This is a genomic window from Pseudomonas sp. NMI542_15 (assembly GCF_021283425.1).
GTDB classification, from domain to species: Bacteria; Pseudomonadota; Gammaproteobacteria; order Pseudomonadales; family Pseudomonadaceae; genus Aquipseudomonas; species Aquipseudomonas fortuita.
On record NZ_JAJSRO010000007.1, the window covers coordinates 56,762 to 113,816 of the forward strand.

At 62.6% G+C, this 57,055-nt stretch carries 50 protein-coding genes (2 of these 50 cut by a window edge); 26 read left to right on the plus strand and 24 right to left on the minus strand.

Features of this window, described 5'->3' with window-relative positions; all coding sequences use genetic code 11:
• The 3 genes from LU684_RS12745 to LU684_RS12755 all read left to right on the plus strand — a co-directional run.
• A protein-coding gene (locus LU684_RS12745; protein WP_019472663.1) for a Fe2+-dependent dioxygenase crosses the window boundary here: on the plus strand, positions 1 to 679 show its 3' portion. Its footprint begins 2 nt before the window's first position; only the last 679 of its 681 coding nucleotides appear in the window; the start codon is cut by the window's left edge — 1 of its three bases falls inside, at position 1; its stop codon occupies positions 677 to 679.
• A 3-nt stretch (positions 680 to 682) separates the two neighbouring features.
• Positions 683 to 1,450, plus strand: a complete 768-nt coding sequence (locus LU684_RS12750) for a tetratricopeptide repeat protein (RefSeq protein WP_016484988.1) — start codon at positions 683 to 685, stop codon at positions 1,448 to 1,450.
• Between the two features lie 169 nt (positions 1,451 to 1,619).
• A complete protein-coding gene (locus LU684_RS12755; protein WP_054833427.1) occupies positions 1,620 to 2,036 on the plus strand; it encodes a hypothetical protein in 417 nt (138 codons plus the stop codon).
• A gap of 51 nt (positions 2,037 to 2,087) precedes the next feature.
• Here LU684_RS12755 and LU684_RS12760 read toward each other — a convergent pair whose 3' ends face one another.
• Entirely contained in the window at positions 2,088 to 3,251 is a 1,164-nt protein-coding gene (locus tag LU684_RS12760) for a type III PLP-dependent enzyme (RefSeq protein WP_012270610.1), read from the minus strand.
• 494 nt (positions 3,252 to 3,745) lie between these two features.
• On the opposite strand from LU684_RS12760, the gene LU684_RS12765 reads away from it, so the two are divergent.
• From LU684_RS12765 to LU684_RS12775, 3 genes are all read left to right on the plus strand, one after another.
• Positions 3,746 to 4,243 carry a sigma-70 family RNA polymerase sigma factor gene (locus LU684_RS12765; protein ID WP_016484990.1) on the plus strand — a complete coding sequence of 166 codons (498 nt, stop codon included), beginning with the start codon at positions 3,746 to 3,748 and terminating at the stop codon, positions 4,241 to 4,243.
• Between the two features lie 20 nt (positions 4,244 to 4,263).
• Positions 4,264 to 5,226 carry a FecR family protein gene (locus LU684_RS12770; RefSeq protein ID WP_024717614.1) on the plus strand — a complete coding sequence of 321 codons (963 nt, stop codon included), beginning with the start codon at positions 4,264 to 4,266 and terminating at the stop codon, positions 5,224 to 5,226.
• A gap of 106 nt (positions 5,227 to 5,332) precedes the next feature.
• Positions 5,333 to 7,762 (plus strand): TonB-dependent siderophore receptor, encoded by a 2,430-nt coding sequence (locus LU684_RS12775; protein WP_232894702.1) that lies wholly within the window; start codon positions 5,333 to 5,335, stop codon positions 7,760 to 7,762.
• Positions 7,763 to 7,903: 141 nt separating this feature from the next.
• Here LU684_RS12775 and LU684_RS12780 read toward each other — a convergent pair whose 3' ends face one another.
• From LU684_RS12780 to LU684_RS12795, 4 genes are read right to left on the minus strand one after another with little or no spacing between them, the layout of a single operon-like run.
• Complete coding sequence (locus LU684_RS12780) at positions 7,904 to 9,061, minus strand: osmoprotectant ABC transporter ATP-binding protein OsmV (protein ID WP_016484993.1); 1,158 nt, start codon at positions 9,059 to 9,061, stop codon at positions 7,904 to 7,906.
• The gene (locus tag LU684_RS12785) at positions 9,058 to 9,711 is read right to left on the minus strand and encodes an ABC transporter permease (RefSeq protein ID WP_016484994.1); all 654 of its coding nucleotides are present in this window, start codon (positions 9,709 to 9,711) and stop codon (positions 9,058 to 9,060) included. Before LU684_RS12785 ends, LU684_RS12780 begins: the two co-directional genes overlap by 4 nt.
• Positions 9,708 to 10,622 carry a glycine betaine ABC transporter substrate-binding protein gene (locus LU684_RS12790; protein ID WP_232894703.1) on the minus strand — a complete coding sequence of 305 codons (915 nt, stop codon included), beginning with the start codon at positions 10,620 to 10,622 and terminating at the stop codon, positions 9,708 to 9,710. Before LU684_RS12790 ends, LU684_RS12785 begins: the two co-directional genes overlap by 4 nt.
• Before the next feature lie 7 nt (positions 10,623 to 10,629).
• Positions 10,630 to 11,349 carry an ABC transporter permease gene (locus LU684_RS12795; RefSeq protein WP_016484996.1) on the minus strand — a complete coding sequence of 240 codons (720 nt, stop codon included), beginning with the start codon at positions 11,347 to 11,349 and terminating at the stop codon, positions 10,630 to 10,632.
• Between the two features lie 557 nt (positions 11,350 to 11,906).
• Here LU684_RS12795 and LU684_RS12800 point away from each other — a divergent pair.
• A complete protein-coding gene (locus tag LU684_RS12800) occupies positions 11,907 to 13,490 on the plus strand; it encodes a peptide chain release factor 3 (protein ID WP_016484997.1) in 1,584 nt (527 codons plus the stop codon).
• A 34-nt stretch (positions 13,491 to 13,524) separates the two neighbouring features.
• Here the strand turns inward: LU684_RS12800 and LU684_RS12805 are convergent, their stop codons facing one another.
• The 4 genes from LU684_RS12805 to LU684_RS12820 form a co-directional block, all read right to left on the minus strand.
• Entirely contained in the window at positions 13,525 to 14,604 is a 1,080-nt protein-coding gene (locus tag LU684_RS12805) for a polyamine ABC transporter substrate-binding protein (protein ID WP_232894704.1), read from the minus strand.
• Between the two features lie 52 nt (positions 14,605 to 14,656).
• Positions 14,657 to 14,998, minus strand: a complete 342-nt coding sequence (locus LU684_RS12810) for a cupin domain-containing protein (RefSeq protein WP_016484999.1) — start codon at positions 14,996 to 14,998, stop codon at positions 14,657 to 14,659.
• Positions 14,999 to 15,031: 33 nt separating this feature from the next.
• Complete coding sequence (locus LU684_RS12815) at positions 15,032 to 16,438, minus strand: NAD(P)/FAD-dependent oxidoreductase (protein ID WP_209953406.1); 1,407 nt, start codon at positions 16,436 to 16,438, stop codon at positions 15,032 to 15,034.
• A 64-nt stretch (positions 16,439 to 16,502) separates the two neighbouring features.
• A complete protein-coding gene (locus tag LU684_RS12820) occupies positions 16,503 to 17,303 on the minus strand; it encodes a helix-turn-helix domain-containing protein (RefSeq protein ID WP_024717618.1) in 801 nt (266 codons plus the stop codon).
• Positions 17,304 to 17,514: 211 nt separating this feature from the next.
• Between LU684_RS12820 and LU684_RS12825 the strand changes: the two genes are divergently transcribed.
• On the plus strand, positions 17,515 to 18,414 hold the full coding sequence (locus LU684_RS12825; protein WP_016485002.1) for a hypothetical protein: 900 nt from the start codon (positions 17,515 to 17,517) through the stop codon (positions 18,412 to 18,414).
• 223 nt (positions 18,415 to 18,637) lie between these two features.
• Here LU684_RS12825 and LU684_RS12830 read toward each other — a convergent pair whose 3' ends face one another.
• The 9 genes from LU684_RS12830 to LU684_RS12870 all read right to left on the minus strand — a co-directional run bounded on the left by LU684_RS12830 (position 18,638) and on the right by LU684_RS12870 (position 30,349).
• Entirely contained in the window at positions 18,638 to 19,606 is a 969-nt protein-coding gene (locus LU684_RS12830) for a peptide ABC transporter ATP-binding protein (protein ID WP_016485003.1), read from the minus strand.
• Positions 19,606 to 20,574, minus strand: coding sequence for an ABC transporter ATP-binding protein (locus LU684_RS12835; RefSeq protein ID WP_102667673.1), 969 nt, complete (start codon positions 20,572 to 20,574; stop codon positions 19,606 to 19,608). Before LU684_RS12835 ends, LU684_RS12830 begins: the two co-directional genes overlap by 1 nt.
• Positions 20,575 to 20,584: 10 nt before the next feature.
• On the minus strand, positions 20,585 to 21,511 hold the full coding sequence (locus LU684_RS12840) for an ABC transporter permease subunit (RefSeq protein ID WP_102667672.1): 927 nt from the start codon (positions 21,509 to 21,511) through the stop codon (positions 20,585 to 20,587).
• A gap of 10 nt (positions 21,512 to 21,521) precedes the next feature.
• A complete protein-coding gene (locus LU684_RS12845; protein ID WP_016485006.1) occupies positions 21,522 to 22,532 on the minus strand; it encodes an ABC transporter permease subunit in 1,011 nt (336 codons plus the stop codon).
• Positions 22,533 to 22,623: 91 nt separating this feature from the next.
• Complete coding sequence (locus tag LU684_RS12850) at positions 22,624 to 24,234, minus strand: ABC transporter substrate-binding protein (RefSeq protein ID WP_232894705.1); 1,611 nt, start codon at positions 24,232 to 24,234, stop codon at positions 22,624 to 22,626.
• Positions 24,235 to 24,314: 80 nt separating this feature from the next.
• A complete protein-coding gene (locus tag LU684_RS12855) occupies positions 24,315 to 25,694 on the minus strand; it encodes an OprD family porin (RefSeq protein ID WP_060517632.1) in 1,380 nt (459 codons plus the stop codon).
• 228 nt (positions 25,695 to 25,922) lie between these two features.
• Positions 25,923 to 27,515 carry an ABC transporter substrate-binding protein gene (locus tag LU684_RS12860; RefSeq protein WP_060517620.1) on the minus strand — a complete coding sequence of 531 codons (1,593 nt, stop codon included), beginning with the start codon at positions 27,513 to 27,515 and terminating at the stop codon, positions 25,923 to 25,925.
• Between the two features lie 145 nt (positions 27,516 to 27,660).
• The gene (locus LU684_RS12865; RefSeq protein ID WP_095115799.1) at positions 27,661 to 29,286 is read right to left on the minus strand and encodes an ABC transporter substrate-binding protein; all 1,626 of its coding nucleotides are present in this window, start codon (positions 29,284 to 29,286) and stop codon (positions 27,661 to 27,663) included.
• Between the two features lie 346 nt (positions 29,287 to 29,632).
• Entirely contained in the window at positions 29,633 to 30,349 is a 717-nt protein-coding gene (locus LU684_RS12870; RefSeq protein ID WP_232894706.1) for an SIMPL domain-containing protein, read from the minus strand.
• Positions 30,350 to 30,549: 200 nt separating this feature from the next.
• Between LU684_RS12870 and LU684_RS12875 the strand changes: the two genes are divergently transcribed.
• The 4 genes from LU684_RS12875 to LU684_RS12890 all read left to right on the plus strand — a co-directional run bounded on the left by LU684_RS12875 (position 30,550) and on the right by LU684_RS12890 (position 34,930).
• Positions 30,550 to 31,806, plus strand: coding sequence for an ATP-binding protein (locus LU684_RS12875; RefSeq protein WP_016485012.1), 1,257 nt, complete (start codon positions 30,550 to 30,552; stop codon positions 31,804 to 31,806).
• Complete coding sequence (locus tag LU684_RS12880) at positions 31,806 to 32,366, plus strand: response regulator transcription factor (protein ID WP_003255244.1); 561 nt, start codon at positions 31,806 to 31,808, stop codon at positions 32,364 to 32,366. The genes LU684_RS12875 and LU684_RS12880 overlap by 1 nt, the downstream gene beginning before the upstream one ends.
• 207 nt (positions 32,367 to 32,573) lie before the next feature.
• Positions 32,574 to 33,515 carry an AEC family transporter gene (locus LU684_RS12885; protein ID WP_016485013.1) on the plus strand — a complete coding sequence of 314 codons (942 nt, stop codon included), beginning with the start codon at positions 32,574 to 32,576 and terminating at the stop codon, positions 33,513 to 33,515.
• Positions 33,516 to 33,568: 53 nt separating this feature from the next.
• Complete coding sequence (locus tag LU684_RS12890; RefSeq protein WP_023048012.1) at positions 33,569 to 34,930, plus strand: amino acid permease; 1,362 nt, start codon at positions 33,569 to 33,571, stop codon at positions 34,928 to 34,930.
• Between the two features lie 95 nt (positions 34,931 to 35,025).
• Here LU684_RS12890 and LU684_RS12895 read toward each other — a convergent pair whose 3' ends face one another.
• From LU684_RS12895 to gatC, 5 genes are all read right to left on the minus strand, one after another.
• Positions 35,026 to 36,069, minus strand: coding sequence for a calcium/sodium antiporter (locus LU684_RS12895; protein ID WP_024717620.1), 1,044 nt, complete (start codon positions 36,067 to 36,069; stop codon positions 35,026 to 35,028).
• A gap of 60 nt (positions 36,070 to 36,129) precedes the next feature.
• Entirely contained in the window at positions 36,130 to 36,504 is a 375-nt protein-coding gene (locus tag LU684_RS12900) for a septal ring lytic transglycosylase RlpA family protein (RefSeq protein WP_095115795.1), read from the minus strand.
• A gap of 136 nt (positions 36,505 to 36,640) precedes the next feature.
• Positions 36,641 to 38,086 (minus strand): Asp-tRNA(Asn)/Glu-tRNA(Gln) amidotransferase subunit GatB, encoded by a 1,446-nt coding sequence (gene gatB, locus LU684_RS12905; protein WP_023048013.1) that lies wholly within the window; start codon positions 38,084 to 38,086, stop codon positions 36,641 to 36,643.
• Positions 38,087 to 38,097: 11 nt separating this feature from the next.
• Positions 38,098 to 39,549 carry an Asp-tRNA(Asn)/Glu-tRNA(Gln) amidotransferase subunit GatA gene (gene gatA / locus LU684_RS12910; RefSeq protein ID WP_016485018.1) on the minus strand — a complete coding sequence of 484 codons (1,452 nt, stop codon included), beginning with the start codon at positions 39,547 to 39,549 and terminating at the stop codon, positions 38,098 to 38,100.
• A 15-nt stretch (positions 39,550 to 39,564) separates the two neighbouring features.
• Positions 39,565 to 39,852, minus strand: a complete 288-nt coding sequence (gene gatC / locus LU684_RS12915; RefSeq protein ID WP_016485019.1) for an Asp-tRNA(Asn)/Glu-tRNA(Gln) amidotransferase subunit GatC — start codon at positions 39,850 to 39,852, stop codon at positions 39,565 to 39,567.
• A 205-nt stretch (positions 39,853 to 40,057) separates the two neighbouring features.
• Here gatC and mreB point away from each other — a divergent pair, with 205 nt between their 5' ends.
• From mreB to tldD, 8 genes are all read left to right on the plus strand, one after another.
• On the plus strand, positions 40,058 to 41,095 hold the full coding sequence (gene mreB, locus LU684_RS12920; RefSeq protein ID WP_003255163.1) for a rod shape-determining protein MreB: 1,038 nt from the start codon (positions 40,058 to 40,060) through the stop codon (positions 41,093 to 41,095).
• Positions 41,096 to 41,321: 226 nt separating this feature from the next.
• Positions 41,322 to 42,317 (plus strand): rod shape-determining protein MreC, encoded by a 996-nt coding sequence (gene mreC / locus LU684_RS12925; protein ID WP_231995309.1) that lies wholly within the window; start codon positions 41,322 to 41,324, stop codon positions 42,315 to 42,317.
• Positions 42,317 to 42,805, plus strand: coding sequence for a rod shape-determining protein MreD (gene mreD / locus LU684_RS12930; protein WP_016485021.1), 489 nt, complete (start codon positions 42,317 to 42,319; stop codon positions 42,803 to 42,805). The genes mreC and mreD overlap by 1 nt, the downstream gene beginning before the upstream one ends.
• A 33-nt stretch (positions 42,806 to 42,838) precedes the next feature.
• On the plus strand, positions 42,839 to 43,450 hold the full coding sequence (locus LU684_RS12935; protein ID WP_016485022.1) for a Maf family protein: 612 nt from the start codon (positions 42,839 to 42,841) through the stop codon (positions 43,448 to 43,450).
• Positions 43,451 to 43,504: 54 nt separating this feature from the next.
• Positions 43,505 to 44,962 (plus strand): ribonuclease G, encoded by a 1,458-nt coding sequence (rng, locus tag LU684_RS12940; RefSeq protein ID WP_016485023.1) that lies wholly within the window; start codon positions 43,505 to 43,507, stop codon positions 44,960 to 44,962.
• A gap of 82 nt (positions 44,963 to 45,044) precedes the next feature.
• Positions 45,045 to 48,866, plus strand: a complete 3,822-nt coding sequence (locus tag LU684_RS12945) for a YhdP family protein (protein ID WP_232894707.1) — start codon at positions 45,045 to 45,047, stop codon at positions 48,864 to 48,866.
• An 8-nt stretch (positions 48,867 to 48,874) separates the two neighbouring features.
• Positions 48,875 to 49,726 (plus strand): carbon-nitrogen hydrolase family protein, encoded by an 852-nt coding sequence (locus tag LU684_RS12950; protein WP_060517611.1) that lies wholly within the window; start codon positions 48,875 to 48,877, stop codon positions 49,724 to 49,726.
• Positions 49,727 to 49,728: 2 nt separating this feature from the next.
• Positions 49,729 to 51,168: a metalloprotease TldD gene (gene tldD, locus LU684_RS12955; protein ID WP_016485026.1), complete on the plus strand. Its 1,440-nt coding sequence runs from the start codon at positions 49,729 to 49,731 to the stop codon at positions 51,166 to 51,168.
• 124 nt (positions 51,169 to 51,292) lie between these two features.
• On the opposite strand, the gene yjgA is transcribed toward tldD, so the two are convergent.
• Positions 51,293 to 51,814, minus strand: coding sequence for a ribosome biogenesis factor YjgA (yjgA, locus tag LU684_RS12960; RefSeq protein ID WP_016485027.1), 522 nt, complete (start codon positions 51,812 to 51,814; stop codon positions 51,293 to 51,295).
• Positions 51,815 to 51,923: 109 nt separating this feature from the next.
• Between yjgA and pmbA the strand changes: the two genes are divergently transcribed.
• From pmbA to LU684_RS12990, 6 genes are all read left to right on the plus strand, one after another.
• On the plus strand, positions 51,924 to 53,270 hold the full coding sequence (gene pmbA, locus LU684_RS12965; protein WP_095115789.1) for a metalloprotease PmbA: 1,347 nt from the start codon (positions 51,924 to 51,926) through the stop codon (positions 53,268 to 53,270).
• Positions 53,271 to 53,396: 126 nt separating this feature from the next.
• The gene (locus LU684_RS12970) at positions 53,397 to 53,798 is read left to right on the plus strand and encodes a hypothetical protein (RefSeq protein WP_016485029.1); all 402 of its coding nucleotides are present in this window, start codon (positions 53,397 to 53,399) and stop codon (positions 53,796 to 53,798) included.
• Positions 53,791 to 55,167, plus strand: coding sequence for a class II fumarate hydratase (locus LU684_RS12975; protein ID WP_232894708.1), 1,377 nt, complete (start codon positions 53,791 to 53,793; stop codon positions 55,165 to 55,167). Before LU684_RS12970 ends, LU684_RS12975 begins: the two co-directional genes overlap by 8 nt.
• 45 nt (positions 55,168 to 55,212) lie before the next feature.
• Positions 55,213 to 55,674, plus strand: a complete 462-nt coding sequence (locus tag LU684_RS12980; protein ID WP_232894710.1) for a DUF2753 domain-containing protein — start codon at positions 55,213 to 55,215, stop codon at positions 55,672 to 55,674.
• 1 nt (position 55,675) lies between these two features.
• The gene (locus LU684_RS12985) at positions 55,676 to 56,287 is read left to right on the plus strand and encodes a superoxide dismutase (RefSeq protein ID WP_023046948.1); all 612 of its coding nucleotides are present in this window, start codon (positions 55,676 to 55,678) and stop codon (positions 56,285 to 56,287) included.
• Between the two features lie 11 nt (positions 56,288 to 56,298).
• Positions 56,299 to 57,055, plus strand: the 5' portion of a protein-coding gene (locus tag LU684_RS12990; protein WP_016485033.1) for a ZIP family metal transporter. It continues 137 nt past the right edge of the window; 757 of the gene's 894 nt are visible here — the first part of the coding sequence; the start codon lies at positions 56,299 to 56,301; its stop codon lies off the right edge, out of view.

Genomic DNA, 57,055 nt, shown 5'->3' on the forward strand with positions numbered 1-57,055 from the left:
GCTGCTTCACATCCCAGGCCTGTTTGACGCTGACGAACTGGCCCGTATCCGCGAGGCGCTGGAGCAGGCCGACTGGGCCGATGGCAAGGTGACTGCCGGTTACCAGTCGGCCAAGGCCAAACACAACCTGCAGTTGCCGGAAGGGCACCCGTTGGCCAAGGAAATCGGCACTGCGCTGATCGACCGCCTGTGGAAAACCCCGCGCTTCATGTCGGCGGCCCTGCCGCACAAGGTGTTTCCGCCGTTGATCAACTGCTACCGCGAGGGTGGCAATTTCGGCTTTCATATCGATAACGCCCTGCGTCAGCCCAAGGGCAGCCCGGAGCGGGTACGCACCGACCTGTCTTCCACGCTGTTCCTCAGCGACCCGGACAGCTACGACGGTGGTGAGCTGGTGATCCAGGACACCTATGGCGTGCAGCAGGTCAAACTGGCTGCCGGTGACCTGGTGCTGTACCCCGGCACCAGCCTGCACAAGGTCAACCCGGTGACCCGGGGCCAGCGTTATGCTGCGTTCTTCTGGACTCAAAGCCTGGTGCGCGAGGACAGCCAGCGGGCGCTGTTGTTCGAGATGGACAATGCCATACAGCAACTGACTGCCGATGTACCGGAGCACCCTTCGTTGCTACAACTGACCGGCACCTATCACAACCTGCTACGCCGCTGGGCCGAGGTCTGAGCCGTGTCTTACCAATTGCGGCGTGAAGAAGCGGTGGATGTCGCCGGCCTCAAGGCCATGCTCGAACACAGCCCCGGCCAAGCCGCCCAGGCGATCCTGGCGGCCGCCGGGCAGGGCGTGGTCGAGGCGCAGTTGCTGCTCGGGCAGATCCTGCTCGACGGGCGTGGCATCGAGGCGGATGAGGCCGTGGCGCGGCGCTGGTTCGGTATCGCCGCCCAGGGCGGCAGTGCCATGGCGCACAACATGCTTGGCCGGTGCCTGGAACATGGTTGGGGTGGCGATCAGGATGTGGCCCAGGCAGCCATTCACTATGCACGCGCGGCCGATGTCGGTCTGGACTGGGGCCTTTACAACTTAGGCAACCTGTTGGCCACGGGGCGTGGGGTGCCGGCCAACCAGGCCCAGGCCCTGCTCTGTTACGAGAAGGCCGCGCAGATGGGCCATGCCAAGTCGATGAACCTGTACGGGCGCTATCTTGAGCTCGGCATTGCCACGGCGGCGGGCCCCGCGCGGGCCGTGCGCTGGTATCGGCGCTCGGCGCAGGCGGGAGACTTTCGTGGGATGTTCAGCCTCGCGACGGTGCTGCTCGAGCGAGGGCAGGCTGCTGAGGCCGAGCCTTGGCTGGCGCGTGCACGAAAGGAGGGCAATGTGAACTTCCTCAAGAGCGCACTGGCCACACTGCAGACTGGCGGGGCACCGATGGCAGCCTATGTGCAAGCCTATGCCGAAGAACTGCAGCAACGAGTTGCCGAGGAAACGTCCACAGCTTAGAGACATGCCTGCGCTTCGATAATCTCCTCGCCCTCAATCAAAACGTAGTGCGGGCGGGGGGATGAATGGTATGACAGCAATAAACTTGGACACTTCTTTTACAGCCCAGCTGGACTGTCTTAATTGGGGCACGTCGATCAAGCCCGTAATGATCATCGAGAGTGCGTTCATGGACATGGCCGATTCTGGCTGGCTGTGCCTGCCTGAATCCTTCGATACAGTAAATACGACGCCGGTGACGCTGCGCTTCGATTTCATCGAGCGACGGGATAACCGTCGGCATTATCGGGTTACCTGCGTTACAGAGGGCTCGCACTACTTCGGGCGGCAAATGGATTCCAGTCTCAATCGATTTCTTGGTTTCTACCGATCAGTGTCCGACGATGTGTTCTGGAAGATCGAGGAGATTGGTGTGCATGGGGAAGGGGAGAACGCTCGTCCCGCATTCATTTTGCGAGATCGCCTGGGGTATACCGTGAAGATCAAAACCCACGGCCCGGGGCTCAGCCTCATTGCCTATCTGAGCACTCATAGTGTCACGAGCGATGAGGTGCACTTTACGTTGGCCGATTACAAGCCTCTGTGATGTACGGGGTATCGCTGCAGATAGAACGGGGCCTTGCGGCCCCGTTGTGCATTACAGGTAGTAAGCCTTCAGCGGCGGGAAGCCGTTGAATTCCACCGCGCTGTAGCTGGTGGTGTAGGCACCGGTCGACAGCCAGTACAGGCGGTCACCGATGGCCAGGTTCAGCGGCAGGCCGTATTTGTAGTTTTCGTACATGATGTCGGCACTGTCGCAGGTCGGGCCGGCGATGACGACTTCTTCGGCTTCGCCTTTCTTTTCGGTCCAGATCGGGAACTTGATGGCTTCGTCCATGGTTTCGATCAGGCCAGAAAACTTGCCCACGTCGGTGTAGATCCAGCGCTCGACGGCAGTGCGCGATTTGCGCGCCACCAGCACCACTTCGCTGACCAGGATACCGGCGTTGGCAATCAGCGAACGGCCTGGCTCCAGGATGATTTCCGGCAGCTCGTCACCAAAGTCTTCCTTGAGGAAGCGGATGATTTCTTCGGCGTAGGTTTCCAGGCTGTTGGTACGGGTGATGTAGTTGGCCGGGAAGCCGCCACCCATGTTGATCAGCTTCAGCTCGATGCCGTCTTCTTCCTTCAGGCGCTCGAAGATCACTTTGACCTTGGCGATGGCGGCGTCCCACACGCTGATGTCGCGCTGCTGCGAGCCCACGTGGAAGGAGATGCCGTAAGGCACCAGGCCCAGGTCACGCGCGAGGATCAGCAGGTCCATGGCCATGTCGGTCTGGCAGCCGAATTTACGGGACAGTGGCCAGTCGGCAGTGGTGGAGCCTTCAGTCAGGATACGCACGTACACTTTCGAACCCGGTGCGGCCTTGGCAATATTGCGCAGGTCGGCTTCCGAGTCGGTGGCGTACAGGCGCACGCCCTTCTCGTAGAAGTAGCGGATGTCCTTGGACTTCTTGATGGTGTTGCCGTAGCTGATGCGGTCAGCGCTGACGCCGCGGTCCATCACCTTGTCCAGCTCGTAGATCGAGGCGATGTCGAAGCTCGAACCTTTCTCTTTGAGCAGGTCGATGATTTCGACGGCAGGGTTGGCCTTGACGGCGTAGTAGACCTTGGCGAACTCGAAGCCCGCACGCAGGTCGTCATAGGCCTGGCTGATCATCTGGGTATCGATGAGTACGAACGGGGTTTCCTGCTTGTCGGCGAACGCCTTCATTTTCTGGAAGGTGTCACGCGCGAAATAATCTTCGACCTGGATCGACATGCTCAGGGACTCCATGGGCAAACTGAAAATTTAAGTGGCTGCAAACTGAACGTCCTCCGTATCCCCACTTTGGTTCGCCTACTCAGTACTTGAGCCGGATGGATCGTTTCCAGCATGGACGTTCGGCGCGCACTTTAGGGCGTGAAGAATGCAGAATCAACAGGCAATCCGGGCGTGATCGACCTGGCTCGACGACCAGCCATGTGAATAACCGACTCGTGTGACCGGCTGATGTTCCCTGCGATGTTTCAAGCGTTAAATATTGTGGAATACACCGTATTGGCGCTTTGGCGGGTGAAGCCGCTTCCATAGGGATTGTGGAATGCCTGCAGACGCGGGTTCACCTGCCAATGGGCCTCAGGTGTTCATATTTATGGCCACATTTTCCTGGTACCCACGTACAGGAAATCCTCCATAAATTTTTTGTTACCGACTGGCGGATTTGCTGGTTTTGATGCGAAACATTACTATTCGCACCCTTATCCGCCTCCCTGATGACCCAGACCGTGTCCGGACACAAAGGCTTCCTCGATCATTATCATGAGCTGATCGGCACCTGGACGCGCAAACTGCGCAGTCGTCAGCAGGCCGAGGACCTCGCCCACGATGCCTTTGTCCGGGTATTGGAAAACCCGCGCGAGCAGGTCGAGCAGCCGCGCGCCTACCTGCACCAGACCGCACGCAACCTGGCCGTAGATGGCTTGCGCCGCGAAGACCGCCGCCAGGCGCTGGCGCTGGAAGCCATCGACAATGGCACCACCGGCAGCGATGACCCGGAGGCCTATGTGCATGCGCTGGAACTGGCCGACAGCGTCGAGCGGGCGCTGGCCGAGTTACCGCTGAACTGCCGCCAGGTGTTCATCTGGCAGAAGCTCGAGGGCCTGACCCAGGCCGAGATCGCCGAGCGCATGGGGTTGAGCAAGAACATGGTCGAAAAGTATATGATCCGCACGCTCCGGCATTTGCGTGAGCACCTGGATGTGTCGGCATGAAGCGTCAGGAGACCTTTTCGATGAAACAGCACGGTACTGATACCGTCCGCGAGCAGGCGGCCGCATGGTTTGCCCGCGTGCAGGATGCGCCTCGGGATGCCGGGCTGCAAAAACAGTTGCGCGCCTGGTTGGCCAGCGACGAGCGCCACCGTCAGGAGTACCAGCACCTCAGCCGTGTGTGGCAGGCCGCCAACTTCATTCCACGCCAACGCCTTGAAGCGTTGTGCCAACCGGACCGGGTGCAGCAGTTGCCACGTCGGCGCTTCATGCGTCAGGCCCTGGCCGCCAGTGTGGCGGTGTTGGCACTGGGGCTGGGCTGGGGCGGCTGGCACTATCAACAACTGAATCACCAAGCCAGCGTGCAGACTGCCTTCAATGAGCGCCGCCAGGTCGAATTGCCGGATGGCTCGCAACTGGAGCTCAATGGCAGTACACAGTTGCAGGTCGAGTTCAGCGCTGGCCAGCGGCATATCCGCCTGAATGCCGGCGAGGTGATGTTCAGCGTCGCCCACGACAGTGCCAGGCCGTTTGTGGTGGACACAGCTCAAGGCCGTGTGACCGTGACCGGTACCCGCTTTGATGTGCGTCTGGACCCGGCCAGTACCCGTGTCGCGGTAGAGCAGGGTTCGGTGCGTGTGCAGGGCAAGGGCGCCGCCCTGGCGCAGCTTGCGGCTGGCCAGGGTTCGCACATAGATGCACAAGGCGCGGTGACCGCCCCCTACGCAGTCAATACGGCTGCCGTCACAGCGTGGCGCCAGGGCAAGCTGGTGTTCGACAACGCCACCCTCGCCGAAGTGGTGGCCGAAGCATCGCGCTACCGTAGCCAGCCGTTGCGCGTTGCCCCCGGTAAAGTCGCCCAGATGCGCCTTTCGAGTACCTTCAGCACCGACGACACCGACGCACTGTTGCGGGCCTTGCCGAGCATCCTGCCGGTGGCCATCAAGGCCCATGAAGATGGCTCCCGCGAAATAATCGCGAAATAGATTCAGGTTTTTTTCGCTCGTTCGTCTTCCTCGCCAGCTGCAACTGCCAAGCATTTCCATTTGCATGCAGTTGGCGTTTATTCCGCATTCAGGAAGTTTCGACGACGTGAACAACAACAAGCCTTTATTACGCTTGCGCGCCCTGTCGCTGGCCTTGGCGGTCAGCGCCGTGACTGTCAACAGCCAGGCCGCAGAGGCGGGCAAAACCCTCCAGATCCAGGCCCAACCGCTGGGTTCGGCACTGAACCAGCTCGGCCAGCAAACCAACCTGCAGCTGTTCTTCAGCCCCGAGCTGGTGGCGGGCAAACAGGCCCCGGCGGTGTCCGGCAACCTGGCGCCGGTGCAGGCGTTGCAACAGTTGCTGCAAGGCAGCGGGCTGACCTTCGAGATGTCCCAGAACACCGTGGTGGTAAAGCCGCTGCCGACGGCCCTCGACCTGGGCAGCGGCAGCCTGGAGCTGGCGCCCACCGACATCAAGGTGGTCGGTGACTGGTTGGGCGATGCCCAGCAAAGCGTGGTGCAGAACCACCCCGGCGCCCGCACCGTGGTGCGCCGCGAGGCAATGGTTGAGCAGGGCGCGATGAGCGTGCGCGACGTACTGCGTGGCATCCCGGGTGTACAGGTGCAGGACTCCAACGGTACCGGCGGCAGCGACCTGTCGCTGAACGTGGGCGTACGCGGCCTCACCTCGCGCCTGTCGCCACGCTCCACCGTATTGATCGACGGCATCCCGGCCGCCTTCGCGCCGTATGGCCAGCCACAGCTGTCGATGGCGCCGATTTCCTCAGGCAACCTGGACAGCATCGATGTGGTGCGTGGTGCCGGTTCGGTGCGCTATGGCCCGCAGAACGTGGGTGGGGTGATCAATTTCGTCACCCGGGCGATTCCGGAAAAGGCCTCGGCGGAACTGTCCACCACCCTTGAAACCTCCCAGCACGGCGGCTGGAAGCACACCGAGTCGGCCTTCGTCGGCGGCACGGCGGACAACGGCATGGGCGTGGCGCTGCTGTACACCGGGGTGAACGGCAACGGTTACCGTGAAAGCAATAATGGCAACGACATCGACGACGTCATCCTCAAGACCCACTGGGCGCCCACCGATGTCGATGAGTTCTGGCTCAACTTCCATTATTACGATGGCCGTGCCGACATGCCCGGCGGCCTGACCCAGGCGCAGTACGACAGCAACCCTTATCAGTCGCTGCGCGACTACGACTACTTCGCCGGCAGGCGCAAGGATGTGTCGTTCAAGTGGCAACGCCAGCTCGACGATGCCACCCAGTTCGAAGTACTGACGTATTACACCGACAGCTTCCGCGGCAGCGCCATCGCCTCGCGTGACATGAAGACCCTGTCCTCTTACCCGCGCAACTACCACACCTTCGCCATCGAGCCACGGGTGTCGCGCATCTTCTTTGCCGGCCCCACCACTCAGGAAGTCAGCGTGGGCTATCGCTACCTGAAGGAAGCGATGCGCGAACAGTCGACCCGCCTGGCGCTGATCGACAACGTGCCGACCGTGACCCCGACCTCTGACGGCCATGTGTTCCAGGACCGCAGCGGCGGCACGGAGGCCAGCGCGTACTACATCGACGACAAGATCGATGTGGGCAACTGGACCATCACGCCGGGCATCCGCTTCGAGCACATCAATACTGACTGGCGCGACCGCCCGGTGCTGGATGCCAACAACCGCCCGGTGGCGGAGAAGAAGCGCAGCATCACCAGTAACGAGCCACTGCCGGCCCTGAGCGTGATGTACCACATCTCCGACGCGTGGAAAGTGTTCGCCAACTACGAAACCTCGTTCGGGAGTTTGCAGTACTTCCAGCTGGGCCAAGGCGGTACTGGCAACAGCACGGCCAATGGCCTGGAGCCGGAAAAGGCCAAGACCTACGAAATCGGCACGCGTTATGACAATGGCGGTTTCGCGGGTGAACTGACCGCGTTCTACATCGACTTTGATGACGAACTGCAGTACATCAGCAACGACGTAGGCTGGACCAACCTCGGGGCGACCAAGCACCAGGGTATCGAGGCTTCGGTGCGTTATGACCTGGCTGGGCTGGACCCGCGCCTGGAAGGGCTTTCGGTGAATGGTGGTTACACCTTTACCCGGGCCACGTATGAAGGTGAAATCCCGGGCTTCAAGGGCCGTGACCTACCGTTCTATTCACGTCAGGTGGCCACCGCCGGCGTGCGTTACGCGGTTAACCGCTGGACCTGGAACCTGGACGCCTATGCCCAATCCAGGCAGCGCGCACCGGGGACCGGGATCAATGCCGATGGCAGCTTCAACGGCGACTACATCACCGAGCCGAGTGCGGATGGGCAGTATGGTGATATCCCGGGTTACGTGACCTGGCATGCCCGTGGCGGGTATGCGTTCGGGCCAGAGATGTCCAACCTGAAGCTGGCGGCGGGGGTGAAGAACCTGTTCGACAAGCAGTATTTCACCCGCTCCAGCGACAACAACGCCGGCCTCTATGTAGGTGAGCCGCGGACCTTTTATGTGCAGGCCAGCGTAGGGTTCTGACTGGAGATTGCTGGGGCCGCGTTGCGCCCCATTCGCGGGACAAGCCCGCTCCCACAGGTACAGTGTCAGTCTCAAGGCTTGCGCCGTACCTGTGGGAGCGGGCTTGTCCCGCGAATGGGGCGCGAAGCGCCCCCCGGCTTTCTACGAAACCACCGCTTCGGCTGGCGAGACGATGCTGGTCTTGGCCCCGCGCGATCTGCCCGAACTCAGGTACGCCGCAATCGACTCCTGCGTCACCTCGCCCAAAAACACCTGCTCGGCATCCAGCACCGGCAACCACGCCCGGTTGAACTCGTACATGCGCGACAGCAGGATGCGCAAATGTTCATCGTGCGACGCCGTGGCATTGAACGAACGCAGGAAGTCGCCACACGTCCCTTGCTGGCGGTGCATGTCACGTCGGCGCACATAGCCCAGTGCCTTGTTCTGTGCATCGGTCACCACGACATAGCGGCGGTCGTGCTCATCCAGCAGCTCGAGCGCATCGCTCACGGGCGTTTCCGGGCTCACCGATGGCGCGTTGTCCGCTGCATCCTCGGCGCGTACCAGCAGCAGGCGTTTGAGGGTGCTGTCCTGGCCAACGAAGTTGCTCACGAAGTCATCCGCCGGGTGCGCCAGCAGGGTGTCGGGGTGGTCCAGCTGCAACAGTTTGCCGGCACGGAAGATGGCAATCTTGTCGCCCAGCTTGATGGCCTCGTCAATGTCGTGGCTGACCATGATCACGGTCTTGTTCAGCGCCCGCTGCATCTCGAAGAACTCGTTCTGGATCATTTCGCGGTTGATCGGGTCGACCGCGCCGAACGGCTCGTCCATCAGCAATACCGGTGCTTCGGCCGCCAAGGCACGGATCACGCCGATCCGCTGCTGCTGGCCACCGGACAGCTCGCGCGGGTAGCGCTGCAGGTACTGCTTGGGTTCGAGCTTGATCATGTGCATCAGCTCACGCGCCCGCTCGTGGCACTTTTGCTTGTCCCAGCCGAGCAGGCGCGGGACCACGGTGATGTTCTCCTCGATGGTCATGTTGGGGAACAGGCCAATCTGCTGGATCACGTAACCAATGCGGCGGCGCAGGGTGACCTCGTCCAGCCCGGTAGTGTCTTCGCCGTTGATGAACACCTGGCCGGAGGTAGGGGTGATCAGGCGGTTGATCATTTTCAGCGTGGTGCTCTTGCCGCAGCCCGAGGGGCCGAGGAACACGCAGATTTCGCCTTCATTGACGGTGAGGTTCACCGAGTCGACGGCTTTGACGTCCTTGCCGTTGACGTTGAAGGTTTTGCTGAGGTTCTTCAGTTCGATCATGAGCGCAGTCCTTCTGGAGTCAGGGCACGTTGCAGGGTTTGCAGCAGCAGGTCGGCGATGATCGCCAGCAGGCTGACCAGTACGGCGCCGACCAGCAGCATCGACATGTCGCTGCGGCTGATGGAGGTAAGAATGAGTACGCCCAGGCCGCCGGCGCCGATGGTGGCGGCAATGGTCATGACGCCGATGTTCATGACTACGGCAGTGCGTACACCGGCGAGGATTACCGGTACCGCGATAGGCAGCTCGACCATGCGCAGGCGTTGGCCGAAGGTCATGCCAATGCCGCGTGCGGCTTCCCGGATACCGGGCTCGACATTGGTCAGGGCCAGGTAGGTATTTCGCATGATCGGCAGCAGCGAGTACAGGAACACTGCAGTGATCGCGGGTAGTGGACCCAGGCCTTGGCCGAACTTGGAGTAGAACGGCAGCAGCAGGCCGAACAGGGCAATCGACGGGATGGTAAGCAGCACCGTGGCGCTGGCTTGCAGCGGCCCGGCAACAGCCGGGAAGCGGGTCATCAAGATGCCCAACGGTACGCCGACGAGGATGGCCAGGCTCACTGCAACGCCCACCAGCATGATGTGCTGCCAGGTCAGTTGCAGCACCTGGGCCCAGTCCAGGTGGCTGAAGGTATCGATCAGGTTCATGGCTGGCCCTCGCTGTTCAGTGGGTGCTCGCGCAGGAAGGTGGCGGCCACGGTGCTCGGGTTCTGGTGCTGGACGTCAACCTTGGCGTTGAGCTGGCGCATGGTTTCGTCGTCCAGTTGCTCGGCCAGTGGCTTGAGCAGGGCGGCCAGTTGCGGGTTGGCGTCGAGCACGGCTTTGCGCACCACAGGCGCGGCGGTGTAGTCGGGGAAGTAGTGCTTGTCGTCTTCCAGCAGCTTGAGGTTGAACGCACTCAGGCGGCCATCGGTGGTGTACACCAAACCGGCGAACACCTGGTTGTTGCGCATGGCGGTGTACACCAGGCCACCGTCCATCTGGCGGATGTTGCGCCGGTCCAGCGGCAAGCCGTACATCTCGCGCAGGCCAACCAGGCCGTCGGGACGGTTGGCGAACTCGGTGTCCAGCGCCACCAGGTGGTTGCGCGGGCTTTCGTCACGCAGTACCTGGTTGAGGTCGCTGATGGTGTTGACCTGCGGGTAGGCGTCGGCCACTTGCTTGGGCAGGCCCAGTGCGTAGGTGTTGCTGAACTTCGACGGGGTCAGCCAGATCAGGTCCTTCTTTGCATCCAGCTCTTTGACCCTGGCGAAGGTGGCTTCGGCACTGGGCATGCGCTCGTCGATGTGGTTGTACGACACCAGCGAAACACCGGTGTATTCCCACATCAGATCAAGCTGGCCGGTTTCCTGGGCCTGGCGCGCGATGTTACTGCCAAGGCCGGTGGTGACGCGCACGTCAAAGCCATTGGCGCGCAGGTATTGCGCAGTGATTTCGGCGAGCACAGTCTGCTCGGTGAACACCCGCGCGCCGATGCGCACCAGCGGTTTTTCCGCTGCCTGGGCAAATCCTGCGAACAGCAGGGCCGAGCCCAGCAGCAAGGCGATTCTCTTGTTCATAGGTTCCCTATCCTTGTTGGGCCAGGCCACGTTCCAGCCAGCGCTTGCTGGAGAAACTCACCGCCGCGTCCAGCACCAGCGCCAGCAGTGCGGTGCAGGCGGCACCCAGCAGCAGCTGTGGCTGGTTGTTCAGGGCGATGCCGGGGAAGATCAGGCTGCCCAGGCTGTTGGCGCCGATCAGGAATGCCAGTGGCGCGGTGCCCACGTTCAATGCCAGGGCCACACGTACACCCCCGACGATGATCGGCACGGCATTCGGTAGCTCCACCTGCCAGAGTTGCTGGCGCGGGGTCATGCCGATGCCGGTAGCGGCTTCCTTGAGCGAGGCGGGGACGTTTTTCAGGCCCTCGTAGGTGTTGCGCACGATGGGCAGGAGGGAGGCGAGGAACAGCGCGAAGATCGCAGGCCCGGCGCCTATGCCCAGGATACTGAGCGCGATGGCCAGAACGGCCAGGGGAGGGATGGTGTTGCCAACGTTGAAAAACTGCATGAAGCGTTCGGCTTTGTCGACCCGGTGCGGTCGACTGAGGGCAATGCCAGCCGGGATGCCCACGGCCAGCGCCGCCGCCATCGAAGCCAGCACCAGAACCAGGTGCGCTTGCAGGTAGAACCCAAGATCGTCGCGGTAACGCGCGATCGTGTCGATGCCGATCCAGTGGACCAGCAGGGCCAGGATGACGAGCACGGTGGCGCATCCCAACAGCCCTTTACCGTAGCGTTTAGCCACAGGCGGACTCCTTGTGTTGTCGGCGAGCACACTTCTTTTTTGCCGGCCAGTCCTGGCGGCGGTTGGTGTGTTCGCGAGTAGCAGCGTGACGCACGCCGAAGGCTGCGATCAGGCCATGAGCCGAACCCCGTCGGGCCCGAAAATGCTGATGAAACCAGTCCCCAACCGAAGCGGGTTGCAGGGGAATGGACGTCTCCGTGGGCGTAAAGGTTCCCATTTGAGGCGGCATTTGGCCAGCGTTAATCACTGGGTGTCAGGAATTTTGTCGAGAAAAAACAGCAGCTTAATGCGCTGCAGGCGTTGAAATAACTGCGCTTTGGCCATTTGTCGCGATAAAGCGATTGCCAGATGTTTTTTTTGCCATTGGGCTGGCCCTGTCGCCGGCAAGCCCGCTCCCACAGGTCTGCGCAAGGCTTGAAAACAGCGCAGGTCATTGTGGGAGCGGGTTCACCCGCGAGACGCCGGCGCAACTGCCGCTGATTCAGCAGATTTTGGTCCCAGCCCAACTTCAGGTATGATATCGCCCCTTTTTGAATCCCCCAGTCAGGCGATTTCCCATGACCAACCAGGCCGCCGAAGTCGCGAAGCGCCGCACTTTCGCAATCATTTCCCACCCCGACGCCGGTAAGACCACCATCACCGAGAAGCTGCTGCTGATGGGTAAGGCCATTGCCGTCGCCGGTACCGTGAAGTCGCGCAAGTCCGACCGCCACGCCACTTCCGACTGGATGGAAATGGAGAAGCAGCGCGGCATCTCGATTACCACCTCGGTGATGCAGTTCCCGTACCGCGAGCACATGATCAACCTGCTCGACACCCCCGGCCACGAAGACTTCTCGGAAGACACCTACCGCACCCTGACCGCGGTGGACTCGGCGCTGATGGTGCTCGACGGCGGTAAAGGTGTAGAGCCGCGTACCATCGCCCTGATGGACGTCTGCCGCCTGCGTGATACGCCCATTGTCAGCTTTATCAACAAACTCGACCGTGACATCCGCGACCCGATCGAACTGCTCGACGAGATCGAAGCCGTTCTGAAGATCAAGGCTGCGCCGATCACCTGGCCGATTGGTTGCTACCGCGACTTCAAGGGCGTGTACCACCTGCGCGGTGACTACATCATTGTCTACACCCCGGGCCACGGCCATGAGCGTACCGAGGTGAAGATCATCGAGAAGCTCGACTCCGATGAAGCCCGCGCGCACCTGGGTGACGAATATGATCGCTTCCTCGAGCAGCTTGAGCTGGTACAGGGTGCATGCCATGAGTTCGACCAGGACGAATTCATCAACGGCCAACTGACGCCCGTGTTCTTCGGTACGGCGCTGGGCAACTTCGGTGTCGACCATGTGCTCGATGCCGTAGTCGACTGGGCGCCGCGCCCGCTGGCCCGGGTCGCCCACGAGCGTACCGTGGAGCCGGTGGAAGAAAAGTTCACAGGTTTCGTGTTCAAGATCCAGGCGAACATGGACCCGAAACACCGTGACCGTATCGCCTTCATGCGCATCTGTTCGGGCAAGTACGAAAAGGGCATGAAGATGCGCCACGTGCGTACCGGCAAGGACCTGCGCATCGGTGATGCGCTGACCTTCTTCTCCTCTGAGCGCGAGCAGCTGGATGAGGCCTTTGCCGGCGACATCATCGGCCTGCACAACCACGGTACCATCCAGATTGGCGACACCTTCACCGAAGGTGAGGCGCTGGGCTTCACGGGGATTCCGCACTTTGCCCCGGAACTGTTCCGCCGCGTGCGCCTGAAGGACCCGCTCAAGTCCAAGCAGCTTCGCCAGGGCCTGCAGCAGCTGGCCGAAGAAGGCGCGACCCAGGTGTTCTTCCCCGAGCGCAGCAACGACATCATCCTCGGTGCGGTGGGTGTGCTGCAGTTCGATGTGGTCGCCAGCCGCCTGAAGGAAGAGTACAAAGTCGAATGCGCCTACGAGCCGATCACCGTGTGGTCGGCGCGCTGGATCAGCTGTGACGACAAGAAGAAGCTCGAGGAATTCCAGACCAAGGCCATGGAAAACCTGGCTATCGACGGTGGCGGGCACCTGACCTACCTGGCGCCGACCCGGGTCAACCTGGCGCTGATGGAAGAGCGCTGGCCGGATGTGAAATTCCGCGCGACCCGCGAACACCATTAAGGCCTGAAATCGGGGGCTGCAAAGCAGCCCCATTTCAATTTCCGGCTTTGATACTGGTCCAGATCCGGGTGCGAATGCGGTCGATCTTCGCTGGCATCGCCTCCAGCGCATACAACTTGCCCATCATGTCTTCGCTCGGGTAAATCATCGTATTGCCCTTCATGGCCGGCTCCACCAGCCCGTCCGCCTTCAGGTTGCCGTTGGCGTACTGCACATGGTTGCTGATGTTGGCCATCACCTCTGGCTGCAGCAGGTAGTTCATGTAGGCATACCCGGCTTTTTCGTCCGGTGCATCGGCCGGCATGGCCACCATGTCAAACCACATGGGCGCGCCTTCCTTGGGTATCGAGTAGCCCACCTTCACCCCGTTCTTCGCTTCTTCGGCACGGTTTTTCGCTTGCAGCACATCCCCCGAGAAGCCCACCACCACACAGATATCGCCATTGGCCAGGTCGCCGGTGTACTTGGACGAATGGAAGTAGCTGATGTACGGCCGCACCTGCATCAGCAGGGCCTTGGCCTTTTCGTAGTCCGCCGGGTTCTGGCTGTGGTGCGGCAGGCCCAGGTAGTGCAGGGCAATCGGCAGCAGTTCGGGGCCGTTGTCCAGCACGGCGACGCCACAGCTTTTCAGCTTGCTCATGTACTCGGGCTTGAAGATCAGGTCCCACGAATCCACCGGCGCGTTGTCGCCGAGCACCGCCTTGACCTTGTCGATGTTGTAGCCAATGCCGGTACTGCCCCACAGGTACGGGAAGCCGTACTGGTTGCCGGGGTCGTTTACCTCCAGTGCCTTGAGCAGCACCGGGTTGAGGTTTTGCCAGTTGGGCAGCTGCGACTTGTCCAGCTTCTTCAGGGCCTTGCCCTGGATCTGCCGTGCCATGAAGTGGTTGGAGGGGAACACCACATCGTAGCCGGAGTTGCCGGTCATCAGCTTGCCGTCGAGGGTTTCGTTGCTGTCGTACACATCGTAGGTGGGCACGATGCCACTGGCTTGCTGGAAGTTCTTCAGCGTGTCGGGGGCGACGTAGCTGGACCAGTTGTAGATTTTCACCGTTTCGGCGGCGCTGGCCACACTGGCGGCCAGCATCAGAGGAGCGAGAAGGAGCGTGCGCATGTCGGGTTTACCTTGCTTTGTCTGTTGTTATCGAAGGCAGGCGATCAGCGGATCAGAAGATAAGTACGTAGGTCTTGCGCACGGTCTCCTGGATGTCCCAGGTGCCTGTGCTGTTGGCCGGTAGCATCAATGCGTCTCCGGCTTCTATGACCAGGGGTTCGCCACCGTCAGGGGTGAAGGTGCAGCGGCCCTTGATGAAATGGCAGAACTCCTGTTGCACGATCTGCCGCCGCCAGCGCCCGGGGGTGCACTCCCAGATGCCGGTCTCGACGCCATCACTGCGCTCCACGCAGGTGACAGACGTTACAGCCACGGGGTCGCCAAGTGGCACCGCGACCGGGTTGGAGCTGTCGAGCACAGCGCTGTCGGTGTTCTTGAACTGGGTGATGCTCATGACCGGTGGATCCTGTGCAGTTGATAAGGGAAGTCAGTGCATGAAGCCTTCCATGAAGTCCGCAAGCGAGCTGGCCAGGCGCCGCCTCCACGGCGCGCTGGCGGGGTTGGCGAGGGTGCGGTCCTCGTGGACGAAGCTTTGGATGATCGCGTTGTAGCCCAGCCAGCGGCAGGGCTCGGGCGGCCAGCTGGCCAGGCTCGAAACCGGGCGGTTGTCCAGTACCCAAGGTTGTGCCGTCAGTTCGTTGTGCTGGTTAAGGATCAGCGCGGCCAGGGTGCGCCCGCCCAGGTTGGTGGCACCGACGCCTTCGCCACCGTAGCCACCGGCCAGGGCAATGCCGCGCTGGCGGTCGCAGAGCATGTGCGGGCGGAAGCGCCGCGCCATGCCCAGGTTGCCGCCCCAGGAGTGAGTGATGCGCACATGCTTGAGCTGGGGGAACAGCTCGCTGAACAGGTAGCGGCGCAGTTCGATTTCGTGCGCTTGGAGGTTGAAGTTTTCGCGCAGGCGGCCACCGAAACGGTAACCACCGCGTGCGCCGAATACCAGGCGGTTATCGGCAGTACGCTGGCCGTAGGTGACCTGCCTGCTGCTCTCGCTGAAGGCTTGGCCCTGGCTCAGGCCGATCTGCTCCCAGGTGGCCTCCGGCAGCGGTTCGGTGGCCACCAGCAAGCTCTGCACAGGCAACTGGTGCTTGCCCAGCGGCGGCAGGCTGGCCGCATAGCCTTCAACAGCGGGCACCATCCACTGGCAGCGGATGCGCGCCAGCGGGGTGCGCACTTCGCCGGGCTGCCAATCGATTGCAGGGGTGTTTTCGTAGATCGGCACACCCAGCGCTTCGACCGCGCGCGCCAGGCCGCGCACCAGCTTGGCCGGCTGGATGGTTGCGGTGTGCGGGCTGTAGATGGCGCCAAACGCATTGCTGACCCGCAGCTGGCTGCCCAACTGCTCGGGGCGTAGCCAGCGGTAGTCATCCTCGGTCATGCCTTGGCGATACAGGTCGTCGAGGTAGGCGCGCAGGCTGCGCTCCTGCTCCGGGTAGCGTGCCGCGCAGTACAGCACACCCCCTTTGCGGTAGTCGCAGTCGATGCCTTCGCGCTGCAGCACGGCGTGTACTTCATCGGGTATGCCGTGCAGCAGGTCGATGCTGGCGCGGCGCTGTTGGGGCGACAGGGTGGCCAGCAAGCGGTCTTCGCCCAACAGGTTGCCCATCAGCCAGCCGCCATTGCGCCCAGAGGCGCCGAAACCGGCAATGTTGGCGTCGATCACCACGATGTTCAGCTGTGGCGCCTGGCGCTTGAGGTAGTAGGCGGTCCACAGGCCTGTGTAGCCGGCGCCGATAATGCACACATCCGCGTGCAGGTCTTCGCGCAGGGCCGGGCGGGCGCACAGTGGCTCGTCGAGCTGGTCCATCCACAGGCTTATCGTGCGCAGGGGTTGCATCGGGTTCGACTCCACATCCGTCAAGGTCTGTGGGTGATCCTAGTGATGTGGGCCGGCCGCTGTCTTACGTGCGTGCACGCAGGGAAAATTGCTTCAGGTAAGCCTTGGGTGTGAACCCGGTGTGTTCACGGAAGCACTTGTAGAACGCCGACAGCGAGTTGAAGCCGGCGCTGAAGGCCAGCTCATCGATCGTCGCTTCGACGCTGTCATCGTCAAGGCTGGCCATCAGGTGCTGCAGGCGGGCCTGGTTGACGTAGCGGTAGAAGCTTTGCCCCAGCACCTGGTTCAGCAGGTAGGAAATCTGGTTGCGGCTGTAGCCACTGGCGTCGGCGACTTGCTGCAGGTTCAGTTCTGCGTCCAGGTAGGGGCGCTTGCGCTGGAAGTAGTGCTCCAGGTCCTGGGCCATGGTCGACAACTGCCGGGGTGACAGGCCCAGGCGACTGGTTGCCGGGCGCGGGCCTGCGCTGGCGTGGCGGGTGCCGTTGTGGCGGACCAGCGTGGCGTATTCGTTGACCTGCCAGATAAGCCCGTCCTTGACGGTGATCGCTTCGCTGGACTTGAACGCTACCAGGCCGTCACCGCCCTGGACCGTGACCTGGTACTGGATGAACGCTGTGCAGCCGTCGACGCGGATGCGGTCGCTGTGGACGATGTCTTCGCCGGCCTCATGGGGCAGGCAGGCGCGGACGTAGTCGCGCAGCTCCTGGTAGCCGAGCACGCGGTTCTGGAAGAAGTCGTGGTACTGGATGTCAGGGTGGTAGAGCGCCATCACGCCGTCTAGATCGCGGTGCTTCCAGCACAGGTGATAGCGCAGCACCGTGTCTGCGGTAATCGGGGTGTGGGCAGGGCCATCAGGGAGCGTCATGGGTGAATGATGCCTCGTCGCCAAGTTTGCGACAAGAATGCAGAACACCTGATGCACAGGGCCCAGTCGCGCAATTTGCACGATTCAAAATTAATCCGTTTTTCCAACTCATTGTTTTTCAATGGGTTAATTTTTTGTCACAACTGGCACAGCCGCTGCAAAGGTTACTGCGCGAATGGACTTGTCGCTAACCACTTAAGGCGAAAACATCATGATCACCCCTGCCGACTATCCCGCTGTCGATTCACAAAGCCGCTCAGGTGTCTCCTGGGCTGCGATCTTCGCTGGCGCCGCTACTGCAGCTGCCTTGTCTCTGATCCTGGTGGTCCTTGGTGCAGGGCTTGGCTTTGCAGCCACTTCACCTTGGGCAGACGAGGGGGCGAGTGCAAAAGCCTTGGGCATTTCCACCATCGTATGGCTGCTGCTGACGCAGATCATCGCTTCGGGCCTGGGTGGCTACATTGCCGGCCGGCTGCGGGTGAAATGGGCCAACCTGCATGGCGATGAAGTGTATTTCCGCGATACCGCGCATGGTTTCCTGTCCTGGGCCGTAGCAACTCTGGTGGCTGCCATGTTGGTGCTGGGTGCTGCGGGCAACCTGGTGGGTGCTGGTGCCAGTGCAGCTTCGCAGGCGGCTACCGTATCGGCCGCTGCCGGTGGTGCCGCGGCGTCCGGTGACAACAACGATTCGATGGGCTATTTCGTCGATAGCCTGTTCCGTGGGGATGGCCCGGCGCCGGTCAGCGAGGATGCAGCCAATGGCGTGGCCGCACGCATCCTGGCCAAAGGCATTGCCAGCGATGGTGCGCTGCCTGCCGAAGACCGTACCTACCTGGCGCAGCTGGTGGCCCAGCGTACGCGCTTGACCCAGGCCGAAGCCGAAGCCCGTGTCGATCAGGTGATGGGCCAGGTGCAACAGCTGAAGCTGAAGGCCAAGCAAGCCGCTGATACCGCCGCCAAGGTCGCTGCCTGGACAGCGCTGTGGACCTTCGTCGCGCTGCTGTGTGGCGCCTTCTTCGCCAGCCTTGCAGCGCTCTACGGTGGTCGCCGCCGTGACCAGGTGCAGTGGCTGGAAGGCGAATACGTAGCCCATCGCACCATTCAACGTTAAGCAAGGAGAACTGACATGCGCTCGATACTGCTCTGGATGCTTGGTGTACCGATCCCGGTCATCATCCTGATTGCCATTTTCATGCATTGACCGAGAGGGCCGCTTTGCGGCCCATTCGCAGCACAAGGCTGCTCCTACAGACGACCGCGATATCCCCTGTTATCGCGGTCCCTTGCAGGAGCAGCCTTGTGCTGCGAATGGGGCGCAGAGCGCCCCCGGTCATCTACAGGAACTGCTCGGCATAGTGGCAAGCCACCTGTCGGCTACTCACCTGCCGCAACGCTGGCACCTCCTTGGCACAGCGTTCCGTCGCATACGGGCAGCGCTTGTGAAACGCACACCCATCTGGCGGGTTCAACGGGTTGGGCAGCTCCCCGACAATGCGGATCTTCGGCTTCAGCGGATCCGGGTGAATGGCAGGTGTTGCCGACAGCAGCGCCTGGGTATAGGGATGCAGCGGCCGCTCGTAAATATCCGTTTTCGGCCCCATCTCTGCCGGCCGCCCCAGGTACATCACCAGTACGTGATCGGCCACATGCCGCACCACCGCCAGGTTGTGCGAGATGAACACGTAGGCGGTGTTGAACTCCTTCTGCAAATCCATGAACAGGTTCAGTACCTGTGCCTGGATCGACACATCCAATGCCGAGGTCGGCTCGTCCGCCACCAGCACTTTTGGCTGCAGCATCATCGCTCGGGCCAAGGCGATGCGCTGGCGCTGACCCCCTGAGAACATGTGCGGGTAGCGCTGGTAGTGCTCGGGTCGCAAGCCCACCTGCTCCATCATTTTTTGCACTTTCTCGCGCCGCTCGGCTTTGCTCAGCGAGGTGTTGATCAGCAGCGGCTCGGCCAGCTGGTCACCAATTTTCTGCCGTGGGTTGAGCGAGGCGTAGGGGCTCTGGAACACCATCTGCACGTCGCGCCGCAGTTGCTTGCGCTCAGCCTTGCTGGCGCCGTTCACCTCGGTGCCGGCAATTTGCAGCGAGCCGGACGACGGCTCTTCGATCAGGGTCAGGGCGCGGGCCAGGGTGGACTTGCCGCAGCCCGACTCGCCGACCACCGCCAGGGTCTTGCCGGCTTCCAGTTCGAACGATACGCCATTCAGCGCACGGACCAGGGCGTGCCCTTTGAACAGGCCGCGGGAGACTTCGTAATGCCGGGTAAGCTCGCGCGCAGATAGAACGACGGCCATCACGCCACCTCCTGGTTCAACGGGTAGAAACAACGCACCAGGCTGTGAGCCTGGGGATCGAGGGGAGGGCGCTGGCGCCGACAGTTTTCCTGCACATAGGGGCAGCGCGGCGACAACAGGCAGCCGACGGGGCGGTCGTAGCGGCCAGGGACGATGCCAGGCAGGGTGGCCAGGCGCTCGGCGCCGATGCTGTGCTCGGGGATCGCCGCCAGCAGGGCTTCGCTGTAGGGGTGGGCGGGCACGTCGAACAGCGTCGGCACCTGGCCCACCTCGACGGCTTCGCCTGCGTACATCACGCATACCCGCTTGGCCGTTTCGGCGACCACGGCGAGGTCGTGGGTGATCAGGATGAGCGCCATGTTGCGCTCCTTCTGCAGGTTGACCAGCAGCTCCATGATCTGCGCCTGGATGGTCACGTCCAGTGCGGTGGTCGGCTCGTCGGCGATCAGCAGCTTGGGCTCGCCGGCAATGGCCATGGCAATCGCCACACGCTGGCTCATGCCGCCAGACAGCTGATGCGGATAGGCATCCAGGCGGCTTTGCGCAGCTGGGATCTCGACCTTTTTCAACAGCTCAAGGGCACGCTGGCGCGCGGCCTTGCCCGTCAGGCCCAGGTGCTGGCGCAGCACTTCTTCGATCTGGTAGCCCACGGTATAGCTGGGGTTGAGGGCGGTCATCGGGTCCTGGAAGACCATGGCGATGTCCTTGCCCACCACCTTGCGCCGCTGGCGGCCGCTGAGCTTGAGCATGTCGATGCCGTCGAAACGGAGGGCGTCGGCGGTGATGCGCCCGGGGGCGTCGATCAGGCCCATCAAGGCCATCATGGTCACGGATTTGCCCGAGCCGGATTCGCCGACGATGGCCAGGATCTCGCCAGCCTCCACCGACAGGTCCAGGCCATCGACGACAGGTACGGCATTGGCGTCGCCGAAGCGCACGTTCAGGTTGTTGATCTGCAACAGTGACATGGCGTTCTCCTCAGGCGGCGTTCTTGAGTTTCGGGTCCAGCGCATCGCGCAGGCCGTCGCCCATCAGGTTGATTGCCAGCACACTGAGCAGAATGGTCAGGCCGGGCAGGCTCACCACCCACCAGGCGCGCTCGATATAGTCACGGGCCGAAGCCAGCATGGTGCCCCACTCCGGGGTGGGTGGTTGCACGCCCAGGCCCAGGAAGCCCAACGCGGCAGCATCGAGGATCGCTGAAGAGAAGCTGAGGGTAGCCTGCACGATCAGTGGCGCCATGCAGTTGGGCAGCACGGTGACGAACATCAGCCGTGGCAGCCCGGCACCCGCCAGGCGTGCGGCGGTGACGTAGTCGCGGTTCAGTTCAACCATTACCGCAGCCCGGGTCAGGCGCACGTAGGAGGGCAGTGAGACGATGGCGATGGCGATTACCGTGTTGATCAGGCCTGGGCCGAGGATGGCGACGATGGCCACGGCCAGCAGCAGGGAGGGCAGGGCCAGCATCACATCCATCAGGCGCATGATCGATGGGCCGAGGATGTGCGGGAAGAAGCCGGCCAGCAGGCCCAGCAGGATGCCCGGGATCAGCGACATCACCACCGACGACAGGCCGATCAGCAGCGACAGCCGCGCCCCCTGTATCAGGCGCGAAAGCAGGTCGCGGCCCAGTTCGTCGGTGCCGAGGATGAACTGCCAGGTGCCGCCTTCCAGCCATACCGGCGGGGTCAGCAGGAAGGCGCGGTACTGCTCGCTCGGGTCATGCGGGGCGACCCACGGCGCGAACAGTGCACAGAACACCACCAGGCACATGAAGGCCAGGCCCATCACTGCGCCTTTGTTGCGCGCAAAGGCTTGCCAGAATTCTTTGTACGGCGAGGGGTAGAGCAGGCTCTGGTCCACCGGGCTGGCCGGCGACACGGATTTTGCAATCGGGCTAGTCATGGCGAAGGCCTCAGCGCTGATGACGGATGCGTGGGTTGGCCAGGCCGTAGAGGATGTCCACGACGAAGTTGACCAGGATTACCAGGCAGGCGATCAACAGGATGCCGTTCTGGACCACGGGGTAGTCACGGGCACCGATGGCTTCGATCAGCCACTTGCCGATGCCCGGCCAGGAAAAGATGGTTTCGGTCAGCACCGCACCGGCCAGCAGCGTGCCGACCTGCAGGCCGAACACGGTCAGCACCGGAATCAAGGCATTGCGCAGGCCGTGCACGAACACCACGCGGGCCGGCGACAGGCCTTTGGCGCGGGCGGTGCGGATGTAGTCTTCGCGCAGTACTTCAAGCATCGACGAACGGGTCATGCGGGCGATGACTGCCAGCGGGATGGTACCCAGCACGATGGCCGGCAGGATCAGGTGCATCACCGCGTCCTTGAAGGCGCCTTCTTCGTCGCTGAGCAGGGTATCGATGAGCATGAAGCCGGTTTTCGGCTCAATGTCGTAGAGCAGGTCGATGCGCCCGGACACTGGGGTCCAGCCCAGGCTCACCGAGAAGAACATGATCAGGATCAGGCCCCACCAGAAGATCGGCATCGAGTAGCCGGCCAGGGAAATGCCCATCACCCCGTGGTCGAACAATGAACCGCGCTTGAGCGCGGCGATCACCCCGGCCAGCAGGCCGACGATACCGGCGAACAGCAGGGCGGCGAAGGCCAGCTCCAGGGTGGCCGGGAACAGGGTGAGAAACTCGGTCCACACGCTTTCGCGGGTGCGCAGCGATTCGCCGAGGTCACCCTGGGCCAGCTTGCCGACATAGTCCAGGTACTGGACCGGCAGTGGCTTGTTCAGGCCCAGGCGCTCCATGGCCTGGGCGTGCATTTCGGGATCGACCCTGCGCTCGCCCATCATGACTTCCACCGGGTCGCCGGGGATCAGGCGTATGAGCGCAAAGGTCAGCAAGGTGATGCCGAAAAAGGTCGGTATCAGCAGGCCAAGGCGCCGGGCAATAAAACTCAACATTGTCGGGGTTACCTCATCAGGCCGCGGGGCGATCAGCCCGGTACGGCAATGCCGCCGGTCCCCGTGTGGGTTGCCGGCGGTCGTTGTTGTTCTACTTCACCTTGGTGGTGGCGAAGTTATTGTTGGTCAGAGGGCTGATCACGTAGCCCTCCACGTTGTCACGCATGGCGGTGAACATCTTTGGATGGGCCATGCTGATCCAGGGTTGGTCGTCATCGTACACCTTCAATGCGTCGCTATAGAGCCTTGCGCGCTCGTCGTTGTCGACCACCTCGCGGGCACGGGTGATCAGCTCCTGGAATTTCGAGTTGCACCAGCGGGCGTAGTTCTCGCCGGTTTTGGCGGCGTCGCAACTGAGCAGCGGGGTGAGGAAGTTGTCGGGGTCGCCGTTGTCGCCAGCCCAGCCGGTGGACACGAGGTCGGCCTCGCCATTTTTTGCACGGCGCAGCATTTCGGCCCATTCCATCACGCGGATATCCAGCTGCAGGCCGATCTGCTTCAGGTCGGCCTGCAGCATCTCGGCCGACAGGCGCGGGTTAGGGTTGGTCATGCCACCGCCGTTGCGGGTAAACAGTGTGATCACCGTGCCTTCCGGTACGCCAGCTTCCTTGAGCAGGGCGCGTGCCTTTGCGAGGTCGCGGGGCGGGTTTTGGTTGGCGGTGTTGAAGCCAGGCATGGTCGGTGGGTAGGGGTTCACACCCACCAGCGCGTTGCCTTTGCCGAACAGCTGGTCGACATGAGTCTGCCGATCGAACGCCATATTGATGGCTTTGCGCACGCGTACATCGCTGAGGTATTTGTGCTCGGTATTCATGGCGATGTAGCCGGTGACAAGCGCTTCGATTTCGGCGACCTTGAGTTTCGGGTCGGCCTTGATCGATGGCACGTCATCCGGCTTGGGGTACAAGGCGACCTGGCATTCGTTGGCGCGCAGCTTCTGCAGGCGCACGTTGCTGTCGGTGGCGATGGCGAACACCAGCGCGTCGGCCGGCGGTTTGCCGCGGAAGTAGTCTGGGTTGGGTTTGAAGCGGACCTGCGCATCCTTGTTGTAACGCTGGAAGATGAACGGGCCGGTGCCGACCGGCTTACTGTTCAGCTCGGCGGTTTTACCGGCCCTGAGCAACTGGTCACCGTACTCGGCGGAGTAGATCGAGGTGAAGCCCATGGCCATGTCATGCAGGAACGGTGCTTCCGGCCGGGCCAGGGTGATCACCACGGTGTGGTCGTCGGTCTTGATCACCGATTTGAGCAGCTGCTTGAAGGCCATGCTTTCAAAATACGGGTAGCCGACGCTGGTTTTGTCGTGCCACGGGTGGTGCGGGTCAAGCTGGCGGTTGAGGCTCCACAACACATCGTCGGCGTTGAAGTCGCGGGTCGGCTCGAAGTAGTCGGTGGTGTGGAACTTCACCCCTTGGCGCAGATGGAAGGTGTAGGTCAGCCCGTCTGGCGAAATGTCCCAGCGCTCGGCCAGGGCCGGCTGGACGTCGGTGGTGCCTGGTTTGAAGTCGACCAGGCGGTTGAACAGTGTCTCGGACGTCGCATCAAGTGTGACCGCGGTGGTGTACTGGACAACGTCGAACCCTTCCGGGCTGGCCTCGGTACAGACCACCAGCGGTTTGGCTGCCAGCTGCGTTGCGCTGCCCAGCACCAGCGTGGCGAGGGCAAGGCGTAACGGTAGCGATTTGATGAAAGCTCTCTGCATGGGTTGAACACTCCCTGCTTTTGCATTGATTCCAGCGTAGCCGCCACGGCCCGCTGCGAAGGGGACCGTGGCGCCAGCGGTCAAAGAATGTTGAATGGAATGGTGGTAACCACCCGGAACTCGTCCAGGCTGCCGTCACCCTGTGCCTTGCTGGCGCGGTGGGTGGTGTAGGTCGCGCGGATGCTGGTGTCTCTCAGCGGCCCGCTCTGCACCGCGTAGCTGGTGCCGATGCCCCACTCGTAGTGGGTTTCGCCGTTCAGGCCATTCACGTCGTAGGCGGTGCCGCGGTAGTGAGTGCCGTCAATGCCCCAGCCGCGTGCGTTGTACAGGTTGAACTTCAGCCCTGGCACGCCGTAGGGCGCCATGTTCAATACATAGGAAAGCTGCAGCGACTTCTCGTTGGGGCCGTTGAAGTCCGACAACAACGAGTTGGCCAGGTAGATGCCGTTGGTTTCGTGCAGGTAGTCGAAGTATTCGTTGCCGTTCACCTGCTGCCACGAGGCGCTGAGGGTATGGGCCTGGTGGGTCAGGCCGAGCGACAGGCTGTAGGTGTCGTTGTCGATCTTGCCCATTTTCCGGCTGCCAGCATCGACGGTCTTGTAGTAGTTAAGGCCGGTGCTCAGGCTGAGCACTGCACTGTCGCCGAGCACGTGGTTGGCGCCGAAGTAGTACTGGTTCCAGAAGTCGTCTACCTGGGTGGCATACAGGCTGGTACTCAGGCTTTTGAACGGCTGGTAATTGATGCCGGCAGTGCTGGCGCGGTCGGTTTCCACGCCGGTGGCGCCGTATTCGCTGCGAAACTTGCTAAGGCTTTGTTCGGTGCGTGGCGAAACGCGGTCGAAAGTGCCCAGATCGAGGCTCAGGTTGTCGAACTCGGCGCTGTGCAGGAACGCGCCCTGGAAGCTCGATGGCAGGGCGCGGTTGCCGATGTAGGCGATCATGGGCGTGTCCACCGACTGGCGGCCAAGGGTAAGGGTGGTGTTGGACACGCGCGCCTTGATGTTGCCCAGGCCCAGTTTGCTCCACTGGCCGACGGGGTCGCCATCGCTGTGGGTGAGGGTGCGGTTGTTGGGGCCGGCAATCGCTTCGCGGCTCTGCTGCAGGGCGATGGCGTTATAGCCAGCGGCCTCGACAGCGAAACCCACGGTGCCTTGGGTGAAACCGGAGCTGTAGTTGAGGATGGTGCCCTGCAGCCAGTTTTCCCGGCTGTGGGTGGGGTGGCGGGTGCCGTCGCTCTTGTAGTACTTCCACAGCGGGGCGCGTGCAGCGCGTTCGCGGGCGTACCAGTTGCGGGTGCTGCCGGACAGGCTCTGGCCGTCGATGAAGCCGCTGGCTTGCGCCTGCGCGCTGCTGCCTTTGAGGGTGAGCGGAATGTAGTCCTGGCTTTGCGGATCGGCCTGGGCCACGGTGGAAAATGCACTGATGGATAAGGCCAGTGCGCTCAGGGTTGGTACTTTCAAGGTTGAAGCTCCCATTGCTTTCTAGTTATTGCCGGTCTTGTGGGCCGGGTTTTTTGCTGCGGTGTTGCCAGAGTTGCCCGGGGTCGCCGGGCTAAAAGGGGGAGTTGTGTTGCCTGTGCTGGCCTTTTGGCGGGCAAGCCCGCTCCCACAGATAGGGCGCAAGGTCCGAACCTGTAGAGATCCTGCGGGAGCGGGCTTGCCCGCGAAGAGGCCGGTATTGGCTAACGCTTAATCAACACTCACACCGGAAAAATCATTGCGCCCAAACGGGCTGACCTTGAACTCAGAAACCTTGATGCTGAGCGGCTGGTTAACTGTGGAATGCGCCACCGGCGTAATCGGCACCTGCTGTTTGAGCCGTTGCTGGGCCTGCCGGTACAGCGCACTGCGCTGCGGTTGGTCTGTGACCTGCTTGGCCTGCTTGACCAGGCTGTCGTACTGCGGGTCGCACCACAGCGAGTAGTTGTTGCTGCCGATGGCATCGCAGCTGTAGAGGGTGCCTAGCCAGTTGTCCGGGTCACCGTTGTCGCCGGTCCAGCCAATCAGGGCGATGTCGTGCTCGCCGCTTTTCATGCGCTTGAGGTACTCGCCCCATTCGTAACTGACGATGCGCACCTTGAACCCGAGTTTGTTCCAGTCTGCCTGGAGCATTTCGGCCATCAGCTTGGCGTTGGGGTTGTAAGGGCGTTGCACCGGCATGGCCCAAAGGGTGACTTCGGTGCCAGGTTTGACGCCGGCCTGCTGCAGCAGCTGCCTGGCCTTTTGCGGGTCGTAGGGCGCGTCTTTGAGGCTTTCGTCATAGGACCACTGGGTCGGTGGCATGGCGTTGACTGCCAGTTGGCCGGAATCCTGATACACCGCCTGGAGTATGGCCTTCTTGTTCACAGCCATGTCCATCGCCTGGCGCACCTCCAGCCGGTCGAACGGTGGGTGCTGGGTGTTGTAGGCGATGTAGCCGAGGTTGAAGCCTGGTTGCTGCAATACCCGCAGCGAGCTGTCGGCCTTGAGCGCTGGCAGGTCGGCCGGGCGAGGGTGCAGGGTGACCTGGCATTCGTTGCGGCGCAGTTTCTGGATGCGTACCGAAGGGTCGATGTTGATCGAGAACACCAGGTTGTCGATTTTCACCTCATCCGGCGCCCAATACTCCTTGTTGCCTTTGTAGCGGATCTGCGAATCCTTCTGATAACGCTGGAACACGAACGGCCCGGTGCCGATGGGCTGCTGGTTGATGTCGCTCGGTCTTGCGCTGGCCATCAGTTGCCCGGCGTATTCGGCGGAGAGGATGGAGGCGAAGCTCATGGCCAGGTTCTGGATGAACGCGGCATCGACCGTGTTCAGGGTGAATGCCACAGTCAGCGGGTCGATTTTCTCGACATGGGCGATGTTCTTGTCCAGGCCCATGCTGATGAAGTAAGGAAACTCGGTAGGGTAGGCCTGGCGGAACGGGTGGCCTTTGTCGAGCATGCGGTTGAAGGTGAACAGCACATCGTCGGCGTTGAAATCGCGGCTTGGGGAGAAGGCCTTGTTGCTGTGGAACTTCACCCCTTCACGCAGGTGGAAGGTATAGCGCAAGCCATCGTCGGATACTTCCCAGCGGGTTGCCAGGGCAGGGTGCACGGCAGTACCACCACGCTCGAACTCGACCAGGCGGTTGTAGATCGGCTCGGCGGCGTCGTTGTCGGTGGCGCTGGTGTACTGGGCGGTGTCGAAGCCGGCGGGGCTGCCCTCGGAGCAAAACACCAGGTTGTTCGCCAACAGGGCCGGGGATTGGCTCATCAGGCCCAGGGCCAGCAAGGTTGAAAGACGGGTCGCGTGACGCATGGCAAGTCCTTTTTCAGCTGTTTGCGCCGCCTCGGGGTGCGAATGGCGGCAACAGTTCGCCCACCCCGCAGCGGATAGCCGCGGGACGACATGAAGAGGGGGAAGGGGGCAAGGCACCCGCCAGATGGCGGGTGCTGGAGTTACCCTATTTGTCCACGCTTACGCCATAGAAGGCGTTCAGCGCAAACGGGCTGATCTTGAAGTCCTTCACTTTGGCGCTCATGGGCTGATACACGGTGGAGTGGGCGATCGGGGTAATCGGCACCTGCTCCTTGAGAATGTGCTGCGCCTGCTGGTACAGCTCGGTGCGCTTGGCCTGGTCGGAGGTAGCCTTGGCCTGCTTGATCAGGTCGTCGTAGGGCTTGTAGCACCACTTGGAGAAGTTGTTGCCGTCGACGGCATCGCAGCCGTAGAGGGTGCCCAGCCAGTTGTCCGGGTCACCGTTGTCGCCGCTCCAACCAATCAGCATGGCGCCTTGTTCGCCACCTTTGGAGCGTTTGATGTACTCGCCCCATTCATAGCTGACGATTTTGGCCTTGATGCCGATCTTGGCCCAGTCGGATTGCAGCATTTCGGCCATCAGCTTGGCATTGGGGTTGTATGGGCGTTGCACGGGCATGGCCCACAGGGTGATCTCGGTGCCTTCCTTGATGCCGGCTTCCTTGAGCAGCTGTTTAGCTTTTTCGGGGTCGAAGGGGGCGTCCTTTATGCTGTCGTCATACGACCACTGGGTCGGCGGCATGGCATTGACTGCCAACTGGCCGGCGCCCTGGTAGACCGACTCGATGATCTTCTTCTTGTCCACCGCCATGTCCAGCGCCTGGCGCACTTTCAGCTGAGCCATGGGGTTGGGCTCGTTGCTGCCCTTGATCTTGTCCATCACGTTGTAGGCGATGTAGCCCAGGTTGAACCCGGCTTGCTGGGGCATCTGCAGGTGCTTGTCGGCCTTTAGCGGCTCGATGTCGGCGGGCCGCGGGAACAGGGTGACCTGGCACTCGTTCTTCTTCAGTTTTTGCATGCGTACCGAGGCATCGGTGGTGATGGCGAAGATCAGGTTGTCGATCTTCACGTCCTCGGGCTGCCAGTAGTCCTTGTTGCCCTTGAAGCGAATCTGCGCGTCCTTCTGGTACTTGCTGAACACGAACGGGCCGGTGCCGATCGGCTTCTGGTTGATGTCGGCGGCCTTGCCGTTCTTCAGCAATTGGTCGGCGTACTCGGCGGACTGGATGGAAGCGAAGCTCATGGCCAGGTTCTGGATGAACGCGGCGTCGACCTCGTTAAGGGTGAACTTCACCGTGTGCTCGTCCAGCTTTTCCACCTTGGCGATGTTCTTGTCCATGCCCATGTCGGTGAAATACGGGAACTCGGTAGGGTAGGCCTTGCGGAACGGCTGATCCTTGTCGAGCATGCGGTTGAAGGTGAACAGCACATCGTCGGCGTTGAAGGGCCGGCTGGGCTTGAAGTAGTCGGTGGTATGGAACTTGACGCCTTCGCGCAGGTGGAAGGTGTAGGTCTTGCCGTCGTCGGACACTTCCCACTTGGTCGCCAGGCCCGGGATAACTGCAGTACCGCCTCGTTCGAACTGGGTCAAGCGGTTGAACACGGTCTCTGCCGAGGCGTCGAAGTCGGTCCCGGTGGTGTACTGGCCAGGGTCAAAACCGGCCGGGCTGCCCTCTGAGCAAAACACCAGGTTGGACGCGGCCAGGACCGACGGCGCGCCGGTGAGCAAGCCTGCGCCAAGCAGGAACGGAATGACTGCGTGTTTGAGCATGGTGGCCTCATTGTTGTCATTTTTTGGATGAGGTGGCCTCGTGAGCCGACCTGAGGATACTTATGCAGGGGGTGTTCCCAATGCAACAGGTATAAGGATAGTTGGCGCCGGAAAAGTGGTACGGGCGTACATGGATGTCGCATCAGTATAACTTTAGGCGAAGTTAAACGTTTGCGCAGGCAAAATGATGGCATTTTGCGCGATGTTTCTAGGCGGTGATAAACGTAGGACGCACCTGGGTGTTGCGTAGGAAATGTCTGAAAAGCAGATTCAAGCGGCAAGCAGCAAGCCACAGCAGACCGGGTTCACAGTCAACTTGCAGCTTGCCGCTTGAAGCTCGTGGCTGTCAGGGCATTTGCACTTCGATCAGGCCATCAGCATTCATGCTCACTTCGCTGGTGCCCGCCTCGACATCCGGCGCTGGCGCTGCTTCGTCGGCCCCCATGGCTTTCATCGCCATCGGCGCACTGCGCAGGTACGGGCGCGGGTAACCGCTGCTGTTGAGGTTCAGGCTGACCACTTTGTAGCCCTTGCCGCCCAGCGCCTCGGTGGCCAGTTGAGCACGCGCCTTGAAGGCATCGACGGCGTCCTTGAGCAATGCATCCTCACTGGCCTTGCGTGTGGCCGGTGCGATGGAGAAGTCCATGCCGCCCATTTTCAGCTCTTGCAGCAGGTCGGCTGTGAGCTGGGACAGGGCCGGGAAGTTGTCGCTTTCCAGGCGCAGTTCGGCGCGCTCGCGCCAGCCGGTAATCTTCTGGCCCTTGCTGTCATACACCGGGTAGCTGTTGCGGCTGCCTTGGCTGATCTTCACGTCCTTGACCTGTCGCGACTGCTGCACGGCCTTGTTCATGGTTTCGGTGATCTGCTTGGCCAGCTTGCCCGGGTCGCTGTTCTGCGCTTCGCTGTACAGGGTCACGACCATCAGGTCGCGCGGCACTTCCTTGCTCACTTCAGCGCGCAGCGATACCTGGTTGTAACGTGGCTCATCGGCAGCCAGCGCAGGCAGGCTGGCGAGCAAGCCGCAGGACAGAATCAGGGCGGCGCCGCGACGTGGGATTTGCATGTGGTACTCCTTGGCAATAAAAGGCGTGGGGTTTGGCCATCATTCCACGCATGGCCCATCAGACCGGCAACAGTGTAGTGGGTTCAAAAGTGCCATCATGAACCTGTGACAAACTGTGGCGCTTTGCCGCAGCGCTGCAGCGAGGCGCCCGGCTTCGGTATACTCCAGCCGATTTTCTGGAGCACTCATCAGGAGAGCTCATGCTCGCCGCCGTACAACCGCTATCTGCTACCCGCCAGAACCTTTGGCGCCTGACCGTCATCCGGGTCCTGGTCCTGGCTGCCCAGGCTGGCTCCGTGGGCGTCGCCTACTGGACCGAATTGCTACCCTTACCGTGGCTGTCGCTGGCGGGCACCTTGGCTTTGTCGTCGCTGCTGTGTGCCTTCACCGCGCTGCGCTTGCGCCTGTCGCTGCCCGTCACCGAAATGGAGTACGCCCTGCAGTTGGCCTGTGACCTGTTGATCCACAGTGCCTTGCTGTATTACTCCGGCGGCTCGACCAACCCGTTCGTGTCGTATTACCTGGTACCGCTGGCGATTGCCGCAGTGACCTTGCCGTGGCTGTATTCGCTGATTCTGTCGGGTATCGCCCTGACCGCCTACAGCCTGCTGCTGGTGCAGTTCTACCCGCTTGAGGGCCTGCCCATGGCGCGGGACAAGATGCAGGTCTACGGCATGTGGCTGAGCATTGCCCTGGCTGCGGCGGTGATCACTTTCTTTGCCGCACGCATGGCCGAAGAGCTGCGCCGCCAGGAGCAACTGCGGTCCGAGCGGCGTGAAGAAAGCCTGCGCGATGAGCAACTGCTGGCCGTGGCTACCCAGGCCGCAGGTGCTGCCCATGAGCTGGGCACGCCACTGGCGACCATGAGCGTGCTGATCAACGAAATGCGTCAGGACCACACCGACCCGCTGCTGCAGGAAGACCTGCAGATCCTGCAGGACCAGGTAAAGCTGTGCAAAGAGACCTTGCAACAGCTGGTGCGCGCCGCCGAAGCCAACCGCCGCCTGGCGATCGTGGAGCAGGAGGTGACCGCCTGGCTGGACGAGGCGCTGAACCGCTGGCACCTGATGCGCCCGGAAGCCAGCTACCGCTTCCAGCGGTTGCGCGATGGCAAAGTGCCGCGCCTGACGCCACCACCAGACCTGACCCAGGCGCTGCTGAACCTGTTGAACAATGCAGCCGATGCCTGCCCCGATGACTTGGAAGTGCGCCTGGACTGGGACGCTCAGGACATCGTCATTAGTATCCGTGACCATGGCCCTGGCGTGCCGCCGGCCATTGCCGAAGCCATCGGCAAACCCTTCATTACCACCAAAGGCAAAGGCTTCGGCCTGGGCCTGTTCTTGAGCAAGGCCAGCGTGACCCGTGCGGGCGGTTCGGTGAAACTCTATAGTCATGAACAGGGTGGCACCCTGACCGAATTGCGCCTGCCCTATGGCAAGCGAGGAGATGAATGATGAGCGAAGAAAACCAGGTCGAAAGCGAAGAGCTGCCGCACCTGCTGTTGGTGGATGACGATGCCACCTTCACCCGGGTCATGGCCCGGGCAATGAGCCGTCGCGGTTTCCGCGTGAGCACCGCCAGTTCGGCCGAGGAAGGCTTGATTCTGGCCCAGCAGGACCTGCCAGATTACGCCACGCTGGACCTGAAGATGGACGGTGACTCCGGCCTTGTGCTGCTGCCCAAGCTGCTGGAGCTGGACCCTGAAATGCGCGTGGTGATCCTGACCGGTTACTCGAGCATTGCCACGGCGGTGGAAGCGGTCAAGCGCGGCGCCTGCAATTACCTGTGCAAACCGGCTGACGCCGATGATGTGCTGGCAGCATTGCTGTCGGAGCACACCGACCTGGATACCCTGGTGCCGGAAAACCCGATGTCGGTCGACCGCCTGCAGTGGGAACACATCCAGCGCGTACTGAACGAGCACGAGGGCAACATTTCGGCCACCGCACGTGCGCTGGGCATGCACCGCCGGACCTTGCAGCGCAAGCTGCAGAAGCGCCCGGTCCGGCGCTGAGTCCGCGTTGCCTCTTCGCGGGGCAAGCCCGCTCCCCACAGGCCCTGAACAGGTCTGAAGATTTGTGCGATACCTGTGGGAGCGGGCTTGTCCCGCGAAGAGGCCGGCACTGACAGAAATTTTTCTACAAGCCCGCGATCCCCGCAAATACCAGCCGTTGGCGTATCATTAGCCACCTAACGGCAACCTCTCCAGGATCGCTTGCGCATGCTCGCCCTTCTTATCCAGACGCTGAACATCACGGCACCTGTCTTCGCCATGCTGTTCATGGGCGTGCTGCTCAAACGCATCCGTCTGATCGACGATAATTTCAACCGCGTTGCCTCGCAGTTGGTGTTCAACGTCTGCATGCCTGCGCTGTTGTTCCTCGGCATTTACCACGCCGACCTGGCTGCTGCGGTGAAGCCCGGTGTCATCCTTTACTTCATCGTCGCCACTCTGGTGGGCTTCGGCGTCGCTTGGGGCATGGCCATCTGGCGTAGCCCGCAGGCCGACCGGGGCATCTATACCCAGGGCGCGTTCCGCGGCAACAACGGCGTGATCGGCCTGGCCCTGGCTGCCAGCCTTTACGGCGACTACGGTATTTCGCTGGGTGCAGTGCTCGCCGGCCTGGTCATCCTGATGTACAACTCGCTGTCGGCAGTGGTGCTGGCGGTGTACAGCCCGGACCTCAAGTCCGACCCGTGGAGCATCTGCAAGAGCATTTTAAGCAACCCGCTGATCATCAGCGTGCTGGTCGCGACACCCATGGCTTACGGCCAGGTGCCGCTCCCTAACTGGCTGCTGACTTCAGGTGATTACCTGGCACAGATGACCCTGCCGTTGGCATTGATGTGTATTGGCGGCACCCTGTCGCTGGCGGCGCTGCGCGACAGCGGCCGGCTGGCCATCGACGCCAGCCTGGTAAAGATGGTCTGGCTGCCGCTGGCCGGCACCCTCGGTGCCTGGCTGTGCGGCTTTCGCGGGGCCGAACTGGGTATCCTGTTCCTGTACATCGGCAGCCCGACCGCAGCTGCCAGTTACGTCATGGCGCGGGCGGCCAACGGCAACCATGAGCTGGCTGCGTCGATTATCGTGATCACCACCTTAATGGCGGCAATCACCACCAATATCGGCATTTTCATCTTGCAGTGGGGCGGATGGATCTAGATCCTTGACTGCAAACAACACAAAAACAGCCTCACTGAGCTAAAGGACACTTCATGCAAGACCAGAGCAAGCCCGAGCAGTTACAGCGCGGGCTGAAGAATCGCCATATCCAGCTGATTGCGCTGGGCGGGGCCATCGGTACCGGCTTGTTCCTGGGCATCGCCCAGACCATCCAGCTGGCCGGGCCCTCCGTACTGCTGGGGTATGCCATCGCTGGCCTGATGGCCTTCCTGATCATGCGCCAGCTGGGTGAAATGGTGGTGGAAGAGCCGGTGGCCGGTAGCTTCAGCCACTTTGCCCACCAGTACTGGAGCGAGTTTGCAGGCTTCGTGTCGGGCTGGAACTACTGGGTGGTGTATGTACTGGTTGGCATGGCCGAGCTGACGGCCGTGGGTATCTACGTGCAGTACTGGTGGCCGGAATTCCCCACCTGGGCCACGGCGGCGATATTTTTTGTGGTGATCAACCTGATCAACCTGACCCAGGTGAAGGTCTACGGCGAAATGGAATTCTGGTTCGCCCTGATCAAGGTAGTGGCCATCGTCAGCATGATCGGCTTCGGCGCCTGGTTGCTGAGCAGCGGCCATGGCGGCCCGGATGCCAGCGTGGCCAACCTTTGGCAGTACGGCGGCTTCTTCCCTAACGGTGTCAGCGGCTTGGTGATGGCGCTGGCGGTGATCATGTTCTCGTTCGGTGGGCTGGAGCTGGTGGGTATCACTGCTGCCGAGGCAGACAACCCGCGCCAGAGTATCCCCAAGGCCACCAACCAGGTGGTGTACCGCATCCTGATCTTCTACATCGGTGCCCTGGCGGTGCTGCTGTCCCTGTACCCGTGGCAGAAGGTTGTGCAGGGTGGCAGCCCGTTCGTGATGATTTTCCACGAGCTGGACAGCGACCTGGTGGCAACCATCCTCAACATCGTGGTGCTGACGGCTGCGCTGTCGGTTTACAACAGCTGCGTGTACGCCAACAGCCGCATGCTGTTTGGTCTGGCCAGCCAGGGTGACGCACCGCGCCAGTTGCTGAAAGTCAGCCGCAGCGGCGTGCCGTTGACTGCACTGGGCGTGTCTGCCTTCGCGACCGGGCTGTGCGTGGTGATCAACTACCTCATGCCGGGCGAGGCCTTTGGCTTGCTGATGGCCCTGGCGGTGTCGGCGCTGGTGATCAACTGGGCGAGCATCAGCATTACCCACTTGAAGTTCCGCAAGGCCAAGCTGGCGGCCGGTATTACCCCGTTCTACAAGAGCCTGGGGCACCCGCTGACCAACTACCTGTGCCTGGCGTTCATTGTGCTGATTCTGGTGGTGATGTACCTGACTCCGCCGATTCGCATCTCGGTGATGCTGATCCCGGCATGGATTGCCGTGCTGTGGGTGGCCTTCAAGCTGAAGAAGGCTCGGCAGGTTCGCCGTTAGATTTGTATCGCCTGTGAGAACGAGCGCCGCGCGGGCGGTGCTCGATCTAAAGGGCGACACAAGGCTTAAGGCATGCGCCAGATGACATGGCCCGATCAATGCTGCCGGCGCCAGGCGCGCACGGTGGTATACAGCAGCACCACCGCGAGCACAGGCAGCACATAGAACAGCATCAACCGCTCCAGGCGCCCGGCCAGCGGCATGCCCATGGTGAACGCCGCCACGTGCAGGCCGTAGGCCAGGTACAGGCAAAGGAACACCAGGCCTTCGGCGCGGGTGATGCGGTAACCGGAATAGAACACCGGCAGGCTTAGCGCGGCGACGCCGAGCATAACCGGCAGGTCGAAGGCCAGGGCGTTGGGCGAGATCGACAGCGGCACAGGGGTGATCAGCGCGGTCAGGCCCAGCACTGCCAGCAGGTTGAACAGGTTGCTGCCGATCACGGTGCCCACGGCGATTTCCCGTTCACCACGCAGGGCCGCGATCAGCGCGGCGGCGAGCTCTGGCAAGGATGTGCAGATGGCGACGACGGTCAGGCCGATGATGCGCTCGGACAGCCCCAGGTCTGTGGCAACCTCCACGGCGGCCTCCAGCAGCAGGTGGCCCCCCAGGCTCAGCAGGCCAAAGCCGGCCAGCACCTGCAGCAGCGTGCCTGACCAGAAGCGCCTGGCGCTGGATTTTGCCGTGTCCGGCGCGGGGTAAGTGCGTGCGTAGTGGCGCGATTGGTGCCAGAGCATTGCCAGGTAGCCGGCCAGGCCAAGCAGCAGCAGCCCCCCTTCCACCCGGCCCAGGTAACCGTTGGCGGACAAGGCATAGACCAGGCCGCTGGCGAGGATCATCAGCGGAATGTCCAGGCGCACCAGCTGGCGCGACACACGCAGCGGGATGATCAGCGCGGCCAGGCCAAGAATGACCAGTACGTTGAAGATGTTGCTGCCGATCACGCTGCCGACCGCCACATCCGGCGCGCCCTGATAGGCCGCCTGCAGGCTCACGGTCAGTTGTGGTGCTGTACTGCCGAAGGCCACCAGGCTCAGGCCGATGATCAACGGGCGAACATGAAGGCGCTGAGCCAGGCGCAGCGCTGCGCGCACCAGCAATTCGGCGCCGCCGACCAGCAGCAGCAGGGCAATGCCCAGTTGCAACAGGCTGAAGGTGGGAAGGGTGGCCAAGTCGAAAATGGTCGGACTCCTGTCGCGTCAGTCGCTAAGCCCTTGTACTCGCACGCGTGCCGTTCCGCTACGGAGCATGCCGATTTTTTCTGCAGCGGCGCGAGACAGGTCGATCAGGCGGCCGCGGGTGTGCGGGCCACGGTCGTTGATGCGCACCACCACACTGCGCTGGTTGGCCGTGTTGGTGACCCGTACGCGGGTGCCGAACGGCAGGTTGCGGTGGGCGGCGGTAAAACCGTGCTGGTTGAACGGCTCGCCACTGGCGGTGCGTTTGCCGTGGTGGCGCGACCCGTAATAGGAAGCGGTGCCCGTCTGGTCGTAACCACGCGGGTCGATGTCATGGCTGGCGCACCCGGCCAGCAGGGAGAAGAGGGCGAGGGTGCCCCAAAGTCTTTTCAGCAAGTCAGATGTGCTCCAGTGCGGCCATTCGCGGGCTTGCCCGCTCCCACAGGCACATCACCGCCTGTGAGAGCGGTGCATTACCTGTGGGAGCGGGCAAGCCCGCGAACGAGGGCAGCGCCCTCGCAGCCTATTCAGGTCAGCCTTCGAGCTTGGCCTTGAGCAATTGGTTCACCTGCCCCGGGTTGGCCTTGCCTTTGGAGGCTTTCATCGCCTGGCCGACAAAGAAGCCGAACATCTTGCCACGCTTGGCCTCGTCGGCCGCACGGTACTGTTCGACCTGCTCGGCGTTGGCCGCCAGCATCTCGTCCAGCATCTTGTCGATGGCACCGGTGTCGGTCACCTGCTTCAGGCCTTTGCTTTCGATGATGCTGTCGGCATCGCCCTCACCGGCAGCCATCGCCTCGAATACGGTCTTGGCGATTTTGCCGCTGATGGTGTTGTCGCGGATGCGCAGCAGCATGCCACCCAGGTGCGCGGCGCTGACCGGTGCCTGGTCGATCTCGATGCCCAGCTTGTTGAGCAGGCTGCCCAGCTCGACCATGACCCAGTTGGCCGCCAGCTTGGCGTCGCCACCGATTTTTACCACTTCCTCGAAGTAGTCCGCCTGTTCGCGGCTCGAAGCCAGCACGTTGGCGTCGTAGGCCGACAGGCCATACTGGCGCTGGAAGCGTTCGACCTTCTGCGGCGGCAGCTCCGGCAGGCCGGCGCGGATGGTTTCGAGGAAGCTGTCCTCGATCACTACCGGCAGCAGGTCCGGGTCGGGGAAGTAACGGTAGTCGTTGGCTTCCTCCTTGCTGCGCATGGAGCGGGTTTCATCTTTGTTCGGGTCGTACAGGCGAGTTTCCTGCACCACCTTGCCGCCGTCTTCGATCAGGTCGATCTGGCGCTGGATTTCGCTGTTGATCGCGCGCTCGATGAAGCGGAACGAGTTGACGTTCTTGATCTCGCAGCGGGTGCCGAACTCGGCTTGACCCTTCGGACGAATCGACACGTTGCAGTCGCAGCGCAGCGAGCCTTCGGCCATGTTGCCGTCGCAGATGCCCAGGTAGCGCACCAGTGCGTGGATCGCCTTGACGTAGGCCACGGCTTCCTTGGCGCTGCGCATGTCAGGCTCGGAGACGATTTCCAGCAGCGGGGTCCCGGCACGGTTAAGGTCGATGCCGGTGGAGCCGCTGAAGTCTTCGTGCAGGCTTTTGCCGGCGTCTTCTTCCAGGTGCGCGCGGGTGACCCCGATACGCTTGATGGTGCCGTCTTCCAGGGCGATATCCAGGTGGCCCTTGCCGACGATCGGCAGGTCCATCTGGCTGATCTGGTACCCCTTGGGCAAGTCCGGGTAGAAGTAGTTCTTGCGCGCGAACACGTTGCGCTTGCCGATTTCGGCATCGATGGCCAGGCCGAACATGCACGCCATGCGCACGGCTTCCTGGTTCAGCACCGGCAGTACGCCGGGCATGCCCAGGTCTACCAGGCTGGCCTGGGTGTTCGGCTCGGAGCCGAAGGTGGTGGCGCTGCCGGAGAAGATCTTCGACTGGGTGGCGAGCTGAGTGTGGATTTCAAGCCCGATCACAACTTCCCATTGCATGTGTGAACTCCTCAGAAGCCGTTGGGGGCACGGGTGTGCCAGTCGGTCACTTGCTGGTAGCGGTGCGCGACGTTGAGCAGGCGGCCTTCCTGGAAATACGGCGCCAGCAGCTGCACGCCGACCGGCAGGCCGTCGACGAAGCCAGCCGGCATCGACAGGCCCGGCAGGCCCGCCAGGTTGGCGGTGATGGTGTAGACGTCTTCGAGGTAGGCGGCGACCGGGTCGCTGCTCTTGGCGCCAAGCTTCCAGGCCGGGTTTGGCGTGGTCGGGCCGAGGATCAGATCGACATCGTTGAAAGCGGCCATGAAGTCGTTCTTGATCAGGCGGCGGATCTGCTGCGCCTTCACGTAGTAGGCGTCGTAGTAGCCGGCCGACAGGGCGTAGGTGCCGACCATGATGCGGCGCTGCACTTCAATGCCGAAGCCTTCGCCACGGGACCGCTTGTACAGGTCGGTGAGGTCTTTCGGCGCTTCGCAGCGGTAACCGAAGCGCACGCCGTCGAAGCGCGACAGGTTGGATGAGGCCTCCGCCGGGGCGATCACGTAGTAGGCCGGGATGGCGTGCTGCATGTTCGGCAGGCTGATTTCCTTGACCACCGCGCCGAGCTTTTCCAGCTCTTTGACGCTGGCCTGGACCAGCTCGGCGATACGTGGATCGAGGCCGGCCCCGAAGTACTCTTTTGGCAGGCCGATGCGCAGGCCCTGCAGCGAAGCGTTCAGGTTGGCGCTGTAGTCCGGCACCGGCTCTTCGATGCTGGTGGAATCCTTGGCGTCGAAACCGGCCATGCCTTGCAGCAGCAGGGCGCAGTCTTCGGCGGTGCGGGCCAGCGGGCCGCCCTGGTCGAGGCTGGAGGCGTAGGCGATCATGCCCCAGCGCGACACACGACCGTACGTCGGCTTGAGGCCGGTGAGGTTGGTCAGTGCTGCCGGCTGGCGGATCGAACCGCCGGTGTCAGTGCCGGTGGTGGCTGGCAGCAGGCGCGCGGCCACGGCAGCGGCCGAACCGCCCGACGAACCGCCCGGGACGTGTTCGAGGTTCCATGGGTTTTTCACCGCGCCGTAGTGGCTGGATTCGTTGGCCGAACCCATGGCGAACTCGTCCATGTTGGTTTTGCCCAGGGTGACCATGCCGGCTTCAGCCAGCTTGGCGACCACGGTGGCGTCGTAGGGTGCCTTGAAGTTGTCGAGCATCTTCGAGCCGCAACTGGTGCGTACGCCGTTGGTGCAGAACAGGTCCTTGTGGGCGATGGGCGCACCCAGCAGCGCGCCGGTTTCGCCTGCGGCGCGACGGGCGTCGGCGGCACGCGCCTGGCCCAGGGCCAGGTCTTCGGTGACGCTGATGAAGCTGTTGATCTGCGGGTCGAGTTGCTTGACGCGCGCCAACAGGGCGCCAGTCAGCTCTTCGGAGGAAAACGACTTGTCGGCGAGTCCGCGGGCGATCTCGGCCAGGGTCAATTGATGCATGGCAGGCTCTATCCCTTACTCGATGACTTTGGGAACCAGGTACAGACCGCTTTCGGTCGAGGGCGCGATAGCCTGGTAGGCATCGCGCTGGTTGCTTTCGGTGACCTGGTCGGGGCGCAGGCGCTGGCTGGCTTCCAGCGGGTGGGCCAGGGGCTCGATGCCAGTGGTATCGACCGCTTGCATCTGGTCGACCAGCCCGAGGATGCTGTTCAGGGCTTCGGTAATGCGTGGCAGTTCGCCATCATTCAGCCCCAGACGGGCCAGATGGGCGATCTTTTCCACGTCGCAGCGTTCAAGCGCCATGAGGATCTCCAAGGGAAACAAAGAACGGAATTTGGGTCCGCGGTGAGGAACATGTCAGCTTTCTGGCGGTCCAACGGCCGCGATCATCGGCTGGCGTGCTCGGAAAAACAGCCAATTTAACATATTGGCTCCTTGCCCAAAATCCCTGCCATTGTTAGAGTTTGCCGCACTTTTTTACCCACGCTTTCCCCAGGGTCACTTTCCCATGTTCAAGAAACTGCGTGGCATGTTTTCCAGCGATCTTTCCATCGACCTGGGTACTGCCAACACCCTTATTTACGTGCGTGAGCGCGGTATCGTCCTGAATGAGCCCTCGGTTGTTGCCATCCGTACCCATGGCAATCAGAAAAGCGTCGTCGCCGTCGGTACCGAAGCCAAACGCATGCTGGGCCGTACGCCTGGCAACATTGCTGCCATTCGTCCGATGAAGGACGGCGTCATCGCCGACTTCAGCGTTTGCGAAAAAATGTTGCAGTATTTTATCAACAAGGTTCACGAGAACAGCTTCCTGCAGCCAAGCCCGCGCGTGCTGATCTGCGTACCGTGCAAGTCGACCCAGGTAGAGCGCCGCGCCATTCGCGAGTCGGCCCTGGGTGCCGGTGCCCGTGAAGTGTTCCTGATCGAAGAACCGATGGCTGCTGCCATCGGTGCTGGCTTGCCGGTTGAAGAGGCCCGCGGTTCGATGGTCGTCGATATCGGTGGTGGTACCACTGAGATCGCGCTGATCTCCCTGAACGGCGTGGTCTATGCCGAATCCGTCCGCGTTGGCGGCGACCGCTTTGACGAGGCCATCGTCACCTACGTGCGCCGCAACTACGGCAGCCTGATCGGCGAGTCCACTGCCGAGCGCATCAAGCAGGAAATCGGTACCGCCTACCCGGGCGGCGAGGTACGCGAAGTCGATGTGCGTGGCCGCAACCTGGCCGAGGGCGTACCGCGTGCCTTCACCCTTAACTCCAACGAAGTGCTCGAAGCGTTGCAGGAATCGCTGGCGACCATTGTCCAGGCCGTGAAGAGCGCCCTGGAGCAATCGCCGCCCGAACTGGCTTCGGACATCGCCGAACGTGGCCTGGTGCTGACCGGTGGTGGTGCGCTGCTGCGCGACCTCGACAAACTGCTGGCCCAGGAAACCGGCCTGCCGGTAATTGTCGCCGAGGACCCGCTGACCTGTGTCGCCCGTGGCGGCGGTCGCGCCCTGGAGATGATGGACAAGCACGCGATGGACCTGCTCTCCAGCGAGTGATCCCACTCGCTGTTCACGAGCGCCCGGTTTACAGGTACTACGCACAGTGCTACCTGTATGTGCTGGGCTGGCGCCCGTTAAGGGCGCCGTATCCGTCAACCCGCAACCAGGCTGGTGCGTTGTCCCATGTCCAATGACCTCCTGAGTCGTCCACGAGGAACGGCCCATTAAACCGCTTTTCTCCAAGGGCCCTTCGCTGGGCGTTCGCCTGCTCGTTCTGGTGGTAATGTCGGTCGCGTTGATGGTTGTCGACGCGCGCTTTGACGTGCTCAAGCCCGTGCGCAGCCAGATGGGGCTGGTGCTGATGGAGTCGTACTGGATCACCGACCTGCCGCAACGTGCGTGGCAAGGCGTGGCCGGCCAGTTCGGCAGCCGCACCGAGTTGATTGCCGAAAACGAAAAGCTCAAGACCGAAGCGCTGCTGTTGCAGGGGCGCCTGCAGAAGCTGGCAGCCCTGACCGAGCAGAACGTGCGCCTGCGTGAATTGCTGAACTCTTCGGCGCTGGTCAACGAAAAAGTCGAAGTGGCCGAGCTGATCGGTGTCGACCCCAACCCGTTCACCCACCGCATACTGATCAACAAGGGCGAGCGTGACGGTGTGTTCCTTGGCCAGCCGGTACTCGATGCGCGCGGCCTGATGGGCCAGGTAGTCGAGTTGATGCCCTACACCTCGCGGGTGCTGCTGCTGACCGATACCACCCATAGCATCCCGGTGCAGGTCAACCGCAACGGCCTGCGTGCCATCGCCAGTGGTACCGGTAACCCGGAGCGCCTTGAACTGCGCCATGTGGCCGATACCGCCGACGTGAAGGAAGGCGACCTGTTGGTCAGCTCCGGCATGGGCCAACGGTTCCCGGCCGGCTACCCGGTGGCGACGGTCAACGAGGTGATCCACGATTCCGGGCAGCCTTTCGCCATCGTGCGCGCCATCCCCACTGCCGCGCTCAACCGCAGCCGCTACATGCTGCTGGTATTCAGTGACCGGCGTACCCCGGAGCAGCGTGCTACCGACGCCGCCATCGCCCAGGAAGAGGCGGACCGCAAGGGCACCTCGGCCCTCGGCCAACCGGCCAGCACAGGTGAGCAGGGCACACCAGCCAGCAATACGCCTGTGGCGCCAGCCACACCCGCAGCGCCGGCCGCCCAGCCAGCAGCCCCGGCAGCTACCCCTGCCACGCCTGCCGCAGCGCCTGCCGCACCCGCTAACACCCGGAGACAATGATGGCTGCTTCACGCCGCAACAACGGCTGGGTCATCTGGCTGACTTTCGCCATCGGCCTGCTGCTCAGCGTCTCGCCCATGCCGCAGTTCATGGAAGTGTTCCGCCCCATGTGGCTGGCTTTGCTGGTTTCGTTCTGGACCCTGGCGGTGCCGGGCAAGGTCGGTATGACCACGGCATTCGTGCTGGGCCTGGCCGAGGACGTGTTATACGGTACTCTGCTGGGGCAGAACGCATTGATCCTCACCCTCATCACCTTCCTGGTGCTGTCCCTGCAGCAGCGCCTGCGCATGTTCCCCATGTGGCAGCAGAGCCTGGTGATCCTGGTCATATTCGGCATTGCCCAACTCATCCAGTTGTGGCTCAGCGCGCTGACCGGCAACCGCCTGCCGACCCTGGCGCTGGTCTGGTCGGCGGTAATCAGTGCCTTGCTCTGGCCATGGATCAGTTTCGCCCTGCGCGACCTGCGCCGACGCTTGCATATCAACTGACGGCGACGCCGCAACTGACAGGGAGATGTCTGCATGAACCCGCTATACCTGGCCTCTGGCTCGCCCCGCCGTCGCGAATTGCTGACCCAGATCGGTGTGCCCTTCACTGTCGTCAGTGCGCCCATCGATGAAACCCCGCTGCCCGGTGAAAACGCCCCGGCCTACGTTGAGCGCCTGGCCCGGGCCAAGGCTGCTGCCGGTCTGGCCCGTGTCGAGGGCCCGGCAGTGGTGCTGGGGGCAGACACTGCCGTAGTGCTCGACGGGCGTATTCTGGGCAAGCCGGAAAACCGCGAAGAGGCCCTGGCCATGCTGGCCGACCTGTCGGGCCGCGAGCACCAGGTATTGACTGCGGTTGCCCTCAGCAATGGGCTGCTTACGCAAAGCCTGTGCGTCACCAGCAAGGTGCGCTTCCGGGCCATCAGCGCCGATGAAGCGCAACGCTACTGGGCCAGCGGTGAGCCTGTGGACAAGGCAGGTGGCTACGCCATCCAGGGCCTGGGCGCAGTGTTCGTCACCGGCCTTGGCGGCAGTTATTCGGCCGTGGTAGGCCTGCCCCTCAGTGAGACGGCCGAGTTGCTTGGCACGTTTGGTATCGCCTGTTGGCAATCGCCCGTGCATACGCCAGAGGTAACAAACCCGCGGTAGCCAGCACGGCGTACGCCATCCATCATTACAAAAGACCTTTGACGAGAGCCGGCCATGAGTGAAGAGATCCTGATCAACATCACCCCGATGGAGTCACGCGTGGCGGTGGTGGAAAACGGGGTACTGCAGGAAGTGCACGTCGAGCGCACCCAGCGCCGTGGCATCGTCGGCAATATCTACAAGGGCAAGGTGGTGCGTGTGCTGCCGGGCATGCAGGCGGCCTTCGTCGACATCGGCCTGGAGCGTGCCGCGTTCATCCATGCCTCGGAGATCTCCCAGCGTGAAGGCTCGGCAGTCGAGACCATCACTGCACTGGTGCATGAAGGGCAGGCCCTTGTGGTGCAGGTGACCAAGGACCCGATCGGTACCAAAGGTGCGCGCCTGACCACCCAGCTGTCGATCCCTTCGCGCTACCTGGTGTACATGCCGCGCAGCAGTCATGTCGGCATTTCGCTCAAGATCGAAGACGAAGCCGAGCGGGACCGCCTGAAGCAGGTGGTCAGCAACTGTATGGAAAGCGAAAACATCAAGGATGCCGGCGGCTTCATCCTGCGCACCGCCGCCGAAGGCGCGCGTGCCGAAGAGATCTTGCAGGACATCCGGTACCTGCGTCGCCTGTGGGAGCAGATTGGCTCGCAGATCAAGACCTGCGGCGCCCCCATGGTCATCTACGAGGACCTTGGCCTCGCCCTGCGTACCCTGCGTGACCTGGTCAACCCGAAGATCGAGAAGATCCGCATCGACTCGCGTGAAACCTTCCAGAAGACCACGCAGTTTGTCGGCGAACTGATGCCGGAGATCGCCGACCGCCTTGAACACTACCCTGGTGAACGGCCCATCTTTGACTTGTATGGAGTCGAAGATGAAATCCAGCGCGCGCTGGAGCGCAAGGTCCCGCTCAAGTCCGGCGGCTACCTGGTGGTCGATCCGGCCGAAGCGATGACCACCATTGACGTGAACACCGGTGCATTCGTTGGCCATCGCAACCTTGAAGAGACCATCTTCAAGACCAACCTGGAGGCTGCCACCGCCATCGCCCGGCAACTGCGCCTGCGCAATATCGGCGGCATCATCATCATCGACTTCATCGACATGGAAGATGAAGAACACCAGCGCCAGGTGCTGCGCACACTGGAAAAGCAGCTGGAACGGGACCACGCAAAGACCAACATCATCGGCATCACCGAACTGGGCCTGGTGCAGATGACCCGCAAGCGCACCCGTGAAAGCCTGGAGCAGGTGTTGTGCGAGCCGTGCCTGGCCTGCCAGGGCCGTGGCAAGCTGAAAACCCCCGAGACCATCTGTTACGAAATTTTCCGCGAGATCCTGCGCGAGGCCCGTGCCTATCAGGCCGAGGGCTACCGCGTGCTGGCCAACCAGAAGGTGGTCGACCGCCTGCTGGATGAGGAGTCCGGCAACGTGGCAGAACTGGAAGCCTTTATCGGTCGAACCATTCGCTTCCAGGTCGAGTCGATGTATTCGCAGGAACAATACGACGTGGTGCTGCTCTGAGGTCTTCTCGAACGCGCCGCTGGATGGCCGGGCTGGCAAAATCGCCACTACCGGCCATCATGGATAAACGACTTGGAGGGCCATGGCCATGGGACGTCTGACCCGCGTTCTTGTCGCCTTGACCCGCTGGGGGCTGGGCTTTTGCGCCCTGCTGGCGGTATTGGTGGCGCTGTATGTCAGCCTCGGCCGCGAGTTGGTGCCGCTGGTGGCCGAGTACCGTGCCGATGTGGAGCGCAAAGCCGAAGAGGCATTGGGCCTGCCGGTGCATGTCGGTGCCCTGGAAGGGCGCTGGAGCGGCCTGGCGCCGGTGTTGCGGGTACGTGACCTGCAACTGGGTGAAGGTGCAACGGCGCTGCGCCTGGACGAGGTAAAGGTGGTTCCCGATGTCTGGGCCAGCCTCACTGCCCGCGAAGTGCGTTTGGCGCGAATACAGCTGGGCGGCCTGCAACTGATCCTGCGCGAGAACGAGCAGGGTGCCTGGCACCTTGAAGGCCTGCCGAAGAAGGACGATGCGCCACTTGATCCCGCCGAACTGCTGCAGCGCCTGCGCCAGTTGGGCCGCATTGATGTGTTCGACAGCCAGGTCACTTTGCACCCGTGGCAGCGTGACCCGCTTACCCTGACGTATGTGAGCGCCGGGCTGCAGGCAGGTGCTTCGCGCCAGGTTGTGAACCTGCGTGCAACCCTGCCCGATGGCCAGCCCTTGGCGCTGAACCTGCGTAGCCGTATGTCGGCCGAGGCCTGGCGTGACGGCCAGGTAAATGCCTACCTGAGCCTCCCGCAGAGTGACTGGGCGCGATGGTTGCCCCCGCGGCTGCTGGGGCAGTGGCATGCCGACACGCTGCGAGCGGGCGGCGAGTTCTGGGTCGACTGGCGCAAAGGGCAATTGCAGCAGGCAGTGGTGCGGCTCAACGCACCAGAGCTGCAGGGCGGTTATGCCGGGCGCAAGGCCGCGACACTGAACAACCTGGCCTTGGGCGCCTGGTTCCAGCGTCAGGCTCAAGGCTTTGATGTAGTTGTCGACTCCCTGGCCATGGACATCGGCAAGACCCGTTGGGAGTCGCACCTGCAGTTGCAGCAGCGCCCTGGCGAGAACGCTGCCGATGAAAGCTGGAAGCTGCAGGCCGACCGGCTCCACCTTACGCCCTTGACCCCGCTGATCGACGCGCTGGCACCGCTGTCTGACAATGTCATGGCCGTGGTCGATGGCCTGAAGGTAACCGGCGCGTTGCGCAATGTACGGCTGGAGGCCCGGCCCAAGGCCGAGGGTGACCAACGCCTTCTGTTCGACGCCAACCTGGAGAAGATCGGTTTCAATGCATACCACGGTGCCCCGGCGGCCGGTAACGTCAGTGGCAGCATCAGCGGCGACCTGGGGCATGGTGAACTGCGCCTGGATACCGATGCGTTCATGCTGCACCTGTACCCGATCTTCGCCAAACCGTGGCACTACCAGCAAGCCAATGCGCGCCTGACCTGGGCGCTGGACAAGGAAGGCTTTACCCTCGTTGCGCCTTACCTCAAGGTACTGGGCGAGGAGGGCAAGATTGCCGGTGACTTCCTTATTCGCCTGTTGTTCGAAGAAGGCCGCGAGGACTACATGGACCTGCGTGTCGGCCTGACCGAGGGCGATGGCCGCTACACCGCCAAGTACCTGCCTGAAGTGCTAAGCCCGGCCCTCGACGAATGGCTGCGCAGCGCCATCGTCAAAGGCACGGTGGATGAAGGCTACTTCCAGTACCAGGGCTCGCTGAACCACGGCGCCGCGCCAGAGGCTCGCAGCATCAGCCTGTTTTTCAAGGTGCGAGACGCAGCCTTGGACTTCCAGCCTGGCTGGCCGCAGGTGCAGCACGTCGATGGCGATGTGTTCATCGAAGACAGCGGGGTGCGCATCAAGGCTCAGCGTGGCGTGTTGCTCGACACCAAGGTGAGTGATGTCAGCGTCGATATTCCGCATGTCGAGGGTGACCAGCACAGCCGTCTTTACCTGGATGGCGACTTCGACGGCAGCCTGGGCGATGGCCTGAAAATACTCAAGGAAGCGCCGATCGGCACGGGCGAGATCTTCGCCGGCTGGGAGGGCGAAGGGCCGTTGCAGGGCAAGCTCAAGCTCGACATCCCGCTGGCCCACGGAGAGCGGCCGAAGGTCCAGGTGGACTTCGCCACCCGCGATGCGCGCCTGAAAGTGGCCCCGCCGAGCCTGGAATTGAGCCGCTTGAAGGGTGACTTCAGCTTCGATTTTGACAAGGGTCTGAGTGGCAAAGGCATCAGCCTGCAGGCGTTCGGCAAGCCGGTGACGGCGCAAATTACCGCCGAAGGCCAGCCGGGGCAGATGCAGACGCGCATCGACGCCAATGGCCAGGTATCGCTGAAGGCACTGACCGACTGGCTGCAGTTCAAGCAGGCCTTGCCAGCATCCGGCGACATCCCTTACCAGTTGCAGCTCAGCCTGGGTAGCCGGGATAACCGGCTGAGCGTCAACTCCACCCTCAAGGGCTTGGCCATCGACCTGCCGGCACCCTTCGGCAAAGCTGCTGCAGACTCTCGCGACAGCCGGTTCAGTATGAGCCTGCAGGGCCAGGAGCGGCGTTTCGATGCGGCGTACACCGACCTTGCACGCTTTGCCTACGCCGCACCGGCCGACAAGCTGGCCCAGGGCCGTGGTGAGTTGTTGCTTGGCACCGGTGACGCCCAGCTGCCCGCTGGCCAGGGCTTGCGCGTGCGCGGTCGCCTGGAGTCGCTGGACCTGGCACCCTGGCAGGAACAGGCGGCCCGTCTTGCTGGCGACGACCCGGGGGGGAGCGCGCGACAGAACCTGCAAAGTGTCGACTTGAGCATTGGTCAGCTGAAGGCCTTCGGCATGGACCTGAACCAGGCCGTGGTACGCATGGCCCGTGGCGGTGCGGCCTGGGACCTGCGCCTCGACAGCAGGGAAGTGATTGGCAACGCTCGGGTGCCGGATGCCAAGGGTGCGCCCATGGTCGTGCGCATGCAGACGCTGCGTCTGCCCGCTGCCGACCCTGCCCAGGCTGAGGCCGAAGACGGCCCGGACCCCTTGGCCTCGTTCGACCCGCGCAAGGTGCCGGCGCTGGACCTGAGCATCGACAAGCTCTACCGCGGCGACGACCTGTTCGGCAGCGCGGCGATCAAATTGCGACCGACAACGCGCGGCGTGACCGCCAGCGACATCGACCTTGACTTCAAAGGGCTGCGCATCGACGGTGGTGGTGGCTGGGAGGGCGCGCAAGGCCGTACCAGCAGTTGGTACAAAGGGCGCCTGGACGGCAAGAACCTGGGGGATGTGCTCAAAGCCTGGGGCTTCGCCCCTACCGTGACCAGCCGTGACTTCCGCCTGGATGTGGACGGCCGCTGGCCCGGGTCGCCTGCTGCGGTGGGCCTGAAGCGGTTCTCTGGCAGCATGGACGCGGCACTGCGCACCGGCCAGTTCGTTGAAGTCGAGGGCGGCGCACAGGCACTGCGCGTGTTCGGCCTGCTCAACTTCAACTCCATCGGCCGGCGTCTGCGCCTGGACTTCTCCGACTTGTTCGAAAAGGGCCTGGCCTATGACCGGGTCAAAGGCCTGCTGGTGGCCAGTGATGGTGTCTATGTGACCCGCGAGCCGATCAGTGTGACTGGCCCGTCGAGCAACTTCGAGCTGGAGGGCACGCTGGACATGGTACGCGACCGGGTCGATGCCAACCTGCAGGTGAGCTTGCCGGTCACCAACAACCTGCCGCTGGCGGCACTGATTATCGGCGCGCCGGCCGTGGGCGGCGCGCTGTTCCTGGTCGACCGGTTGATCGGTGACCGTGTCTCGCGCTTTGCCAGCGTGCACTACCGTGTAGAAGGGCCGTGGAAAGAGCCTAGAATCACATTTGTGAAACCTTTCGAGAAATCCCGCTAGGAGTGCCCATGAAGGCAGCGGTAATCCAGATGGTCAGCCAGGATGATGTGCTGGCCAACCTGCAGCGTGCCGGTGTTCTGTTGGAGCAGGCCGCCTTTGGCGGCGCTCGGCTGGCGGTGCTGCCGGAAAACTTCGCCGCCATGGGCCGCAAGGACGCCGCTGCCATCGGTCGCGCCGAAGCATTGGGTGAAGGGCCGATCCTGCCATGGTTGAAACGCACCGCCCGCGACCTCAAGTTATGGATTGTCGCCGGTACTTTGCCCTTGCCGCCGGTCGGCCAGCCCGAGGCCAAGGCTCATGCCTGCTCGCTGCTGATCGACGAGCACGGCGAGGTGGCGGCACGGTATGACAAGCTGCACCTGTTCGACGTGGACGTTGTCGACAACCGCGGTCGGTACCGTGAGTCGGATGACTACGCCCATGGCACCCAGGTGGTCGTGGCGGACACGCCGGTTGGGCGGTTGGGGCTGAGCGTATGCTACGACTTGCGATTCCCCGAGCTGTACAGCGCACTGCGCGCCGCCGGCGCCGAACTGATCACTGCACCAGCGGCTTTTACTGCCGTTACAGGCGCGGCACATTGGGAAGTGCTGATACGCGCCCGCGCGATCGAAACCCAGTGTTACCTGCTGGCTGCTGCACAGGGCGGCACCCACCCAGGCCCACGGGAAACCCATGGCCATGCGGCGATCGTCGACCCTTGGGGGCGCATCGTCGTAGAGCAGGCGCAAGGCGAAGCGGTGCTGCTTGCCGAGCGCAACATTGATGAACAAGCGTCCATCCGGGCGCGCATGCCGGTGGTAACGCACCGGCGCTTTTTCTCGCAGGGCGCGTTGCGACCTGCGCATACCTCGGAGTGACTATGAGCCAGATGTTATCCACCGTCAGCGAGCAGCTCCTGGCCCCAGGCGGCTTGACCCTGGACAGCCTGCAGAGCGTGCTGGGTGAGTTGGCCGGCCCCGGCATCGACGCCGCCGACCTGTATTTCCAGGGTCAGATCTCGGAAACCTGGGCACTGGAAGACGGCATCGTCAAAGAGGGCAGCTTCAACCTGGACCAGGGCGTGGGCGTACGTGCCCAGTCCGGTGAAAAGACCGGCTTCGCCTATAGCAATGCGATCAACCTCGAGGCGTTGACCTCGGCTGCACGCGCCGCCCGTTCCATTTCCCGGGCCGGGCAGAACGGCACGGTCCAGGCCTTCCGCAGCCAGGAAGTGACCGCCCTGTATGGCGCAGACAATCCGCTGGATGTACTGAGCCGTGCCGAGAAGGTTGAGCTGCTCAAGCGTGTCGATGCTGCCACCCGCGCCCTGGACCCGCGCATCCAGCAGGTCAGCGTAAGCATGGCCGGGGTCTGGGAGCGCATCCTGATCGCTGCGGCCGATGGCAGCCTGGCCGCCGACGTGCGCCCGTTGGTGCGCTTCAACGTCAGCGTCATCGTCGAGCAGAACGGCCGCCGCGAGCGCGGCGGGCAGGGCGGTGGCGGGCGTACCGACTACCGCTTCTTCACCGAGGAACGGGTGATGGGCTATGCCCGCGAGGCATTGCGCCAGGCGCTGGTGAACCTGGAGGCGATCCCGGCACCTGCCGGCACCTTGCCGGTGGTGCTGGGTTCGGGCTGGTCGGGCGTGTTGCTGCACGAGGCGGTGGGCCATGGCCTGGAAGGTGACTTCAACCGCAAGGGCAGTTCGGCGTTCAGCGGCCGCATTGGCGAGAAAGTGGCATCGAGCCTGTGCACCATCGTTGACGATGGCACGCTCGAAGGCCGCCGTGGCTCGCTGAGCGTAGATGATGAGGGCACCCCGACCGAATGCACCACGCTGATCGAGAACGGTGTGCTCAAGGGTTACATGCAGGACAAGCTCAACGCACGCCTGATGGGTATGGCGGTCACCGGCAACGGCCGCCGTGAATCCTACGCGCACCTGCCGATGCCGCGCATGACCAACACCTACATGCGAGCAGGGCAAAGCGACCCTCAGGAAATCATCGCGTCGGTGAAAAAAGGTATCTACTGCGCCAGCCTGGGTGGTGGTCAGGTGGACATCACCAGTGGCAAGTTCGTGTTTTCGACCAGTGAGGCCTACCTGATCGAAGACGGCAAGATTACCGCCCCGGTGAAGGGCGCGACCCTGATCGGCAATGGGCCGGAGGCGATGAGCCGGGTGTCGATGGTCGGTAACGACCTGGCGCTGGACAGCGGAGTAGGGACGTGCGGCAAGGACGGGCAGTCGGTGCCGGTCGGGGTAGGGCAGCCTACCTTGAAGCTGGATGCGATTACCGTGGGTGGGACCGGGGCTTGATAGCTTCGGGGGCTTTTGTGGGAGCGGGCTTGCCCCGCGAAGAAGGCCACATAATGGTGGCTGACACCGGCTTTGCCGGTGTTCGCGGGGCAAGCCAGCTCCCACAGGGCCCCAGAGCAATCCGTCAGCGCAAGCCGCGTTGCAGCTCGTCGAGGTCGCGGATGTACTTGAACACCTTGCGTGCGGCGGCAGGCGGCTTGTTGCGGGCCTTCTCGTGCTGGGCATGGCGCACCAGCGAGCGCAGCTGCTGGCGGTCGGTGTCGGGGTACTCGTTGACGAAGCGCTCAAGGTCTTCGTCGTTGCCGTCGATCAACCGGTCGCGCCAGCGCTCCAGGCCGTGGAAGCGCTCGTTGTACTGGCGGGTCGAGCTGTCCATCTGCTCAAGCAAGGCGTGGATGGCATCCAGGTCCTGCACGCGCATCAGCTTGCCGACAAACGACATATGGCGTTTGCGGGCGCCATGAGCGGTGTGCTTGCTGGCCTCGGCCAGGGCCTTGCGCAGCTCGTCGGTCAACGGCAGGCGGGCCAGGGTATCGGCTTTGAGCGTGGTAAGGCGCTCGCCGAGTTCGACCAGCTCATGCAGTTCGCGCTTGATCTGGGTTTTGCTTTTTTCGCCGTCGAAGGCGTCGTTGTTTGAATCAACCATGGTGGCAGTCCGCTAGAAATCGCCGCCATGATAACCAGTCGGGGGCCGCTTGTCCGGCCCGGTCGTAGAATGACCCCAAGCCGTACGCAGAATTTGAGTGGAGAGAACCATGAGTGCAGTCCAGAGCGTAGGTCCGAAAGACCTGCCAGCATTGCAGGAGCAGGTCGAGGCAATCATTGCCGAGGCGCGCCGCCAGGGGGCCAGCGCCTGCGAAGTGGCGGTATCGCTGGAGCAGGGCCTGTCCACCACAGTACGCCAGCGCGAGGTTGAAACAGTTGAGTTCAACCGCGACCAGGGCTTTGGTATCACCCTTTATGTTGGCCAGCGCAAAGGCTCGGCCAGCACCTCGGCCAGTGGCCCGGAGGCGATCCGTGAGACCGTTGCGGCAGCCTTGGCCATTGCCAAACATACGTCCGAGGACGATTGCTCCGGCCTGGCCGACGCGGCGCTGATGGCCCGTGAAATCCCGGACCTGGACCTCTATCACGACTGGGCTATCGAGCCCGAAAGGGCCATCGAGATGGCCCTGGCCTGCGAAGCGGCGGCGTTCGATGAGGACCCGCGCATCCTCAACGCCGACGGCACCACACTCAATACCCACCAGGGCTGCCGCGTGTATGGCAACAGCCATGGCTTCATTGGCAGTTATGCTTCGACCCGGCACAGCCTGAGCTGTGTGATGATCGCTGAAGGCGACGGCCAGATGCAGCGTGACTACTGGTACGACGTGAACCGCCAGGGCAACCTGCTGGCCGACCCGCGCAGCATCGGCGTACGCGCGGCCCAGCGCGCAGCCAGCCGCTTGGGCGCGCGTCCGGTACCGACTTGCGAAGTACCGGTGCTGTTTTCCGCCGAACTGGCGGGTGGCCTGTTCGGCAGCTTCCTCTCGGCCATTTCCGGCGGCAATCTCTACCGCAAGTCGTCGTTCCTTGAAGGCACCATTGGTCAACGCCTGTTCCCCACCTGGCTGACCCTCGACGAGCGCCCTCACATTCCACGGGCACTGGGCAGCGCGGCGTTTGACGGTGATGGCCTGGCGACCTATGCCAAGCCGTTCGTCGACAAGGGCGAGCTGGTGTCTTACCTGCTGGGTACCTATTCCGGGCGTAAGCTGGGCTTGCCAAGCACAGCCAACTCCGGTGGTGTGCACAATCTGTTCGTCACTCACGGTGTCGAAGACCAGGCCGCACTGATCCGCCGTATGGGCCGCGGGCTGCTGGTGACCGAATTGATGGGGCATGGCCTTAACATGGTGACGGGTGATTACTCCCGTGGTGCGGCAGGCTTCTGGGTCGAAAATGGCGAGATTCAGCACGCTGTGCAGGAAGTGACCATTGCCGGCAATATGAAGGATATGTTCCAGCAGATTGTCGCGATTGGTAGCGATCTTGAGACCCGTAGCAATATCCATACGGGCTCGGTATTGATTGAGCGGATGACTGTTGCGGGTAGCTGATCTTTAGCAGAAATTTCAATGTCACTGAAAACCCGGCCCCTGCGCCGGGTTTTTTTTCGTCACCTTCCCCTTGAAGTGATTCTATTTATCACTTAATAATGAATATCATTATCCAGTAACCCGGCGATGATGTTCATGAAACCCGTCCTGCGCGAACTCCCCTACCTGGAAAACTGGCGCTGGCTCAGCCGGCGCATTCGCTGTGCGCTCGAGCCCGACGAGCCGCGCCTGATCGAGCATTACCTGGCCGAAGGCCGCTATCTGGTGTGCTGCACCGAGACCTCGCCATGGACGGTGGCATTGACCTCTTTCCGCCTGCTGCTGGATACCGCCTGCGACCGCATGCTGCCCTGGCACTGGCGTTGCCTGTGCCTGGATCAGGCCTGGCGCCCCCTGCTGGTGTTGCGCAACCTCGATCGCCACGAAGAAAACCAGCGCTGGCAGCCCTACGCCCTGCAGTTGGCCAATTGCCGTCTGCTGCCCTCCCTTTCTCCCGATGAATTGATGCAAGGATTTGATGATGAGTGATACCCGTATCGAGCGTGACAGCATGGGTGAACTGCAGGTGCCGGCCAAGGCCTTGTACGGTGCACAGACCCAGCGCGCGGTCGACAACTTCCCGGTCAGTGGCCTGCGCATGCCGGCCCAGTTCATTCGTGCCCTGTTGCTGGCCAAGGCTGCCGCCGCCAAGGCCAACGTCGAGCTGGAACAACTGTCTGCGGCGCAGGGCCAGGCCATCGTCAAGGCTGTCGAGCAACTCTTGGCGGAGGACTTCATCCAGCACTTCCCGGTGGATGTGTTCCAGACCGGCTCTGGCACCAGCTCGAACATGAACGCCAACGAGGTGATTGCCACCTTGGCCAGCCGCGTGCTGGGTGACGCTGTCAACGCCAACGACCACGTCAACTGTGGCCAGAGCAGCAACGACATCATCCCCACCACCATTCATGTCAGTGCTGCACTGGCCTTGCACGAGCAACTGCTGCCGGCGCTGAGCCACCTGGTACAGGTGATCGAGACCAAGTCGGCGCAAGTGCATCAGTATGTGAAAACGGGTCGCACCCACTTGATGGACGCCATGCCGGTACGCATGAGCCAAGTGCTGGACGGCTGGGCGGCGCAGATCAACGGTGCCAAGGGGCACATCGAAGCCACCTTGCCAAGCCTGCAGGCGCTGGCCCAGGGCGGTACCGCCGTGGGTACCGGCATCAATGCCCACCCTCAGTTCGCTGCCGGCTTTGCCCGGCAGCTCAGCGGCCTGACCCAGGTCGAGTTTACCCCGGGGCAGAACCTGTTCGCCCTGATCGGCTCGCAGGACACCGCCGTGGCGCTGTCTGGCCAGCTCAAGACCACGGCCGTGGCACTGATGAAGATCGCCAACGACCTGCGCTGGATGAACTCCGGCCCACTGGCCGGCCTGGGCGAAATCGAGCTGCAAGGCTTGCAGCCGGGCTCTTCGATCATGCCTGGTAAGGTCAACCCGGTGATCCCGGAGGCCACTGCCATGGTTGCTGCCCAGGTGATCGGTAACGACGCGACCATCGCGGTTGCTGGCCAGTCCGGCAATTTCGAGCTGAACGTGATGCTGCCGGTGATCGCCCGCAACCTGTTGGAGAGCATCGAGCTGATGGCCAACGTCAGCCGCTTGCTGGCCGACAAGGCCATCGCCAGCTTCAAGGTCAACGAGGACAAGCTCAAGGAAGCCCTGGCGCGCAACCCGATCCTGGTCACTGCGCTGAACCCGATCATTGGTTACCTCAAGGCCGCCGAAATCGCCAAGACCGCCTACAAGCAGGGCCGCCCGATCATCGAGGTGGCGCTGGCGCACACCGATCTTTCGCGTGACCAGCTGCAAACGCTGCTGGACCCGGAAAAGCTCACTGCCGGCGGTATCTGACCCTGCGTCACCGCCTTAGCGCCATCAGCGCGGAGTAGCAATGCCATGCAGCACTGGAAACGCACGACCGAAACAGCCAACCGCCTGTTCGACCAAGGCGAGCTGGTAGACGCCCGGGAACATTACCTGCAGGCACTGGCGCTGGCACAGGTGCTGTTCGAGCGCTGGCATGACGTTGACGAAGCGGTGGCCGCGTTGGTCATCGCCCACCACAACCTGGCTGACCTGCACCTGCGCCTGAATCAGCCGCACGAAAGCGCCGACTACCTGTGCGCCGCCCACCAGCGGCTGCTGCAGGCCAGCCGGGAGGCGCGTTTGCCCCAGGCTCTGCGTGACGCGGCCCTGCGCCACAGTGGGAGAACCTATACCGAACTGCTGAGCTTCATCGCCGAGTACGGTCAGTACCCACGTACCGAGCGCCTGCTCCACCGCCACAATGCCGGGGGCAGCGAGATCGCTGCCCGGCCGGACGTGGCGCCCAGAACCCATGCCTACGGAATTCACTGACATGCCCCATACCTTGCCTGCTTTGCCTTACGCCTACGATGCACTGGAGCCGCACATCGACGCCCAGACCATGGAGATCCACCACAGCAAGCACCATCAGACCTACGTCAACGGCCTCAATGCCGCCATCGAAGGCACCGAGTGGGCCGAGTGGCCCGTGGAAAAGCTGGTCGGTGCGGTCAAGCAACTGCCGGAAAACCTGCGGGGTGCGGTGACCAACCATGGCGGCGGCCACGCCAACCACAGCCTGTTCTGGACCGTAATGTCACCGCAGGGGGGCGGCGAGCCGCAGGGCCAGCTGGCGCAGGCCATCTCGTCGCAACTGGGCGGTTTCGACGCCTTCAAGGACGCCTTCACCAAAGCGGCGCTGACCCGTTTCGGCAGTGGCTGGGCGTGGCTCAGCGTGACGCCGCAGAAAACCCTGGTGGTGGAAAGCAGCGGTAACCAGGACAGCCCGCTGATGCACGGCAATACGCCAGTTCTTGGTCTGGACGTGTGGGAGCATGCCTATTACCTGAAGTATCAGAACCGTCGTCCGGAATACATCGGTGCTTTCTACAACGTCATTGACTGGGCGGAAGTGGAACGTCGTTATGTTGAAGCCCTGAAGTGAGTCGGACCGGTATGCGCTCTGAAGTGATGTCTGTCAGCAGTGTGCGCCTGTTTCGTCTGGCGCTTGGGACTTTGCTGTTGCTGACCGGCACCGCGCTGCTGGTCGCGCGCGGCCTTGCCTGGCTGGACCTGGAGCCACGCATGTTGCGCGCCCTGGAGGGCGGCGCATTATGCGCACTGGGGACGGCGCTGGGGGCGGTACCGGTACTGGTCATTCGCAACATGCCGGTGGCGCTGGCCGACACGCTGCTGGGCTTCGGCGCAGGCGTGATGCTGGCAGCCACCGCATTTTCCCTGATCATTCCGGGCCTGGACGCGGCCCGGTCCGTAGGTTTCAGCCCATGGGCCGCCGGTGGCCTGATCAGCTTTGGCTTGTTGTTCGGTGCGCTGTGCCTGTTTCTGGTTGACCTCAAGGTGTCTGGCGCCTCGCCAGAAGCACTGGTCGGCACTGGCAACCAGCCGGTGATTGCTGCGCGTATCTGGCTGTTTGTCATTGCCATCGTTGCGCACAACATCCCCGAAGGCATGGCCATCGGTGTGTCGGCAGGTGGGGGCATGGCCGACGCCGACAGCCTGGCCATGGGCATTGCGTTGCAGGATGTGCCCGAGGGACTGGTGATTGCGCTGGTGTTGGCCGGGGCGGGCATGTCGCGTTTCAACGCTTTTCTGATTGGCGCTGCGTCAGGCTTGGTCGAGCCGCTGGCCGCAGTGATCTGTGCCTGGTTGGTGAACATCGCCGAACTGCTGTTGCCGCTGGGCCTGGCCTGCG

Coding starts and splice junctions, on each gene's coding strand:
- LU684_RS12865 (WP_095115799.1), bottom strand. CDS start 29,286: ATGCTCAAACACGCAGTCATTCCGTTCCTGCTTGGCGCAGGCTTGCTC.
- LU684_RS12800 (WP_016484997.1), top strand. CDS start 11,907: ATGACCAACCAGGCCGCCGAAGTCGCGAAGCGCCGCACTTTCGCAATC.
- LU684_RS12880 (WP_003255244.1), top strand. CDS start 31,806: ATGAGCGAAGAAAACCAGGTCGAAAGCGAAGAGCTGCCGCACCTGCTG.
- LU684_RS12815 (WP_209953406.1), bottom strand. CDS start 16,438: ATGCAACCCCTGCGCACGATAAGCCTGTGGATGGACCAGCTCGACGAG.
- LU684_RS12975 (WP_232894708.1), top strand. CDS start 53,791: ATGAGTGATACCCGTATCGAGCGTGACAGCATGGGTGAACTGCAGGTG.
- LU684_RS12840 (WP_102667672.1), bottom strand. CDS start 21,511: ATGACTAGCCCGATTGCAAAATCCGTGTCGCCGGCCAGCCCGGTGGAC.
- LU684_RS12765 (WP_016484990.1), top strand. CDS start 3,746: ATGACCCAGACCGTGTCCGGACACAAAGGCTTCCTCGATCATTATCAT.
- gatB (WP_023048013.1), bottom strand. CDS start 38,086: ATGCAATGGGAAGTTGTGATCGGGCTTGAAATCCACACTCAGCTCGCC.
- pmbA (WP_095115789.1), top strand. CDS start 51,924: ATGAGTGCAGTCCAGAGCGTAGGTCCGAAAGACCTGCCAGCATTGCAG.
- LU684_RS12825 (WP_016485002.1), top strand. CDS start 17,515: ATGATCACCCCTGCCGACTATCCCGCTGTCGATTCACAAAGCCGCTCA.
- LU684_RS12970 (WP_016485029.1), top strand. CDS start 53,397: ATGATGTTCATGAAACCCGTCCTGCGCGAACTCCCCTACCTGGAAAAC.
- LU684_RS12830 (WP_016485003.1), bottom strand. CDS start 19,606: ATGGCCGTCGTTCTATCTGCGCGCGAGCTTACCCGGCATTACGAAGTC.
- gatA (WP_016485018.1), bottom strand. CDS start 39,549: ATGCATCAATTGACCCTGGCCGAGATCGCCCGCGGACTCGCCGACAAG.
- mreC (WP_231995309.1), top strand. CDS start 41,322: ATGTCGGTCGCGTTGATGGTTGTCGACGCGCGCTTTGACGTGCTCAAG.
- LU684_RS12820 (WP_024717618.1), bottom strand. CDS start 17,303: ATGACGCTCCCTGATGGCCCTGCCCACACCCCGATTACCGCAGACACG.
- tldD (WP_016485026.1), top strand. CDS start 49,729: ATGAGCCAGATGTTATCCACCGTCAGCGAGCAGCTCCTGGCCCCAGGC.
- LU684_RS12945 (WP_232894707.1), top strand. CDS start 45,045: ATGGCCATGGGACGTCTGACCCGCGTTCTTGTCGCCTTGACCCGCTGG.
- LU684_RS12770 (WP_024717614.1), top strand. CDS start 4,264: ATGAAACAGCACGGTACTGATACCGTCCGCGAGCAGGCGGCCGCATGG.
- LU684_RS12835 (WP_102667673.1), bottom strand. CDS start 20,574: ATGTCACTGTTGCAGATCAACAACCTGAACGTGCGCTTCGGCGACGCC.
- LU684_RS12845 (WP_016485006.1), bottom strand. CDS start 22,532: ATGTTGAGTTTTATTGCCCGGCGCCTTGGCCTGCTGATACCGACCTTT.
- LU684_RS12810 (WP_016484999.1), bottom strand. CDS start 14,998: ATGAGCATCACCCAGTTCAAGAACACCGACAGCGCTGTGCTCGACAGC.
- LU684_RS12985 (WP_023046948.1), top strand. CDS start 55,676: ATGCCCCATACCTTGCCTGCTTTGCCTTACGCCTACGATGCACTGGAG.
- LU684_RS12760 (WP_012270610.1), bottom strand. CDS start 3,251: ATGTCGATCCAGGTCGAAGATTATTTCGCGCGTGACACCTTCCAGAAA.
- LU684_RS12885 (WP_016485013.1), top strand. CDS start 32,574: ATGCTCGCCCTTCTTATCCAGACGCTGAACATCACGGCACCTGTCTTC.
- mreD (WP_016485021.1), top strand. CDS start 42,317: ATGGCTGCTTCACGCCGCAACAACGGCTGGGTCATCTGGCTGACTTTC.
- LU684_RS12850 (WP_232894705.1), bottom strand. CDS start 24,234: ATGCAGAGAGCTTTCATCAAATCGCTACCGTTACGCCTTGCCCTCGCC.
- LU684_RS12875 (WP_016485012.1), top strand. CDS start 30,550: ATGCTCGCCGCCGTACAACCGCTATCTGCTACCCGCCAGAACCTTTGG.
- mreB (WP_003255163.1), top strand. CDS start 40,058: ATGTTCAAGAAACTGCGTGGCATGTTTTCCAGCGATCTTTCCATCGAC.
- LU684_RS12785 (WP_016484994.1), bottom strand. CDS start 9,711: ATGAACCTGATCGATACCTTCAGCCACCTGGACTGGGCCCAGGTGCTG.
- rng (WP_016485023.1), top strand. CDS start 43,505: ATGAGTGAAGAGATCCTGATCAACATCACCCCGATGGAGTCACGCGTG.
- LU684_RS12935 (WP_016485022.1), top strand. CDS start 42,839: ATGAACCCGCTATACCTGGCCTCTGGCTCGCCCCGCCGTCGCGAATTG.
- LU684_RS12780 (WP_016484993.1), bottom strand. CDS start 9,061: ATGATCGAACTGAAGAACCTCAGCAAAACCTTCAACGTCAACGGCAAG.
- gatC (WP_016485019.1), bottom strand. CDS start 39,852: ATGGCGCTTGAACGCTGCGACGTGGAAAAGATCGCCCATCTGGCCCGT.
- LU684_RS12790 (WP_232894703.1), bottom strand. CDS start 10,622: ATGAACAAGAGAATCGCCTTGCTGCTGGGCTCGGCCCTGCTGTTCGCA.
- LU684_RS12890 (WP_023048012.1), top strand. CDS start 33,569: ATGCAAGACCAGAGCAAGCCCGAGCAGTTACAGCGCGGGCTGAAGAAT.
- LU684_RS12860 (WP_060517620.1), bottom strand. CDS start 27,515: ATGCGTCACGCGACCCGTCTTTCAACCTTGCTGGCCCTGGGCCTGATG.
- LU684_RS12980 (WP_232894710.1), top strand. CDS start 55,213: ATGCAGCACTGGAAACGCACGACCGAAACAGCCAACCGCCTGTTCGAC.
- LU684_RS12805 (WP_232894704.1), bottom strand. CDS start 14,604: ATGCGCACGCTCCTTCTCGCTCCTCTGATGCTGGCCGCCAGTGTGGCC.
- yjgA (WP_016485027.1), bottom strand. CDS start 51,814: ATGGTTGATTCAAACAACGACGCCTTCGACGGCGAAAAAAGCAAAACC.
- LU684_RS12755 (WP_054833427.1), top strand. CDS start 1,620: ATGGACATGGCCGATTCTGGCTGGCTGTGCCTGCCTGAATCCTTCGAT.
- LU684_RS12950 (WP_060517611.1), top strand. CDS start 48,875: ATGAAGGCAGCGGTAATCCAGATGGTCAGCCAGGATGATGTGCTGGCC.
- LU684_RS12870 (WP_232894706.1), bottom strand. CDS start 30,349: ATGCAAATCCCACGTCGCGGCGCCGCCCTGATTCTGTCCTGCGGCTTG.